Source organism: Azorhizobium sp. AG788 (assembly GCF_943371865.1).
Taxonomy (GTDB): Bacteria; Pseudomonadota; Alphaproteobacteria; order Rhizobiales; family Xanthobacteraceae; genus Azorhizobium.
In genome coordinates this window covers 1-56,734 of sequence record NZ_CALRWL010000022.1, presented here as the reverse complement: position 1 = coordinate 56,734, position 56,734 = coordinate 1, and the positions used below count along the sequence as shown (strand labels likewise).

The window sequence follows — 56,734 nt, the reverse complement described above, 5'->3', positions numbered from 1 at the left end:
TTGGAAGAGAATCCACTGCTTGCGTTCAGTGGGTCTCTTTGGGATGTCGAGGCTTGCAGTGTTTGTGGACATGAACGGCAACATGACTAGCCAAAAACGGCATGTCAAGCCATCGATGGCGCCTTCGCAGAAGGCGCGGCGCGCAAACGCGCCGTTCGCGGCTTATATCGTTGATAGAGTAGACATTTTTGCCTATCGCGAAGTGGCCAGCAGGTTTCGCAGATGCTGCGCAGAAGGCGGGATAGAGCCATGAGCTTCCGCGAACGCCTGAAAGAATGGCGCGAATCACAGGGTTTAACCCAAACGGACTTGGCTAACCGCCTTGGCGCATCGCTTCGTAGTTTAACCCGCTGGGAAAGCGGCGAGGGGCTCCCAAACGGGGAGGCGCTGTTTGCATTGGCAGAGCTCGGATGTGATCCGACGTGGCTGCTTACGGGGCGAAATTCAAGCGGGGCAAAGGATTCTGGCCAACTGGGAGAGCCTCACAGCTCGGCTGTGACGGCGATTGATGCCGAGTTGTTGGCCGATATCGCCAAAATGCTCGAACAGTGGCTGGAGCGCCATAAACGGCGCATGGAGCCAGCCCAGCGCGGCCGGTTTCTCGCTGAGGCCTATGCGTTCTGCATTGAAGAGATGGCGGCGTCGCACAAGCCCGCAGCGGAAATCGCGCCCCGCATCGTTGAACGGTTTTTGAGAGTTGTAGCGTAGAGCGTAATGAGGGAATTATGAGAGACGATGGCGGCAATTCTGGCCGTAGCAAGAATCTTGAGCAGATTTTAAACAATACAAAACCTGCGAAGGCACCCCGCAAGCGGCCTCAAAACAAGTCGGACTCGAACGTGGTTTCTATCTTCGGCACGGGAAACGTGGTCGGAAGCGGGAACTCGGTCGTTAACAACATCATCCACAACCCGGCGCCTGTGATCACCAAGGTGTTCGTGAAGCCGGGCGATGGCGTGATCGATGAGCCGCAGAAGGTGGCCCTGAAGGCGCTGGTTGACGATATCGTTGCGCTTGAAAGGGAATTGAAGCGCGCCCCCAAGGGGCACGGCGCCGTTTGGGGGGCGCTGAACCGCAAGATGGGCGTGACCTCCTATCTTCTGATCCCTGCCGAGAAGTTCCTAGCCGCCCGAAAGACCCTGAATGAGTGGCGCGGCCGGCTGCTGAGTGCGAAAAGCGCGCCGACCAAATTGGGCGACGAGCTCCGCAAGCGGCGGATCACGGCCATTCAGACCCGCAGCCGGCAGATTCCAGGCGGCACCGCGCGGCGCCTCGCCTACATGCAGGAGAACTTCGGTGTCGCATCGCTGACAGAGCTCGACGATCAGCAGATCGAGCGCGTCTACCGGCACGTCATCGCCTGGAAGGCCTGACGCCCGCGCCCCAGCCGACAAATGACATTGCGCGGCTGGGGCCTCTTGCGCATTTACTGCCAAATGAGCCCCATCGGCTAGAATCTGCGGCCCGGCGTCGAGTTCACCTCCGCCAACCTAAGCGCCGCAACGCATTTCTCCGGACAAATCCGGGGATGTCCGGGTTAATCCGTCCCCCTCTCCCAGTGCCAGATGATGTTGCGGGTCACACCTGCCGCGCAAGATCACATGTCACCCGTGCGCGTCCCCCGGCGAACGCAGGCTCCCCGGCTTTCCACGGTGAACGTGCTGTGCAGCAATCTCTATTGACGGGCGGACGGCTCCGGTTCCAGGTTCGGCGGCATAGGAGCTCTCCATGCCTGTTCTCAACCGCATCGCTGCCGCCACCGAGGAAATCTCTGCCTGGCGCCGCGACCTGCATCGGTTTCCAGAACTGATGTATGACCTGCCGCGCACCGCTGGCTTCGTGGCCGAGAAACTGCGGGCCTTCGGGTGCGACGAGGTCGTCGAAGGCATCGGGCGCAGCGGCGTGGTCGCCGTCGTTCGCGGGCGTGAGCCGGGACGTGGGCAGGTGATCGGGCTGCGGGCCGATATGGACGCGCTGCCGATCCTGGAGCAGACCGGGCTCGCCTATGCGTCCAGTCTGCCGGGGACGATGCACGCCTGCGGTCATGACGGGCACACGGCCATGCTGCTGGGCGCCGCGCGTCATCTGGCAGAAACCCGCGCCTTTGCCGGAACGGCGATCCTCATCTTCCAGCCGGCGGAAGAAGGGGAGGCCGGAGCCCGTGCCATGCTTGACGATGGCCTGTTGGAGCGGTTCGCACCGGAGGAGATCTATGGCATGCACAACATGCCCGGCATCCCGGTGGGTCAGTTTGCCGTGCGTCCCGGCCCGATCATGGCATCGACCGATCGCCTGGAGATCTTCATCGACGGACGCGGCGCCCATGCGGCCAAGCCGCATCAGGGCGTGGATCCGGTCCTGGTGGGATCGGCCATCGTGATGGCGCTCCAGCAAGTGGTGGCGCGCAATGTGGACCCGCTGGAATCGGCGGTGGTCTCCATCACCATGTTCCATGCGGGCGTTGTGGAGAATGTGATTCCGCAGACCGCGGAATTGGTCGGCACCGCCCGCACCTTGAAGCCGGAGGTGCGCGCCATGTTGCAGCAGCGCCTCCCGGCCATTGTGGAGGGCGTGGCCAGTGCATATGGCGCCACGGCGCGCCTGAACTGGGTGGACGGCTATCCAGTGACCGCCAACCACCCTGCCCAGACCATCTTCGCTGCCCAGGTGGCTGCCGAAATCGTCGGCACCGACAAGGTGGATGCCAATGTCGCGCCGATGATGGGGGCCGAGGACTTCTCATTCATGCTGGAAGCCCGTCCCGGCGCGTTCATCTTCATCGGCAATGGAGACAGCGCGGGTTTGCACAATCCGCGCTACGATTTCGATGACGCGGCGATCCCGTTCGGCGCCAGCTATTGGGTGCGCCTTGTCGAGGCAGCCATGCCGCTGTGACAGGGGCGGCCCGGGCCAGCGCTCAGCTGTTGGCCTTGCGCAGCCGGAAGGTAATCACCCCGGCATCCAAGGTGCGGCCTTCGAAGCAACTGCCGGTCTCCGCGGCCAGATGCGGAATGTCGATCACCGACATGGGGTCGGTGCAGTCCACCACCAGGCGGGTGCCCGGCGCCGCCGCCGCCAGGGCCTTGCGGGTGCGCAGGGCGGGCAGGGGGCACTTCAGGCCCTTGAGGTCCAGATGAAGCTCTCCGGTCGCGGCGTCGGTGGCGGTCCGACGGCCGAAGGCCTTGGGGGTATCGCTGCTCGAAGTTGCCTTCATGCGTGCTGCCCTCATGTTGCTGCCTGATCTGCGAGGCGGGCGAGACTTTCATCGCGGCCCAGGACGACGAACACATCGAACACCGGCGGAGACGTGGTGCGGCCGGTGAGCGCTGCCCGCAACGGCTGGGCAACGGCACCGAGCTTAACGCCGGCGGCCTCCGCATAGTTGCGTACCACGGCCTCGGTGGCGGCTGCGGTCCACTCGGCTGCGGTCAAAGCCGGCAGCATTGCGGCGATGTGGGCCCGTGCCTCGGGGGTTAGCACCGCCGAGGCCTTCTCCTCCAGCGGCAGAGGCCGCTCGGCGAAGATGAACTCCGCATTGTCCAGAAGTTCGGTCAAGGTCTTGGCGCGCTCCTTGAGCCCGGGCAGCGCCGCCATCAATTGCTCCCGGCGCTCCGGGGTCAGGCGGGCGAGGCGTTTGTCGGCATCCGGCAGATGCGGGATGAGGTCCATCAGCGCATCAAACAGCGCCTGATCCGTGCTCGCCCGCAGATACTGGCCGTTGAGATTCTCCAGCTTGGCGAAGTCGAACCGGGCCGCCGAACGGCCCACCCGGTCGAGGTCGAAGAAGGAAATCATTTCCTCGGTGGAGAAGGTCTCCTGGTCGCCATGGCTCCAGCCGAGCCGCACGAGATAGTTGCGCAAGGCGGCGGGGAGATAGCCCATATCGCGATAGGCATCCACGCCGAGGGCGCCATGGCGCTTGGAGAGCTTGGCGCCATCCGGGCCATGGATCAGGGGAATATGGGCCATGCGCGGCACGTCCCAACCCAGGGCATTGTAGATCTGAGTCTGGCGCGCGGCATTGGTCAGGTGGTCATCGCCGCGAATGATGTTGGTGACGCCCATGTCATGGTCGTCCACCACCACCGCCAGCATGTAGGTGGGGTTGCCGTCGGAACGCAGCAGGACGAGGTCATCCAGGTCCTTGTTCGGGAAGGTCACGGTGCCCTGGACCTGGTCCTCGATCACGGTCACGCCCTCCTGCGGCGCGCGCAGCCGCATCACCGGCTGGCGGTCGGTGGGCCGCTCGGAGGGATCACGATCCCGCCAGCGGCCGTCATAGCGTGGCGGGCGGCCTTCCCGGCGGGCGCTCTCGCGCATCTCGTCCAGTTCCGCGGGCGTCGCATAGCAGGGGTAGGCGTTGCCCCGGGCCACCATCTCCGCCACGGCGGCACGATGGCGTTCGGCACGGGCGAACTGGTAGATCACCTCCCCATCCCAATCGATGCCGAGCCAGGTCAGGCCCTCCAGGATGGCGTCGATGGCCTCCTTGGTGGAGCGCTGCCGATCGGTATCCTCGATCCGCAGCAGCATCCGGCCCCCCTTGGCCTTGGCATAAAGCCAATTGAACAAAGCGGTCCGGGCGCCGCCAATATGCAGAAAGCCCGTGGGGGAAGGAGCAAAGCGGGTAACGATCTGCGACATCGATGGGGCCAGGGGGTTTGACGGTGACGGGGCCGCGGCGGGGCGCGCGTGAGGCATGCCGACCTGCGGCGCGGAGGCAAAAGCGCACGAACCCGTGGCGCAGGAGCGGCGCCCGTGTAGCATAGCCTGCGGGGCGAAGGAACACGGCCGATGGGGACCGGTCGGGACGCAGGGCAGGACCGCGCGCAGCGACCGGCACAGGCAACCGCTGGCGTGCTCGGCGGAGCCGTACCCTGGGGTGGCACCCTGGCGCGCCCAGGTTTCCTGCCCGGTGCCCTTTGGCCCGGCGCCTGGCTCGGCCGCTTGCGCGATCACTTGCGCGCCGACGCCAGAGCGGAAGTGGCCTCGGGCCGCCTGATCCTGTGGCTCCCGGTTCTGTTCGGGGTCGGCATCCTGCTTTATTTCGGTGCCGCACAGGAGCCGTCGCTGATCGCCGCCTGTGCCGTGACCTTGGCCATCGCCGCGATCGCGGTGTTGGCGCGGGCCCAGCCGGTTTCGTTCGCGGTCCTGCTGGCGGCCCTGGCCTTGGCGATGGGATTCGCGCTCGCGCGCGCCCACACCGCCTGGGTGGATCATCCCATTCTTCTCCCGCCGCCGGGGCCGGTGAGGCTGACCGGCTATATCGAACAGGTGGAGCGTCGCCCAAAGGCGGACCGGGTGCTGTTGCGGGTGATAGCCGCGGAAGGGCGTGGGCTGGCCCTCACGCCATCCCTGGTGCGGCTGTCGCTGGGGCGGGGCTTTGCCCCGCCGGCGGGTACGCAGGTTTCGATCCTTGCCCGGCTGCTGCCGCCCATGGAGCCGGCCATGCCCGGCGGCCACGATTTCGGACGCAGCCCATGGTTCCTCGGCATCGAGGCGGTGGGGTTCGCCCTGGGGCGGCCGAAGCTGGTGGCGACGCCGGAAGCACCGCCGCTGAGCGTGCGCATCGGCATGGTCATCGAGCAGGTGCGGTTGGGCATCGGCGGGCGCATTCGCCAATCTCTGAATGGGTATCAGGCGGATATCGCCGTCGCGTTGGTGGTGGGGGATCGCACCGCCATTTCGCCGGCCATCGAAGAGAGCATGCGGGTGTCCGGCTTGACCCATGTGCTGTCGATTTCCGGGCTGCACATGGCCATGGTGGCGGGCACTTTGTTTGCGCTGGTGCGCGGCCTGCTCGCCGCCGTGCCCGGATTGGCGCTCAGCTTCCCCATCAAGACCACCGCGGCCCTTGTGGCCTTGGCGGGCAGCGCCGGCTATCTGGTGCTGTCCGGGAATGATTGGCCGGCGCAGCGCTCGTTCTACATGCTGGCCATCGTTCTGGTGGGGGTGATGGTGGGCCGTGCCGCGCTGAACCTGCGTACGGTGGCCGTCGCCGCAACGGTGGTTCTCGCGCTCGGACCGCAGGCCATTCTGGAAGCGGGCACCCAGATGTCGTTCGCGGCGACCCTGGCGCTGGTGGCGGTGTTTCAGAGCGTGAAAGGAATCTGGAGCCGGTCCCGCAACGGGCCTGTGGCGTGGCAGATGCTGGTGAAAGGCACCCTGTTCCTGGCCGCCCTGTCGCTGACCTCCCTGGTGGCGGGGGCCGCCACCGCGCCTTATGCCGCCCTCCATTTCCAACGCCTCGGGACCTACGGCCTCCTCTCCAATCTCGCGGCGATGCCGGCGGTTGAGTTCATGGTCATGCCGTTCGGCCTCGCCGGGGTTCTGCTGATGCCGTTCGGTTGGGATTTCCTGGTCTGGCCGGTGATGGGCTGGGGCATCGAAATCATGGTGCGGGTATCGGACTTCGTCGCGGCCTTGCCGGGCGCCGATGCGCGCACCGATATGGTCGGACCGGCAGCGGCCGGCGCGGCCACCCTGGCCTTGCTGTGCCTGTGCCTGCTGCGGGGGACGCTGATGCTTGCGGCGGTGCCGCCGGCCATCGCCGCGGTCCTGCTGCTGGGCGCGCCGCAGCGGCCGGACATGCTCGTGGCGCCCAATGCGCAAACGGTGGCGGTGCGCGGGAGCGATGGACGCCTCTCCGTCATTGGTGCCAAGACCAACCGTCTCGTGGTTGAGCAATGGCTCTCCCATGAAGGCGACACCCGCAAGGCCGATGCCCGGGATCTGGACGCGGCATTTCGATGTGACCCCACCGGATGCGTCGCGCGCCTGCCGGATGGGGCGCGCATTGCGGTGGCCCATCGCGTGGAGAGCCTTGAACTGGATTGTCTGGAGGCGAGCATCCTGATCACGCCTTTCGCGCCACCGGCAGCGTGCGCGGCGCACGTCCTCACGCCGACGCATCTGTCCCGCACTGGGACGCTGACCCTGTTTCGCCGAGACGGGCGCGATGGGGCCTCAGAGCATCGGATCGACCGCGCATCGGCGCCGGGCGCCCTTGTGCGCCAGGACCGGGCGGTTGAGGGCGGCGTCAGGTCTCGGCCGGCCGCGGCTTCTTCGCCGCCGACATCTCCCGGCGGCCCTGGCCCCGCGCCGGCGACCGCCTTCCGCGGGCCACAGCCGCCGAGCGCGCCTTCCGCCGCACCGGAGAGCGACGCACCAGATGCCGCGCGGGCGACCGACGCGACGAGCGATGTGTCAGACCGGATCGACGGACTCCGGCGGATGCGCCCGCGTCGGATGGCGGCCGACCATCATGCCGCCCTGAAACGCCAAGCATTGGCAGACCGTGCCGAGCGCGCACGGCGAAAGGCCGCGTCGTCGGCGATCGCCGATCAGCCTCCAACCGTCCGGGTAACGGTTCGGAACCCCGACCCTTCCCACCCGAACGCGTCGGTCTCCGGTCTGGATGCCGTCTCTCCACCTCGGACCATCGCCCCAGACGCGACCACACCCACGTCGAGTGCTCACGCTTCGAAGGCCATTGCCCAAGAATCACCTCCCGACGCATCGCCAGCCGAAGCGTCAACGCCTCAAGGCGCGCGCGCCCAAGCTGCCATTGCCCAAACCGTGCCCATGGCAGCAAAGGAGACGTTCGCCGCGCGGTGGCGGGTGGTTCCGACGCGCGCGCCCGGTGTTCAGCGGCCATGGATGCCGGTGCTGCCGGTCTCTCCTGAGCCGGTCACCAATCCGGACATCGCGACCGAACGCGCCGCCGAGGATGCAACCGCAGAACCTTGACCGTTCCTATGACCCTTATGGACTCACAGAACGCTCACGACGCGGCGGTCGTGTCACGCGTCGCGCCTCACTCATCGCGCCGGGCACGCTGTGCCAGCCGGAGCCGTCCTTCAGGCTGCCCCATCGCCCGCGCCCGCGACATATCGGCGACCGAGGCCTGCAGGCAATCGCGTGGGGTACCGTGTGCAGGATGAACCGCGCCGGGCGCGACGCGCACAGCGTTCAGTAGCGGCGCATCAGGCCCACGAGCCGGCCCTGAATGCGGACCCGGTCTGGCCCGAAGATGCGGGTCTCATAGGCGGGATTGGCGGCTTCTAAGGCGATGGAAGCTCCCTTGCGACGCAAGCGCTTCAAGGTTGCTTCTTCTTCGTCCACCAAGGCGACGATGATGTCGCCGGTCTCTGCGGTCTCGCATTTGCGGATGAGGACGGTATCGCCATCGAGGATGCCGGCTTCGATCATGCTGTCGCCGCGCACTTCCAGGGCGAAGTGCTCGCCGGAGCCCAGCATGTCGGGGGGCAGGTTCAGCGTGTGGCTGCGGGTCTGGATGGCGGAGATGGGCGAGCCCGCCGCAATCCGTCCCATCACCGGCACTGCAACGGTGGGGGCGATCTCCTCGTCATCGGCCATGGGCCGCACACGGCCCAGACTGCCTTCGATCACACTGGGCGAAAATCCGCGCGTTCCGCTGCGGGCGGCAGCGAGACCGGGCGCAGCGCTGTCCGGCAACCGCACCACTTCCAAGGCCCGCGCCCTATTGGGCAAACGGCGGATGAAGCCGCGCTCTTCCAAGGCGGTGATAAGGCGATGAATACCGGACTTCGACCGCAGGTCGAGGGCCTCCTTCATCTCGTCGAAGGACGGGGGAACCCCCGTTTCCTTCAGCCGTTCGTGGATGAAGCGCAGAAGGTCATATTGCTTGCGCGTGAGCATGCGTGGTCCCGCCCCGTGCCGTTCCGGATCCCGGAAATGCCCCGCCGAATGCGGAAACAAATCGAGAACAGGGTGTAGCTGTTTCTTTTTTGTTCTGCAAGCCTGAACATGGCGTAAACGCGGCGTCAGCCCTTGAGCGGAATGACCTTGCAGGGGGCGCCGGCCTCCGCGGCGGGCGCAAAAGGCTCGCGAATCAGCAAGCAGTCGGCCTGCGCCAGCGCAGTGAGCATGCCACTGTCCTGAATCGGAAGCGGCGTCACCACGCCGATACCATCCTCGCCTTGCTCCGTGCAGGCACGGATAAAGTCCATGCGGCGATCGTTCTCCGGCACCGCTACCGCTAGGCGTGCAGGACTCGCGCGCAGCCAGGGGCCGTGCTCACCCTGAAGCGCCCGCAGCAGCGGCAGCAGGAACAGGATGGCGCAGACATAAGCGGAGACCGGGTTGCCCGGAAGCCCAAGGACGCGCTGGCCCTCCCGGACGCCGAACATCAGCGGCTTGCCCGGCCGCAGTGCGATCTTATGGACCGACAGGTCGATTCCCTCGGCCCGCAACGCCGGGGCCATCAGGTCGTGTTCGCCCACCGATGCGCCGCCGGAGGAGACCAGCACGTCCAGGCCCAGATCGAAGGCGCGCCGAAGGGCCGCGCGGGTGTCATCCATGGTATCGGCCACGAGACCGAGATCCAGCACCTCAGCACCCGCCTCCTCGGCGAGCGCGGCAATGCCGTAGACATTGGACACCACCACCTCGGACGGTGCGCCCGTGCCTGCGCCAGGCCGGACCAATTCATCCCCGGTCTGAATGATTCCCACCCGTGGCCGGCGCACGACGGGGAGAGCGGCATGGTCCGCGGCGGCAGCCAACATCACATCGCGTCCGCTCAGGCGGCGCCCTTGCGGCAACAGCAGCTTCCCCACCTGGAAGTCAAAACCCGCGGTGCGCACGTTTCGGCCGCGCGCCACCGGAGCTGTGAGGTGGATCGAATCCCCCGCGCGAGTCACATTCTCCTGGATCACCACCGTATCGGTGCCACCGGGTAGGACCGCACCGGTGAAAATCCGGACGCACCCGACCGACGTAACCGTCCCGGCGAAGGGCCGGCCGGCAGCAGCTTCACCCACGACGGTGAAGCTGGTGGCCAGGGCTGAAGACGGGGGATAGCCGAAGGCGTATCCGTCCATGGCCGACATGTCGGCGGAGGGCTGGCTGCGGCGCGCATGGAGCGCGGCCGCAAGCACGCGCCCCGTAGCGCGCTCGACTCCCACCGTCTCGGCGGGCAGCACGTGCGCGTCGGCCGTCACCAGAGCAAGCGCTTGCGCCACCGGCATGAGGCTCTTGGACCCCACCGGCGTCTTTTCGTCGGTCATGTCAGGGTGTCTCCGCGCGCCAGTGCCCGGACCGTCCGCCGGCCTTCTCCAGCAGCCGCACATTCTCGATGCGCATGCCGCGATCCACCGCTTTGGCCATGTCGTAAATGGTGAGACAAGCGACGGAGACAGCCGTAAGCGCTTCCATCTCCACCCCGGTCTGGCCCGCCGTCTTCACCCGCGCGGTCACGGTGAGGCCGGGCAAGGTGGCGTCGGGCGCGACCTCCAGCTCGACTTTGGTGAGCATCAGGGGATGGCAGAGCGGGATCAGGTCGTGGGTGCGTTTTGCGGCCATGATGCCGGCGATGCGGGCGACGCCAAGAACGTCGCCCTTCTTGGCATTGCCGGACAAAATAAGATCTAGCGTCGCCTGGGCCATTACCACCCGCCCCTCCGCCAGCGCCTCGCGCGTCGTGGATGGCTTTTCTGAGACGTCCACCATGTGGGCGGCGCCTTCGGAATCAAGGTGGGTCAGGCCAGTCATCAGCGGACCCTGGTCCATGTCTGGGTCTTGCACAAGGGCACGAAAACGCAGCCGCGCACGTTCAGCGTATCGTCGGCATTCAGGGTCAAGGTGGCGCCATAGGTCTTGCCGTCCTCGGCATTGTAGATTTCCCCACCCGTCCACTCCGTGGGGCCGCCGGAAAATCCCTTGAGGATCAGCAGACCCTTCAGAAGGCGCCCGCGCTGCCCGGTATCGGTGTTGTTGGCGTCCTTGAGGGCGGGATCGGCCTTGATGCCTTCGGACGACACCAAGCGCCCGCAAACGGACGCGCCGCATTTGGTGATCTCCACCTGCCCGCCGCGGGACGGCGTAGCCCAAAGGCCAGTCACATCGGCGGCGAACGCCGGTGCGGCTCCGAGTAGCGCCATAAAGGCCGCACCGACAACCAGACCCGAGCGTGCCGACCGCAGAACCGTGACCATCTTCATGCGCATTCTCCCAGCAGACCCGCATCTGGCGGCGGGTTGCTGGCAGTATGGCGCAACAGATCGCGCCGGGGGAAGCTCACGTTCCCAAAAGGGCGCGGGTTGCTGCTGTCACGTCGTCCTGGCGCATCAGGCTCTCGCCCACCAGGATGCTCGAGATGCCGACGCGCGCCAACTGTGCCACATCGGAGGGGGTGAAGATGCCGCTTTCGCCAATGGCGATGCGGTCCTTCGGCACCTTGGGGGCAAGCCGGCCGCTGGTGGCCAGCGTGGTCTCGAACGTGCGCAGATTGCGATTGTTGATGCCGATCAGTCGGGCAGGGAGTGCCAGCGCCCGCTCCAGCTCGGCATCGTCATGGACCTCCACGATCGCATCCATGCCATAGGCGCGCGTGGCCTCCAGCAGGTCGAGCGCGAGGGCATCGTCGACGCCGGCCATGATCACCAGGATGCAATCGGCTCCCCAGGCGCGCGCCTCCGCCACCTGATAGGTGTCGTACATGAAATCCTTGCGCAGAACGGGGAGGGCGACCTCCGCCCGTGCCGCGGTCAGGAATTCCGGCGCGCCCTGGAACGAAGGCGTATCGGTCAGCACCGAGAGGCAAGCCGCACCGCCCGCCTCATAGGCGCGCGCCAGCGCCGGCGGATCGAAATCCTCCCGGATCAAACCCTTGGAGGGGCTCGCCTTCTTGATTTCCGCGATCAGCGCTGTGCGGCCGGCTGCGATCTTGTCCGTCAGCGCCCCCGCGAACGGGCGCACCGGCGGGGCCGCGCGGGCGGCGGCATCGACTTCGGACAGCGGACGCGCGGCCTTCGCCGCGTCGATCTCGGCGCGCTTGTAGATCTCGATGCGTGTGAGGATGTCGCTCATGCTTCCACCTGCGGGGCGAGCGCCTGCGAGACGCGGGCGAGTTGTTCGAGGCGGGTGCGGGCAGCGCCGGTATCAACGCTGACTCGCGCCATGTCGACGCCTTCGGTGAGATCCTTGGCGCGGCCCGAGACCAGCAGCGCAGCGCCGGCATTCAGCAGTGCCACGTCGCGATAGGCGCCGGGCGCGCCATCCAATACGGCGCGCAGGGCGGTGGCATTGTGCTCGGCATCGCCGCCGCGCAGAGCCTCCGCCGGCGCGCGGGTGAGCCCCACGTCTTCGGGAGAGATCTCGAAGGTGCGGACACTGCCATTCTCCAGGCTGGCCACATCGGTGGTGCCGGAGATGGTGATCTCATCCAGTCCGTCAGACCCATGCACCACCCAGGCCCGCTCGGAGCCGAGAGCGGTCAGTACTTCCGCCAATGGCGTGATCCAGGCCTTGGCGAAGACACCGACCATCTGGCGGCGGACCCCCGCCGGGTTGGACAGAGGCCCGAGCAGATTGAAGATCGTGCGGGTGCCGAGCTCCACGCGGGTGGGGCCCACATGTTTCATGGCGGGATGGTGGGCGGGGGCAAACATGAAGCCGATGCCGGCCTCGGCGATGCAGCGCGAAATGGCGGCGGGCGGCAGGTCCAGCCGCACGCCCAGGGCTGCCAGCACATCCGCGGCGCCCGATTTCGACGACAAGGCGCGGTTGCCGTGCTTGGCCACAGGCACGCCGGCGCCGGCAACGATGAAGGAGGCGCAGGTGGAGATGTTATAGGAGCCGGAGGCGTCGCCGCCGGTGCCCACCACGTCCACCGCGTCCTCGGGGGCCTTCACCGGCAGCATTTTGGCGCGCATCACCGATACCGCGCCGACGATCTCCTCCACCGTCTCGCCGCGCACGCGCAGGCCCATCAGGAAGGCGCCCATCTGCGACGGGGTGGTCTCGCCCGACATCATCTTGTCGAAGGCGTAGGCGGATTCCTCGCGGGAGAGCATGGCGCCAGTGGCAACCTTGCCCAGCAGGGGTCGAAACCGCTCCATGGTGCTCTCAATCCTTGCTGCGGGCGGCGTTGAACGCGGCGGCGATGTCGAGGAAGTTGCGCAGCAGCGCGTGGCCATGTTCCGAGGCAATGCTCTCGGGATGGAATTGCACGCCGTGCACCGGGCGTGTGCGGTGGGCGAGGCCCATGATGAGGCCATCGCCGGTCTGGGCGGTGATTTCCAGATCGTCCGGCAAGGTTTCCCGCGCCACGATTAGGGAATGGTAGCGGGTGGCCAGAAAGGAATGGTTCAGGCCCCGAAACACCGAGCGTCCCTCGTGCTGGATCTCGGACAGCTTGCCGTGCATGGGCAGTGGGGCGCGAATGACATCGCCGCCGAAGACCTGTCCGATGGCCTGGTGGCCGAGGCACACCCCCATCACCGGCACGCTGGCGCTGGCGGCGGCGATCAGGTCGCAGCAAATGCCGGCTTCCTTGGGCGTGCAGGGGCCGGGCGAGATGACGATGGCATCGGGGCGATCACCCAGTATGCCCTCCACGTCGCGCGCGTCGTTGCGATGCACGGTCACGGTGGCGCCCAGCTCACCCAGATAGTGCCAGAGGTTGTAGGTGAAGCTGTCGTAATTATCGATCAGCGTGACGGCGGTCATCGGGGCTCCAGGCGCCCGGCGGATCCGGGCAGGCGGGGCTCGCGGCGAACAGGGGCGAGCGGCGCTCTCAAGGTTAAAGCGTGGCGGCGATCAGCGGGTCAAGCGCCACGCCATCGGCCTCGGCATGCCATTTTCTGGCGGAGGCTCATTGGCCCCGCCCCGCGCGGGCGGCAAACCGCACCGCTTCCTCACCGGCGCGGAACAAGGCCTTGGCCTTGTTGATGCATTCCTGGTGTTCGCTTTCGGGCACGCTGTCATAGACCAGCCCGGCACCGGCCTGCACATACATGCGGCCGTCCTTCACCACCGCGGTGCGCAGGACGATGCAGGTGTCCATCTCGCCGTTGGCGCCGAAATAGCCGATGGCGCCGGCATAGATGCCGCGCTTGTCGCGCTCCAGTTCGTCGATGACCTCCATGGCCCGCACCTTGGGCGCACCGGAGACCGTGCCGGCGGGAAACCCCGCCGCGAGCACGTCGAGGGCATCGAAGCGCGGATCCAGATCGCCTTCCACATTGGAGACGATGTGCATGACCTGGCTGTAGCGTTCGATGAAGAAGCTGTCGGTGACCTTCACGCTGCCGATCTGCGACACCCGGCCGGCATCGTTGCGCCCGAGGTCCAGAAGCATGAGATGCTCGGCGCGCTCCTTGGGATCGGCGAGCAGTTCGGCGGCCAGCGCATCGTCTTCGGTGGGGCTGGCGCCCCGGCGGCGGGTGCCGGCGATGGGGCGGATGGTCACCTTATTGCGCCGCAGCCGCACCAGGATCTCGGGGCTGGAGCAGACCACCGAGAAGCCGTCGAAGTTCAGATACACCAGGAACGGCGCCGGATTGATCCGCCGCAGGGCGCGGTAGAGCGCAAACGGGGGCAAAGCGAACGGGCTCTCGAACCGTTGCGACAGCACCACCTGGAAGATGTCGCCGGCGCGGATATAGGTCTTGGCCTGCTCCACCATGGCGCAGAAGTCCGCCTGGGTGGTGTTGGACGTGGCTTCCACCGCGCCATGGAAGGGATCGGGCGCAGGATGGGCGATGGGCTGCTCCAGCGCCGACGTGACCGCATCGAGCCGACCCAGAGCAGCCTCGAACGCGGCGGTGGCGGAGACGTCGGGACGGGGCCGCACCGGCGTTACGGCCGTGATTTCGTCCTTCACCGCATCGAACACCACCATGATGGTGGGGCGGATCAGCAGGGCCTCCGGCACGCCGATGGGATCGGCCTTCGCCGGCGCCAGACGCTCCATCTGCCGCACCATGTCATAGCCGAGATAGCCGAACACGCCGGCAGCCATGGGCGGGGCGCCCTCGGGCAGATCGATGGCCGATTCGGCCAAGAGCGCCCGCAGCGCCGTTAGCGGCGGTTCCGCGCAGCGCTCGAAGCTGTCCTTGTCGGTCAGGGCGTTGCGGTTGATCTCGGCGACGTCGCCATTGCTGCGCCAGATCAGGTCGGGATCAAGCCCGATCATGGAATAGCGGCCGCGGGTCTCACCGCCTTCCACCGACTCCAGCAGGAAGGCGTTCGGCTTCTCGCCGGCAATCTTGAGGAAGGCGGAGACCGGGGTCTCCAGATCCGCCACCAAGGTGGTGCTGACCACCTGGGCTTCGCCGCGCGCATAACGGGCGGCGAAGCTGTCGAACGGGCTCGGTGCACTCATGCCGCTCACCCTCAGTTCACCGCGTTTCCGCCGGTGGCCTGGAGCAGCGCGCGCTCGTTGACCTTCAGGCCGATCTGCTTCTGGACCGCGGACAGATATTGCTGGAGCACGTCATTTTGCACCTGCTGCTGCAGTTGCGCGTCCACGCGAGCGTCCGCCTGGGCATCGCCGGGCACCTCGATCTTGGTGACCTGGAACACCAACTGCTCCGCCGCAACCGAGCCGCCGGCGATCCCGAAGCCGCCCTCGGGCAGCGCAAATACCTTGGCGACTGCGTCCGAGCTGAAGTCACCTTCAGCCCGACCACGCTTGAGGGCACTCGCCGTCTTCACGTCGAGCCCGTTCGCACTGGCAACCTCCGCCAGCGCCTTGCCGGCCTGCAGTTCGGCCAGCAGAGCCTTGGCCTTGGCATCCACCGCCTTGGTCACTTCATCCGCCGTCCAGCGCGCAGCGACTTGCTCGCGGACTTCCTCGAACGGGCGCTCCCGCGACGGCGTGATTTCATTGACGTCATACCAGACGTAACCGCCATTCTGCGGCAGTTGCACCGCGTCATTGTCGGTGCCGGGACGGCTGGCGAAGGCGCCGTTGAGCACCTCGGTCCGGGCCGGAATGCTGGTGATCTCGGCACCGGACAGGTCGCGCCCCGAACGATCGACGTCGTCGATGACTTCGGTGGGCAGCCCCAGCTTCTGGGCGGCTTCGGCCAGGGTGCCGCCGGCGCCGCGTTCGTCTTCGATGGCGTCATGCTTGTCCATCAGCTCACGACGGGCGCGCTCCAGGGACAAGTCGCGGCGCAGGCCGGCCTGGACTTCCTCGAACGGCGCCTGAGCCGCGGGGACGATCTTGCCCACGTGCACCAGCGCATATCCGAAACGGCCCTGGATCGGCTCCGAGGTGCTGTCGGCAGGCAGAGCGAAGGCGGCATCGGCCACCTTGGGGTCGATGATGGCACTCTTGGCCACCAGGCCGAGATCCGTGTCCTTCGTGGTCAATCCCCGGGCCGCGGCAATATCCGCGAACGGCGTACCGGCCTTCAGCTTCTCGAGGGCAGCCGCCGCGTCGGCCTCGGTGGGGAACACCACCTGCTGCACTTCGCGCTGCTCGGGCGTGCCAAAGCGGCCGGCATTGCGCTCATACGCCGCGCGCACGTCTGCATCCGTCACCTGCACCCAGGGGGCCAGCGTGGCCGGTGTGAGCGCCAAATACGTCAGCTTGCGATACTCGGGCGCACGGAAGGCCACCTTGTGGGTGTCGTAATAGGCCTTCAATTGCTCGTCGGTTGGCGCGGGTCCCGCGGTGACCGCAGCCGAGGTCACGTCCAGATAGGACACCGCGCGCTGCTCGCCCTCGAAGCGATGCACGGCGGACTTCAGCGTTGTGGGCAACGGCATCCCGCCGCCGAGCGATTCCACCAGTTGCTGGCGCAGCACACGCTTGCGCTCCGCGGCAAGGAAGCGCTGCTCGGTCAGGCCGTTGGCCCGCAGGAGCTGCTGGAAATACGCCGGATCGAACGCCGTCGCGCCCTGCGGACGCAAGGACGGATTTTCGCGCAGGCCATTGATCAGCTCTTCGTCGGACATGGCCAGACCCAGGCTGCGCGCCGCATCGTCCAGCGTCGCCTCCGAGATCATCTGGTTCAACACCTGCCGGTCGAGCCCGAAGGCGCGGGCTTGCTCGGGGGTGATGCCGCGACCGGCCTGCCGGCCGATGCGCTGGATCTGATCGAGATACTGCTGGCGGAACGCGTCCGCCGGAATGTCGGTCTGGCCGACGCTGGCAACTGTGTTGGTCCCATAGCCCTGGAACACGCCAGAAATGCCCCAAAGGACGAAGCTGACCATCAGCACGAGGAGAAAGACCTTGGCGATTAGGCCGGATGCGCCCTTGCGGAGATTCTGGAGTACCATCGTTCGGTCTGGTTCGAGGAGCGCCCGGCAAGGCCCGGCGCAGAAGGCGCGCATCATAGGGAGCGGGCACCGCCGCCGCAACGGCACAGGCGCGCCCCTTTTTCGCGCCAACCTTGCAGGCCCGTTTGCCGCTTCAGTCGCGCTCTGATAACCGAGGGGAATCAATTGCCCTCTGGAGATCCTGATGTCCGCTGAACGCCGCCCGCTTGTCGCCGGAAACTGGAAAATGAACGGCCTGCGGGACTCTGCTGCGGAAATCCGGGCCATCGCCGATGGCTACGATGCGGCGCTGGCGGCTCGGGTAGACCTTCTCATTTGCCCGCCGGCCACTTTGCTGGCGACGGCTGTGGTTGAGTCGGATCACAGCGCCTTGCGGATCGGGGCTCAGGATTGTCACATGAAGGCGAGCGGCGCCCACACCGGCGACCTGTCCGCGGAAATGCTGGCGGATGCCGGCGCCACCGCGGTGATTGTCGGGCATTCGGAGCGCCGCGCGGACCATCACGAGAGCGACGAAATGGTCTGGGAGAAGGCCGAAGCCGCTTGGCGCGCCGGCCTCATGGCAGTCGTCTGCGTCGGCGAGACCGAGGCCCAGCGCCAGGCGGGCCATTGCCACGCCGTCGTTGCCCGTCAGGTGCGCGGATCCGTTCCGGATGCGGCGACGCCCGAAAATCTGGTGGTGGCCTATGAGCCGGTGTGGGCCATCGGCACCGGTCTGGTTCCCACGGCCGAGGATGTGGCTGAAGTGCATGGCGTCATCCGCGCCGTGCTCAAGGAGCGATTCGGTGCCGCGGCGCAGGGCATGCGGATCCTGTATGGCGGCTCGGTGAAGCCGGACAATGTAGGCGCCCTGCTGGGAGCGGCCGATGTGGACGGGGCGCTGGTGGGCGGCGCGAGCCTGAAATCGTCCGACTTTCTCGCCATTGCGCGGGCCTATCTCTAGGCCTCGCCACGCGGCTGGCGGACGGCCTGAAGGCGGGAACGGCTCCTGATGACCGGGCAGGCGAACAGATCCTTGCGGGTGGCCCTTGGCTCGGCCTATGGCGCGCTGTTCTTCGCCCTGGGCATCTACATGCCGTTTTTCCCGCTCTGGCTGACAGGGCAGGGTCTTGATCCGCAGGAGATCGGCGTCGCCTTGGCGGTGCCGCTGGTCACGCGTCTGGTGGCAACACCGCTTCTCGGCCTGCTGTCAGATCGCCTCGGGCGACCGAAGGCGCTGCTGACGGCGCTCGCCGCCGCGACCCTTATTCTCATCAGTCTGCTGGCCTTCGCACGCACCCCCCAGGCCATTTTCCTGGTGCTGGGGCTGTCGGCCATGGTGTGGAACCCCTCGTTCCAGTTGCTCGATGCCTATGCCACCCGGCAGGCGCGGGCCAAGCGGGTGGACTATGGGCAGAGCCGGCTGTGGGGCTCCACCTCCTTCATCCTCGCCAACCTCGCCGGTGGCGTGGTCATTGCCTGGACCGGAGAAGGCATCGTCGTGGCGATGATGCTCGCCGGACATGCGGCCTTTCTCGCCACCTGCGTGGCGCTGCCGGAACTGCCGCGCCCGATGCGCGATGGCACAAGCCATCTGGCGCTGCCTCGCGCCCGGGCGGCCCTTGTGGTGGGGATCCTGGCGGCGGCAATGATTCAGGCGAGCCATGCGACGCTTTATGCCTTCGGCTCCATGAATTGGCGGGCTCAAGGGTTGTCCCTCACCGTCATCGGGATGCTGTGGGCGACCGGCGTGCTGGCCGAGATCGTGCTGTTCCGGTTCGGAACCCGGGTGCTGCGGCGTCTCGATCCCGCCGCGCTGCTGGCCATTGGCGGCGGCGCCGCGGTCCTGCGATTCTGCCTGCTGTCGCTTGATCCGCCGCTACTCTGGCTGGTGCCGCTGCAGTTGCTGCACGGGGCGACGTTTGGGGCGACCTATCTCGGGCTTGTGGAACTTGTCGCCCGCGCGGTGCCCGAGCATCGGGCCGCCACCATGCAGTCTTTGGCCGGCTGGACCGTCAGCCTCGCCATGGCTGGCGCCAGCGCTCTGTCGGGCGTGCTGTTTGCCGCCTATGGCTCCGACACCTTTCTGGGCTCCGCCGGGCTCGGCGGCGCTGGCTTGGCGGCGGCTCTGATCTCGCACCGGCTTCAGCCCCAGAGAGCCGGGACGGGTGGAAAGGCGAGGGCGCCTTCGTAGTGCAGGGCGGGGGTGCGATCGCGTGCCAGCAGCAGCGGCCCGTCCAGATCCACCACGGTGGCGCGCTGCGCCAACAGCATGGCCGGCGCCATGGCCAGCGACGAGGCCAGCATGCAGCCCACCATGATGGAAAAGCCTTCCGCCCGTGCCGCCTCGGCCATGGCCAGGGCCTCGGTGAGGCCGCCGGTCTTGTCCAGCTTGATATTGACGGCGTCATAGCGATCCCGCAGCGCGCCGAGGCCTGCCCGATCATGGACGCTCTCGTCGGCACACACCGGGACCAAGCGGGCAAGTGTCGCCAACGCGCCATCATCCACGGCCGGCAGGGGTTGCTCGATCAATTCCACCCCGACATCCGCACAGATCGCCATATGGGCGGCGAGCGTATCTGCCGACCATCCCTCATTGGCATCCACGATCAGGCGCGCCTGCGGCACGGCGGCGCGGATGGCCCGCAGGCGATCGGCATCGCCGTCGGCGCCGAGCTTGAGCTTCAGCAGCGGCCGGTGGGCGGCCCGTGCCGCCGCGGCCATCGCGTCCGGTGAATCCAGACTTAGGGTGAACGCAGTGATAACCGACTGCGGCTGAGGCAGGCCGAGTCGGGTTGCGACCGGTATTCCGGTCGACTTGGCTTCCAGATCCCAAAAGGCGCAATCCAGGGCGTTGCGTGCGGCTCCGGCCGGAAGGCGTTCCTGCAGCGCGATGCGGTCAAGGCCATGTGCCACATCATTGGCGAGGGCCTCCAGAGTGGCGACTGTCTCCTCAACAGTTTCGCCATAGCGCGCATAGGGCACGCACTCACCTCTCCCCAAGAACGCTCCATGGCGAAGATTGACCTCGACCACAACAGCTTCAGTCTTCGACCCCCTGGCAATGGTGAAGGTACCGGCAATGGGGAAACGCTCGGTGCGCACCGTCAGCAATGGCATTTGAATTGGTCTCGGCGACTTTAAGGGGGGTATCCGAAGGCCGTTGACATTCGGTCAGCGGCCGCGCTCGCGCTTGCAGCATCTCGACGCGGTGCGGTGGTCCGAGTATGAGCATTGGAATGCTCGCCCTCAAGCGAGAGTCCCGCTGCAGGAGACCTGTGTGGCCGACACCCTGCTCCTCGATGTCCACGCCGATGGAGACCATCTCAAGGTCGAAGGGCATGGTGCGTGGACCTCTGAGTTCGCTGACGAGTTGGAGCGGGCGGTCAGCCGGCAATCCGGCGCGCACACGGAAGCCCGCGACGTCCAGATCGATCTCTCCGACGTGCAGAAGATGGACACCTACGGCGCTCTCCTGCTGGAGCGCCTGCGTCGCACGTGGCAGACGCAGGGGGTGCAGCCTGAAGTCGTCGGCCTGAATCCTTGCTACACGGTGCTCATCGAGGAGATGACCCGCACTGGGCGCGAACCGCCGCCGCCCGCGCGCGCCACCGTTGGCGGCTTCGAGCGACTCGGCCGGGAGATGGTGAACATCGGCGAGGACGCCCTGGCGCTGATGAATTTCATCGGCGCGGTGATGGCGGCATTCCTGCGCACCATGTCCCGGCCGCGGTCGTTCCGCTTCACCTCCATGGTCAATCAGATCGACCGAGTGGGCTTTCGTGCGGTTCCCATCATCGTCCTCATCACCTTTCTGATCGGCTGCATCCTGTCGCAGCAGGGCATCTTCAATTTCCGCCGGTTCGGCGCCGATATCTATGTGGTGGACATGGTCGGCGTACTGGTGCTGCGCGAATTGGGCGTGCTGATCGTGTCCATCATGATCGCTGGCCGCTCCGGCAGCGCTTATACCGCCGAACTTGGCTCCATGCGCATGCGCGAGGAAGTGGACGCCTTGCGGGTCATGGGTTTCGACCCCATTGAGGTCCTGGTGGTGCCGCGCCTGATCGCCCTGGTGATCGCGCTTCCGCTATTGACCTTCATCGGCTCCATTTCCGCCCTGGTGGGGGGCGGTGTCGTCGCCTGGTTCTATGGTGGCATCGCACCGGATGTCTTCATCGGGCGGTTGAAGGAGGCGATCACCCTCGAGCAGTTCGAGGTGGGAATGATCAAGGCCCCCTTCATGGCCGCCATTATCGGCATCGTCGGCTGCATGGAGGGCCTGCGCGTCGGCGGCAGTGCCGAATCCCTGGGCCAGCACACCACCGCATCGGTGGTGAAGGCCATCTTCCTGGTGATCGTGGTGGACGGGTTGTTCGCCATGTTCTTCGCCTCCATCAATATGTGAGGCGCCCACATGGATGCTCAAATGCCCCCCGCCGGTGCGGCCCGACCTCGTCAGGTCAGCCGGGATGTGATCATCAGCGTGCGTGACCTTGTGGTCGGCTTTGGTGAGCGCATTATCCTCAACCATCTCGCCCTCGACGTGTATCGCGGCGAAATCCTGGGATTCGTCGGCACCTCGGGCGGTGGAAAGTCGGTGCTGACGCGGACAATTCTGGGCCTGGTGCCCAAGGTGTCGGGCACCGTGGAGGTGTTCGGTCAGGATCTCGATACCCTGAACGAGCGCGAGCGCTCGGCGCTGGAACGGCGCTGGGGCGTGCTGTTCCAGCAAGGCGCGCTGTTTTCGTCGCTGACCGTGAAGCAGAACATCCAGTTCCCGCTGCGCGAGACCCTGCGTCTGTCGCAGCGGATGATGGATGAAATCGCCTTTGCCAAGATCGAGATGGTGGGGCTCAAGCCCGATGTGGGCGAGAAACTGCCATCTGAACTGTCCGGCGGCATGATCAAGCGCGCGGCACTGGCGCGGGCGCTGGCCCTCGACCCGGAAATCGTCTTTCTGGACGAGCCGACTTCCGGTCTCGATCCCATCGGCGCGGGCGATTTTGACGAACTGATCCGTACGCTCCAGCAGACTTTGGGCCTGACGGTTTTCATGGTAACGCACGATCTCGACAGTCTGCACACGGTCTGCGATCGAATCGCGGCTTTGGCCGACGGTAAAGTGATCGCGCAAGGCACTATCGAAACGATGATGGAATCACAGCACCCCTGGTTACGGGCCTATTTCCATGGCGCCCGGGCCCGGGCTGTTATGACAGCGCGTTGAGGCGAGATACGGCATGGAGACGCGGGCCAATTATACCATCATCGGTGCCTTCACACTGGCTGTGATCGCGGCTGCGTTCGTTTTCGTCTACTGGTTCGCCGGCCCCCAGGACAGCAATACCCGCAAGATCTTCGAGATCCTGTTCCAGGGCTCGGTGAGCGGTTTGCGTCAGGGTAATGCGGTCCTGTTCAACGGCATCCCCGTCGGCCAGGTGACGGAACTGGCGCTGGTTCCAGGCTCGCCGGATCAGGTGCTGGTGCGTATTGGTGTGCGCAATGACGTGCCGATCCTGTCCGACGCCAAGGCAGGTCTCGAGTCGCAGGGCATCACCGGCATCGTTGCCGTGAGCGTGCGCGGTGGCTCGGCGAAGTCGCCGCCGATCCCGCCCGGCCCCAACGGCATCCCCCGTATTGATGCCGATGGCGGCACCGGCATGTCGGGGCTGATCCAGACCGCGCAGGGCGTCGCGGCGCGCATTAACCTGATCCTCGACGCGGTAGATCCCAAGCAGGTCGCCGAGATCATCGGCAACGTCGAGAAGTTCAGCCAAGCCGTTTCTGACCGATCGCAGGATATCGGGACGCTCATCAAAAACGCCAACGACGTGATGGCCCAGCTCAACGATCTGGCCAAGAAGGTCGATGTGATTGTGGTGAACCTCCAGCATGCCTCCGGCGACAAGGACGGGCTGCTGGCACAGGCGACCGACGCCGCCACGTCGGTGCGCAAGCTGGCGGAGAATCTCGACCAGCGCACGGCATTGCTCACCACCGAGCTCAGTAAATTCACCGGTCCCGGTCTGCGCCAATATGAAGCATTGGCCGTGGACGGGCGGCGGACCCTTTCGGAAATCGAGCGTGTCTTCAAGAATTTGGAGCGCAATCCCCGCCAGTTCATCTTCGGCGGCAGCTCGATACCCGAGTACAACAGGCGGTAACGGCGGATGATTCGCGACGCAAGCTCCAAAATGCCGAGGCTGTCCGCACGCTTTGCCAGGCCCCGCGTGGCGATGGCGATGATGGCGCTGGCGCTGCTGGCCGGTTGTGCGGCTGGGCCGGTGCCGACATTTGATCTCTCAGCCCCCTCCGGCTTCACGGCGCGGGGCGGCGGCACGGGCCAACTCATCGTGGTCGCCCCCACGGCGCTGGCGGTGCTGGATTCCGAAAAGATCGTGGTGGAGGCAGCTCCCGGCCAGATCACGTATCTGACAGATGCCCAGTGGAGCGACCGGCTGTCGTCCCTGCTCCAGGCGCGGATCATCCAGGCGTTCGAGAATGGCAGCAAGCTGCGCCGGGTGGCCCGTCCGGGAGACGGCGTTGCCGGTGATTATCAGCTGAGCACCGACATTCGCACCTTCGGGGTCAAGGTCACGCCGGAGGGAACCTTCGCCGCGGTGGAGATTTCCGCCAAGCTGATCGGCACCGCCGGTGGCCGGATCATTGCCGCGCGGATCTTCACCGCCCGGGTGCCGCTCTCCAGCGTCAGCGGAATGACGGCGTCCACCGGGCTCGACCAGGCCAGCAATCAGGTGCTGATCGAGATGGTGCGCTGGGCCTCGGCCGCACAGGGCTGAACCGGGGCAGCCCCCGGCCCCATCGTGGCCGGGCGTCGCCAAACTTAAAGGCTGATCCCCGCATAGCGGCCGGGCTTGTGATTGATCGCAATGATGAAATTGACGATCACCGCCCCAAGGACCGACAGTGCCAGGCCGTCCAGCGGCAGCACGAAGGTGGCGGCGGCCAGGATGGCGAGGTCGATGCCGAGCTGAAAATAGCCGGCACGGATGCCCCAGCGCTCCTGCAGATAGAGCGCCAGAATATTGATGCCGCCCAGGCCGGTGCGGTGACGGAACAGCATCAGTAATCCCGTCCCCATCAGCGCGCCGCCCATGACTGCGGCATAGATCGGATCGAGGTGGGCGAAGTCGACCCACAGTCCGGTCAGCCGCGAGAACACGGATACCAATCCCACCGCCACAAATGTTCGCAGGGCAAATGGCCAGCCCATGCGCTTTACGGCCAGCACATAGAAGGGCAGGTTGATCACAAAGAAAATCACCCCAAAGCCCGCGGGCGTGATGTAGCTCAACAGCAGCGCCAGTCCGGCCAGTCCACCGGTGGCCAGCATCGCTTTGGCATAGATGACCATGCCGAAGGATACGAACAGAGTTCCAAACAAAAGCGCCAGTGCGTCTTCGTACAGTTTATGTCTGTGGCCCAACGTGGCGGTCATGGTTCAGCCCTGAGAAAGACGATCGAGCGACGTTTGGCGCGCGATTGTATCGAAAATAAATGCATCCAAGACTCAAACGAAAACGGCGCGGATTGCTCCGCGCCGTGTTCTCACTTTGAACCCTGTCCGGCCTATTCGAACCGGCCGGCGGCGTGGGCGAGCATGGTGTAGACCTTGCCCGTATCCGAGGTCAGATAGGTCTTGGTCAGGACGTTGCCGCGATCGTCCGCCGCCACCTGGTCCAGCAGGCGCTCGAATTCCGCAATGTACCGATCCACAGTTTCATGGAATTCCCCATCGGAACGATACTTGCGACGAAGCTCCTCAAAGGCTTGCTGCCCCTGCATTGTGTAGAGCCGGCGCGTGAACACGTTACGTTCGCCGCGCTTGTATCGTTCCCACAGTTCCACCGCCGCCTGATGGTCGATCATCCGGGCGATGTCCACCGAGAGCGAATCCAGGGATTCGATCATGTGGTGGTGGGGACGGGCGGGCCGGGGGGCGGAGCGGGCCACCGGCTCGGACTTCACCTCGTCCAGGTCGCCGGAGGCGCGGGCCAGCAGTTCCGACAGCCAGCCGGTCTTGGCGTCCCCCTCGCGGGGGGCCGGGGCGGAGGAGCGGGGAGCGGCGGCCCGCGGGGCCGCGGCACGGGGCTCGGTGGCAGGGCGTTCCGCGGCGACCTCAGGGCGCACCGGAGCCGGGCGGCGGCCGCCTTCGGTCAAGGGGGCCGCTTCGATCCGCGGACGGGGGGCCGGCACGGCCTCCCGCGGGGTGGTGACCGGGTCGCGGGACGGGGCCTCGCGGACGGTGACATCACGGGCCTGCGGCTCGCGCACCGCCACCTCACGCTTGGGTGCCTCGCGGGGGACATCGCGCGGCACGTCGCGAACCTGTTCGCGAACCTGGGGCTCACGCACCGGGGCCGGGCTCACCACCGCGCGGGGCGCGGGTTCCGGGTTCCGGGGCGCGGGCTCGCGGGCGGCGGGCACGGTCGGGGGCGCCTTGCGGCTCACCACCCGGTCGGGGCTGCCGGCCACGTCCAGGGATTGCCCCTGCCGGGCGACGATCTCGTTCAGCTCGGCCAGGGCCTTGATCTGCTCGGCCACGGCGCGGCGCATGGTGGCGGCGCTGGCCTCGGTCTCGTTCGGCAGTTCCAGGATGCCGCGCTTCATCTCTTCGCGCGCCAGTTCGATGGACTGCTGGACATCGCCCGCGGCGCCCTTGAGCTCGCGCGCCACGTCGGTGAAGCGCTTGCTGCTCTCTTCGAACAGGCGGTTCACGTCGGCCAAGGCGGTGTCGTAATTGGCCTTGAGCATCTGCGTCAGGCGGGTGCGCTCGGCATCCGCGGCGCTCTGCAGGGCGGTGTGCTGGCCATCCATCGCCTTGGCGGAGGCCGCCGTGGTGTCGGCGACGATGCCGGCGATCTGCCGTGTGCGGTTCTGGGCCGCCTGCATGGTCTCTTCCACCGTGGTCTGGAATGCCGCAAGGCCGCTTTCCAGTTCCTGCACCCGCTGGGTGAGGGTGGTGCTGAGATCCTCGATGGCCGCCTTGCGGTCGGTCAGGGTGGCATCCACATGGGCATGGGTCTGGCCGAGGGCCTCGGACGCCTGCAACACCAGACGGCCCTGGGCCTCGAACCGCTCGGTCAGGCTGGCGATCTCCTTCAGGGTGCCGCTGGCGGCCGCCTGCAGGCTGAACACCTGGCCGTCCAGGCGCGAGACGGTGCTGTCCGCCGAGGTGCTGATGCCGTCCACGGTGGAGCGCAGGCTGCCGACCTTTTCGGCAAAGCCGCCCTCGAAGTGGGTGAGGTTTTCCACCACCCCGCCCATGGCCGCCTGGAACTCGCCATTGGTGGCGGCGAGGCGATCCAGAATGTCCTGCACATCGTGGCGCAGGGAGGTGTTGGCGGCGGTGATCTCGGACACCGCCCGGCGGCTGGTGGCCTCCAGGGTGCCGAGGAAGGTGCCGTTCTTCTCGTCGAACACCGCGGTGATTTCCGACAGGCTGGCGGTGACCGCGGCGGACATGGTGTCCGCATGGCTGGTCATGGACTGGCCGACAGTGTCCGCCAGCGCATTCAGGCGCTGTTCCACGTCGCCGGCCCCGGCGCTGAGCGCGGAGGTGGCGATATCCGCCTGGGTGACCAGGGTGAGGCTGACCGATGACGCCAGGGCCTCAAGGCTCTGGCCGACCTCGCCGGCGCTGGTGCGCAGAGTGGTGGAGACCTGTTCGGTCAGCGCGCCGAGGCTCTGCTCCACTTCACCGGCGCTGGTGCGCAGGGTGCTGGAGACGCCTTCCGCCTGGGCGGACAGCGAGCGGCTGAGGGCATCGGCGAGCACGCTGAGGTTCTGCTCCATTTCGCCGGTGCTGGTGCGCAAGGTGGTGGCCACCTGCTCGGTCAGCGCGCCGAGGCTGGTTTCCATCTCCCCTGTGCTGGTGCGCAGGGTCGTGGCGACCTGCTGGGTGAACGCGCCGAGGCTGGTTTCCATGGCCCCGGTGCTGCTGCGCAGGGTCTGCGAGACCCCGTCCGCCTGCACGGAGAGCGAGCGGCCCACATTGTCCGACAGCGCCCCAAGGCTCTGCTCCATCTCGCCGGCGCTGGTGCGCAGGGTCAGGGAGACCCCTTCCGCCTGGGCGGTCAGGGACTGGCCGACCGTCTCGGCCAGGCTGCCGAGGCTCTGTTCCACCTGGCTGGCGCTGGACTGCAAGGTGTTGGCCACCTGTTCGGCCTGGGTGGTGAGCGAGCGACCCACATTTTCCGACAGGCTGCCGAGGCTGAATTCCACCTGGCCCGCACTGGTGCGCAGGGTGGCGGCGACCCCTTCCGCCTGGGCGGAGAGCGAGCGGCCGACGTTTTCGGCCAGATTGCCGAGGCTCTGCTCCACCTCGCCGGCTTCGCTGCGCAGCTGGGCGGTGACGCCTTCCACCCGGCCCGCGAGGGCATCGGCCACCGCAAGCCCGCGCTCCTCGATCAGGGTCGAGATGCCTTCCAGGCGGCCGGTGACCAGCTGCTCGATCCGCGCCACGCGGCCGTCGAGAATGCCGGCGATGTCCTGCGCCCGGGCGCCGATGGCGTCGCTGACCGCCTCGCCGCGCTCCATGATCACCTCGCCCAGCGCCTTGCTGCGCACGGCGAAGTAGGTGTCGAGGGCATCCACCGACTGGTCGATCACCTCGGTGACGCTGCGCGAGCCTTCGGTGACGGCGCGGGCGAAATCGACGGTGCGGTTGGCCAAAGTCTCGGTGATGCTCTGGGTGCGCTGCTCCAGGGTCTGCTCGATGCGGCCGAGCCGCTGGTCGAGGGTGATGGTGACCGCTTCGCTGGTCTGTTCGAAGGCTTCGCTGGCGTGGCGGGTGCCCTCGGTGACGGCGCGGGTGAAGTCGTTGGCGCGGTCTTCCAGGGTCTTGGTCAGGCTCTGGGCCCGCAGATCCAGGGTCTGCTCGATCTGGCTGAGGCGCTGGTCGATGGTGATGGTCACCGCCTCGCTGCTCTGCTCGAAGGCGATGCTGGCATTGTGGGTGGTCTCGGTGACCACGCGGGTGAAGTCGCCGGCGCGCTCCTCCAGGGTCTTGGTGAGGCTCTGGGTGCGCTGGTCGAGGGTCTCTTCGATCCGGCCGAGGCGCTCGTCGATGACCGCCGCCACCGACTGGGTGGTCTGCTCGAAGGCGGCATTGGCGGCCTGGGTGCCCTCGGTGACCGCGCGGGTGAAGTCGCTGGCGCGGGTGTCCAGCGTGCGGGTCAGGCTTTCGGCGTGCGCCTCCAGCACTTCCTCGATGCGGCCGAGGCGGGTGTCGATGGTGGCGGCCACCGCCTGGCTGGTCTGCTCGAAGGCGGCGTTGGCTGCGTCGGTGCCCTCGGTCACCATGCGGGTGAACTCGCCGGCGCGGCTTTCCAGGGTCTGGGTCAAGCTGCGGGCGCGCTCGTCCAGCACCTGTTCCACCCGCCCGAGGCGGGCGTCGATGGTGGCGGCGACGGCTTCGCTGGTCTCTTCAAAGGCAGCGTTGGCGCTGCGGGTGCCTTCGGTCACCGCCAGGGTGAACTCGCTGGCCCGCTCTTCCAGGGTCTTGGTCAGGCTCTGGGCGCGCGCATCCAGCACCTGCTCGACGCGGGAGAGGCGGGCGTCGATGGTCGCCGCTACCGCGTCGCTGGTCTCCTCGAAGGCGGCATTGGCGGTGCGGGTGCCCTCGGTCACCGCGCGGGTGAATTCGAGGGTGCGATCTTCCAGGGTCTTGGTCAGGCTCTGGGCGCGCTCGTCCAGCACCTGCTCGATGCGACCCAGGCGGCCGTCGATGGTGGCGGCAACCGCATCGCTGGTCTCGGCGAAGGCGGCGCGGGCTTCGCGGGTGCCGTCGGCGATCACGCGGTTGAAGTCGCTGGCGCGGGTTTCCAGTGTCTCGGACAGGGTGGCGGCGCTGGCGCCGAGGGTCTGTTCGATGCGGGCGAGACGCTCGTCGAGGGCGGCGGACACCGCCTCGGTGGTCTGGTCCAGGGCCTCGGCGGCGGCGCGGGTGCCATCGGCCATGGCACGGGCGAGGTCGGCGGTGCGGCCCTCGATGGTCTGCGTGAGCGCCGCGCTGCGGCCTTCCAGCACGTCTTCCACGCGGGACAGGCGAGTGTCGATGGCATTGGCCACCGCCTCGGTGGTCTGTTCCAGCGCGTCGGCGGCGGCGCGGCTGCCCTCGCTCATGGCGCGGGTGAACTCTGCCGAACGGCCTTCGATGGTCTCGGTGAGGGCCTTGCTGCGGCCGTCCAGAACTTCTTCCACCCGGGCGAGGCGGGTATCGATGGCATTGGCCACCGCCTCGGTGGTCTGCTCCAAGGCCTCGGCGGCGGCGCGGCTGCCATCGGTCATGGCGCGGGTGAAGTCCGCGGTGCGTCCTTCGATGGTCTCGGTCAGCGCGGCACTGCGGCTTTCCAGGACCTCTTCCACGCGGGTGAGGCGGGTGTCGATGGCATTGGCCACCGCTTCGGTGGTCTGCTCCAGGGCCTCGGCCGTGGCGCGGCTGCCCTCGGACAGGACGCGGGTGAGCTCGGCGGCGCTGCCTTCGATGGTCTCGGCGAGGGACTTGCTGCGGCCGTCCAGCGCCTCTTCCACGCGGGAGAGGCGGCTGTCGATGGTGGCGGCGACGCTGTCCGAGGTGGTGCTGAGGCGCTGGTCCAGATCGGACAGGGTGCCGCGCAGGGTCTCGGTGACGGAGTCGATCCGCTCGGAAATGTGGTCCACCAGTTCCGGCCCGTTGACGCGGATGGTGGTGTCGAACGCGGCGAGGCTCTCTTCGACCGCCTTGGCCACCAGGGCGCTGTCCTGGCCGATGCGCTCCGCCAGGTCCACGCCGCGCACCGAGATGGTCTCGTCCAGCGCGTTGAGGCGGGTGGTGAGCATCTGCTCCAGCGCGTCGCTATTGGTGGCCAGCGAGGCCACCAGTTGATCGGCGGTGAGGCGGAAGCTGCCGTTGAACTTGTCGCCCTGGGTACCCAGCGCGTTGTTGACGTCGGTCGCCACCGTCTCCAGCCGCTCGCTGAGGTCGGTGCTGCTCTGGATGAGGATCTGGCTGATTTCGTCGCCCTTGAGGGTCAGGGCGTCGGCCACGGCGCCGCCGGTGCGGTCCATGGCGTCCACCATGCGCTCGGCGGTCTCGGACAGCTGCTGCTGCAGGTTTTCCCCGCGCGCCGTCACGTCCTCGTGGATGCGGGTGCCGGTCATCTCGATGCGCTCGGCAATGTCGCTGCCGCGCTCGGCGATGGTCTCGGCCACGCGCTCGCCGGTGTCCTGCACCTTGCGCACCAGCTCGCCGCCGCGGTTGGAGAATTCGAACACCACGCTCTCGGCGGTGGCGCGGAAGGCATTGTTCACTTCCGTGGCGCGCACGGTCATTTCGTCATTCACCCGGGCGCTGCTCTCGGCCAGGGCCTCGGTGAGGGAGGCGCGGGTGGCATCCGCATTGGCGCGCACTTCGTCGCTCCAGCGGGCCACCAGATCGGTCACTTCGGTGCTGGAGGCGAGCAGGTTGGCGGCCAGTTCCTCGGTGCGGGCCCTGAGCGCCTCGCTGACCGTGTCGCTGGACTGGGTGAGATCGTTGCGGATGTCCGCCCCGGTCTCCTTCAGGCGGTCGATCAGCTCGGTGCCCTTGGAGGAAATGGCATCGATCATGGTGTCGCCGACGCGGGTCAGGGCGTCGGTGATGTGGTCGCCCTTCTGCTGGAACAGCGCGGTGACGCGCTCGGCGGCGCCCATAACCGCGGCGTTCACCTTGTCAGCCACGTCCTGCACTTCGCTGGACAAGAGATTGTCGGCGTCGATGATGCCTTCGCGCAGGCGCTCGGAATGGATCAGGATGTTCTGCCGCTCGGCCTGCAATTCCTCGATCAGGTTGCGGATGCGGATCTCATTGTCCTCATAGGCGCGCTCCAGGATGGAGACCTCGTTGCGCACGACGGTCTCCAGCTCGGCGGCGCGGGCGATGGTGCGGTCGACGCCGTCGCCCATGGCCGCCACTTCGCGGCGCACCGCCTGGCCGACGGTGACCACCGCCTCGGTGCCGATCAGCTCCGGCTGCGCCAGGCGCAGCGCCACCTCGGTCATGGACCGGGCGATCAGCTGCAGGTCGCGGGTGCGCCGGACCACGCTGGCGGTGCCGAAGAAGCCCAGCGGCGGCAGGACGATGCCCGCCAGGATCACCAGCAGGGCCGGGGAGGCCAGCAAGGCATCCACCGAGGAGATTTCCGAGAAAGCAGTGCGCTGGGTGGCCAGCGCCAGGGTGCAGCCGATGGCGATCCACACCACCGAGCCGATCAGCGCCCACCAGTAGGGCGCCGAGGAGGAGCGGCGCTGCAGGGCGGTGAGGAGCTGGCCGATGGTCTGGCGGTCATCATTGGCGGCGCGGCGTTCCGCGACCTCCATCCGGGGGCGGCGGGACTGGGCCGGGCGCTGCTGTTGCGGGGCGGGCGGCGGGGCGGCCGCGCGCTCGTCCTCATCCGCTGCTAGCCGCGCCGGATCGGGGGCATCGAGCTGGAGCGTCAGTGCTTCCTGGATCGCAGAGAGTGCGGCCTCGGTGGGATCCTGAATCTTCCTCGGGCTCTTCATGTCGCCGTCGCCTCTGCCGCCGGTCCGTCGAGGTTGGATCTCGCCGAAGCCGAAACTGCGCTTCCCATCGTCTAACGTGGACAGCGTAAGGCACGCTACACGGACGACGGATTACCTTAACTGATCTTAACGTATCTCCCGGGACGATTGAAACCGCCCGCGCCACACATGTGAATGTATCGTTAACGGAGGTTGCGAGCACTCTGGCAATACCGCCGCGATGACGGTATACGGCCCTCAACGCCTGAGGTTTCAGGCACCTGTGTTGCGCATGCGAGAGCCGCTCATGCCTTCGATTACTTTCGTTGCCTTTGATGGCGCCCGCCGGACCGTCACCGCTCCGGCGGGGGCCACCGCCATGGAAGCGGCGGTGCGCAATGCGGTGCCGGGCATCGACGCCGATTGCGGCGGCGCCTGCGCCTGCGCCACCTGCCATGTCTATGTGGACGAAGCGTGGCGCGTGGCCGTGGGCGAGCCGGGCGACATGGAAGAGGACATGCTCGACTTCGCCTCGGACGTGCGCCCCACCTCGCGGCTGTCGTGCCAGATCAAGCTGACCGACGCGCTGGACGGGCTGGTGCTGCACACGCCGGAACGCCAGGGATGACAACAGCCGGATGACGTCAGGTCGCTTCGACGGGACGTCATCCGGCTTTCTCGCACAGATTTGGCCCGTGAGGCCGAAAGGCCGGCTTCGGCTTTTCGGCCCCGCGGCGCAGGGGGCGCAGGCCGCCGACCGCAGGATGCGGGAGAGGGGATGTTGATGGGGACGCAACCGGTGGCCGAAACGCTTGAGCTCACGATCCTGATGCCCTGCCTCAATGAGGCGGAAACGCTGGGGGTCTGCGTCGACAAGGCCATGGCCTATCTCGCCCGCAGCGGCATCGCCGGTGAGGTGCTGATCGCCGACAACGGCTCCACCGACGGCTCGCAGGCCATCGCCACCGCCGGCGGCGCGCGGGTGGTGGCGGTGCCTGAGCGCGGCTATGGCTCGGCCCTGAAGGGCGGCATCGCCGCCGCGCGCGGCCGCTTCATCATCATGGGCGATGCCGACGATTCCTATGATTTCTCGAAACTGGACCTGTTCGTGCAACAGTTGCGCGCCGGCTCGGACATCGTCATGGGCAACCGCTTCCAGGGGGGCATCGGCCCCGGCGCCATGCCGTTCCTGCACCGCTATCTGGGCAATCCGGTGCTGTCATTCCTCGGCCGGCTGTTCTTCCGCATCCAGGTGGGGGATTTCCATTGCGGCATGCGCGGCTTCAACACCGCCGCGGTGCGCGGGCTGCGGCTGGAGACCAGCGGCATGGAATTCGCCAGCGAAATGGTGGTGCGCGCCTCCATCGCCGGCCTGTCCATCGCCGAAGTGCCCACCACGCTGAAGAAGGACGGCCGCTCGCGTCCGCCGCATTTGAAGACCTGGCGCGACGGCTGGCGGCACCTGCGCTTTCTGCTGGTCTATAGCCCGCGCTGGCTGTTCTTCTATCCGGGCGTGGCCCTGGTCATTCTGGGCAGCCTGGGGCTGGCGGTGCTCTATCCGGGGCCGCTAGCGGTGACGAAAACCCTGCGGCTCGACATCCACACCTTCCTGGTGGCGGCCATGACCGTGCTGGTGGGGGTGCAGGCCATGTCGTTCGGCCTGGTCGCCCGGCGCTATGGGGCGCTCTTGGGCTTCCTGCCGGCCTCCGAGAGTCTCGAACGGGTGCTGCACGCCTTCAGCCTGGAGCGGGTGCTGCGGGCGGCGCTGGTGCTGGGCATTCTCGGCCTCGGCTTCCAGGCCTGGGCGTTTTCCAGCTGGGCCGCCACCGGCTTCGGCGATCTGGCCTTCGGCACCACCATGCGGGCGCTGATCCTGGGGCTCACCGCCCTGGTGGCAGCGATCCAACTGGCCCTGACAGCCTTTCTGGCCAGCGTTGTCGAAATGCCTCTGCGGCGCTGACCGCGAGGATGAACAGCACCACGACCGCAATCCAGGCGATGCGCGCCTGATAGCGGTCGTGGGGGTTGGACAGGATCCCGCACACCGCCGCATTGGCGATCAGCACCACGGTCATGCTGCCCGCCAGCAGAGCGATGCTGCGCTGCCGGCGCCAGATGGCGACGCCGGCGGCCAGGGCCAGCAGGAGGCTCGCCCCGAGGGCGACCGGCACGTGCACTACATTGATGCGGTCGAAATCGATCGGCGGGTCCTGCTGCTGGATCGCCGTGAGCATGCGGGCATAGGCGGCCGGCACCCGGTCGCGGATGACATCATAGCTGTCGGTCAGTTCTTCCGACATCAGGTCGCCGGACTGGACCATCACCAGCTGCCGCAGCATGGCCCGGATCGACAGCCGCACATTGTCCAGCGGATAGGCCAGCAGGCTGCCCACCACCACTTTGTGCATCTCGGCCGCGCCGCCCTCGAAGCCGCCCAGTTGCTTGAAGGCGTCGTCGTCGTCCCAGAGGAAATCGTCGGCGGTGGCCGGCAATTGTTCGCGCAAGGCGCAGAGCTTCAGGCCGATCTGCGGACAATGGTCCGCCAGATACCGGAACACGAGCCCGTCTTCGAGCAGCCGCCCGAAGATGAAGGCGGTGCCGCCGGGGGTCTGGGCGAAGCGACCGGCAATGGCGAAATTGGCAATGGGGTTGAGCAGCATCGCGATCATCACGCTGGCCAATGCCAGCCGAACCCGCAGTTGCGCGCGCAGGGGAGGGATCAGCGCCCCCGCGGCGAGGGCAGCGACAATGCAAACAAGCGTAATGGCCAGCACCGAATTGTGGCTGGCCCCGCCGATGGCCAGAACGGCCACCAGGCCCCAGGCCTCCGCGGTGCGGAGATCCCGACGACGCCAGAGCAGAAGATAAAGCGCCAGTCCCGCCAGCCCCGCGAAGATGTCCGGCATCAATTCGGCCGAGACGAACGGCAAGGCCGTGGCCACGGCCAGAACTGCGGCCAAGCCGACCAGCACCCCCGGCCGTCCGCCGAGCCCATGCACCCGCAGCACCAGGCCCAAGGCCCAGACGCACAGGGCGCTCTGAAGAATCGCCACCGGCCAGAAATTCGGGAAACTGCCGGCACGCAGCAGCAGGCCATAGATGGTCGAGCGGCCGGGCACCACGATGTGGGAGAACGCCGGCTCCAGATAGCCGCCGCTGTCATAGAACAGGAAGGGAAAGCCGTTGACCGCCGCCGGCAGCATCAGCAGCGCGGTGGCGATGACACCCGCGGTCGCCATGACGAGCGCGCGGGGAGCGGTCACCACGGCGGGTGCATTGAATGACTGGGCGTCCATGGGGTGATGGTACCAAATAGCCTGCTAACGGAACACCAATGGTTTAGCCCTGGCTGTGTGCCAGAGCCGCGGGTTCGCAGTGCGGCGCGGGCGCGGCGCACTCATTCTTCCTTTACCCGGCAGGGCCACAATCCTGCCGGGGGATGCGAGGATAAACCATGGCCGCCGTCACCGTTCCGGCTCAGAGACTTTCCACCGTGCCACCCGTCCAGATTCAAGCCCCGACCATCCTGATGTTCGACAGCGGGCTGGGCGGGCTTTCGGTGTTCCGCGAAGTGGCGCGGGTGCGGCCGGATGCCCATTTCATCTATGCCGCCGACGACGCCGCGTTTCCCTACGGGGCGCTCAGCGATGCGGCATTGGTGGCGCGGGTGCGCGAGGTCATGCACACCTTGATCGCCGCCACCCGCCCCGATCTGGTGGTGATCGCCTGCAACACCGCCTCCACCCTGGCGCTCCCCGCCCTGCGCACGGATCATGCCGTGCCGTTCGTGGGCACGGTTCCGGCGGTGAAGCCCGCCTGTGCCGGCTCGGTGACCAAGCATGTCAGCGTCCTGGCGACGCCCGGCACCGTGCGCCGGGACTATACCGCGAGCTTGGTGCGGGAATTTGCCGGTGGCTGCGCCGTCACTCTGGTGGCCAGCGAGCGGCTGGCGTCGCTGGCCGAGGCGCTGATGCACGGGGCACGCGTTGATGATGCGGAACTGGCTGCCGAGCTGGCGCCGTGCTTCGTCGCCACTGCGACCGGGCGCACCGACACCATCGTGCTGGCCTGCACCCATTATCCGCTGATCCTGGAACGCTTGCAGCGGGTGGCGCCCTGGCCGGTGTCGTTCGTGGACCCGGCCCCGGCCATTGCCCGCCGCGTCTCCTCGCTCATCGGCCCGACGGCCTTTGCCTCCAGCCCCAAGCCGGTGCGGCTGATTTCCACCGGGCAGCCGCTGGATGCCCGGCTGGTGTCGAGCGTTCTGGCCCGCCATGTGCGGGAGCCGGAAGTGATGGCGCCGCCGCTGGCCGTGGCCTCCTGACGCCACCGGTACGGCGCCGCCCGCCGCGCGGAAAGGTGAAGGCCTTCCGCGCCCCGTCGCCTGGACGCAAAGGTGCCGTAACGGCACTCTGCGCCCGTCGGCGGCCTCGATCCGACGATTCTTGCGGATGCAGGGCCTGATGCCCTGCGACAGAAGAAAGCGAAGCCCGGCGTGACGCCTTTCCTCGACCGACGCACCCTCATGCTGGCCCTCGCGGGCGGCGCCTTGTCGTCCGCCTTGGGCGCACCGGCGCTAGCGCAGAGCGCGGCGCAGCCGTTCAACGTGTGGGTGGAGAAGTTTCGCGCCCGGGCGCGCGCCCGGGGCATTTCGGATGCGGTCTATTCCAAGGTGATGGTGGGCCTGAAGCCGGACACCAGCGTCTATGCGCAGGACCGGGCCCAGCCAGAATTCCAGGAGCTGACCTGGCAATATATCAACCGCCGGGTCTCCGACTGGCGCATCGCCACCGGACGCAAGCGGGCGGCGGAATATGCCGGCCTGTTTGCCCGCATCGAGAAGGAGTTCGGCGTCGAGCCGGCGGTGATGCTGGGCTATTGGGGCATGGAATCGGCCTTCGGCGATGTGGTGGACAATCCACGGCACATGAAGCCGGTGTTCAATTCCCTGGCGGCCCTGGCCTGGGGCGATCCGCGCCGGCGCAAATACTGGGAAACCGAACTGCTCAATGCCCTGGTCATCGTCGAGCGCGGCTGGAGCACGCCGCAGGACATGATCGGCTCCTGGGCCGGGGCCATGGGCCATACCCAGTGGATGCCCGAGGTGTGGCTCAACATGGGCGTGGACTTTGACGGCAATGGCCGGATCTCGCCCTTCGGCAAGCCGGACGATGCCTTGGCCGGCACCGCCAATTATCTCGTGAAGCGCGGCCGCTACCGCCGTGGCGAGCCCTGGGGCTTCGAGGCCAAACTGCCCGCCGGCTTCAATGATGGCCTGGCGGACAACAAGACCTGGCGCGGACTTTCCACCTGGGGAAACATGGGCGTGACCATGGTGGATGGCCGCTCGCTGTCCGGCTATGACGAGCAGGCGCGGCTGTGGCTGCCCGGCGGGCCGGGCGGGCCGGCGCTGCTGCTGCTGCACAATTTCTACGCGGTGCGGTCCTACAATCCCTCGTCCAACTATGCCTTGGCGGTGTGCTATCTGGGCGATCGGGTCATGGGGGAAGGGCCGTTCCAGACCCCCTGGCCCGGCGGCGAGCGGGCGCTGACCCTGGCCGAGCTGCAGGAGATCCAGCAGCGCCTCACCCGGAACGGCTTTGATACCGGCGGCACCGACGGGCGCGTCGGCAATGACACCATGCGCGCGGTGCGCGCCTTCCAGACCAAGGCCGGACTTACCCCGGCCGACGGCTATCCCGGCCTTGCGGTGCTCACCGCCCTGCGCGGGCGCTAGCCCTATCCGATCACGGCGCGGAAATTGCCGTAGAGCGTCTCGGCGGCAACGCGGAACTGGGCCATCTTTTCGGCGGTGGCTGCTTCCAGCAGGGCCTGTCCGCCGGGGCCGGTGATCTCCTCCAGTGCGCAGCGATATTCGGGAATGCTGCCCCAGTCGCTCACGGTCGTGTCGATCAGTTCCACATGATATTGGATGCCGAAGGCCTTCCCACCGATCTGGAGCGCCTGGATGGGGCAGTGGGCGTTATGGGCGAGGATTGCGGCCCCCGCCGGGGCTTTGCATACGGCCGCGCCATGCCACTGCAGCGTCGGAAACCGGCTCTCAATCCCGGCAAAGAGGGGGGAGGCGCGGCCCGCCTCCGAGAGGCTCACTTCGCACACCCCCACTTCCGGCAGCTCCATCTTGCCCACATCCCCGCCCATGGCCGCGGCCAGGAGCTGATGGCCGAGGCAGATGCCGAGGAACGGCCGGCCCGCCGTCACCCAATCGCGGATGACCGCTTTCTCGTCCACCAGCCAGGGAAATGCCGCCTCCTGCCACACGTCCATCGGCCCGCCGAGCACCATCATCGCGTCGTAGCCGTCGACCGCGGGAATACGGTCGCCCGCGTCCAATTCCACAGCATCCCAGGTGATGGCGTCGCGACGCATGAAGTCGCGGAAGCTACCGGGATGTTCGGATGCGGCGTGCTGGAGGACGAGGAAGCGCATAGGGAGGATCTCGGGCGGACGGGGCAGGGAGCTGGAAGGTTAGTGTATATTTCTCTTTAAGAAAATTAATTTCTCTTCGAGATTTTCGGCGGATATCGCGACCCGTGTTCCCCATTTCCGCGCCCGCGAACTGGCGTCCGCATTGACATCGCGCGGTCTCGCGCATAGAAGCCGCCGGTCAGCTGGTCGAAGATTTCGGCCGGCTAACTATTGTTTTGGCAGTCACGCACCCGTGGATCTTCCGGCAGCTCGCTGGAAGTCCTGTCGGCGGACCGTTTCCTGGGTTGGGCTGAAACGCCATAACCAGGGACTGGTCCACAGAGGAGGGGCGGGATCCCGTCAAGAAAAACGGAACAAGGATCCGCGTTCAATGAGCAAGCGCATTTCGGCGAAGCACAAGATCGATCGCCGCATGGGCGAGAATATCTGGGGTCGCGCCAAGAGCCCGGTTAATCGTCGTGAGTACGGCCCCGGCCAGCATGGCCAGCGCCGCAAGGGCAAGCTTTCGGACTTCGGCGTGCAGCTGCGCGCCAAGCAGAAGCTGAAGGGCTATTATGGCTCCATCGGTGAGAAGCAGTTCCACGCCGTCTATGTGGAAGCCTCCCGTCTGAAGGGCGACACCGGCGCCAACCTGATCGGCCTCCTGGAGCGCCGTCTGGCTGCGGTGGTGTATCGCGCCAAGTTCGTCCCCACCATCTTCGCCGCCCGCCAGTTTGTGAGCCACGGCCACATCAAGGTGAACGGCCGCCGCGTCAACATCCCGTCCTACCTGGTGAAGGTTGGCGACGTGATCGAGCTGCGCGAATCGTCCAAGCAGCTGGCCATCGTGATCGAAGCCGCGCAGCTCGCCGAGCGCGACGTGCCCGATTACCTGGAAGTGGATCACAGCCGTTTCACCTGCAAGTTCAACCGCATCCCGGAACTCAATGAAGTTCCGTATCCGGTGCAGATGGAACCCAATCTGGTGGTCGAGTTCTACTCGCGCTGATTGCCGGTCCGCTGGCAGAGTTCAAGGCCGCCCTTCGGGGCGGCCTTTTTCGTTTGCGCTGCGCAGTGGCCTTTTGCGGGAGCCACACATGAAAACGCCCGCCAGAGGCTGGCGGGCGCAATTCACGCTCGACGATGGAGAGATGCGCTCACCACAAGCTGGGAGGGGCACCGCCATAGATCGGGCCGGGGGCCGGCGGCGGGCCGTAATAGCGCGGCGGGGCGGGATAATAGAGCACCGGGGGCGGGGCGGCATAGACCAGCGGCGCGCGCGGCGGGGCGATGATGATGGCCGGGGCCACAGGCACCGGCGGCGGCGCCTGCACCACCGCAATGGGGACCAGTTCCAGATAGCTGACGGCCACGAACGCCTGACCGGGCCAGCCGATCTGACACCAGGGACCGTTGCAGCTCAGCACCTGGATGGAGGAGCCGCTCGGGAGCTGGCCGACCACCGGCGCGGAGGGGCTCGGCCCCCCGCGCACATTGACGTTGCGCCGCACCACGGCGGGACCGGCGATGTCGGCCGCGACCGCCGGGACGACCGCGGTGGAGACCACCACCGTGGAGACGACCGACGCCAAAACCGCCGCGGCAATCGCCACCTGCCCTAATGTCTTCATCGCATCGCTCCGCCTGGCCGTGCCTACCTCGGGCACGACTGACCATGGGACCCTATTCTGCCCCCATGGTGCATGGGAGCGCTGCGCGAAGCTTGCGTCGGCGTGCCCTCAGGAGCTCGAGGTCACTTCCGCGAGGGCTGCGGTGAGAAATTCGGCCATGTTGCGGCGAATCTGGTGGTCGGAGACATCGAGTCCCTTGGCATCGAAGTCGCCGCGGACCTTCCGGAACACGTCTTCCTCGCCCTGCTCGGCGAGATCGGCGACGATCACTTCCTTGGCGTAGGCTTCAGCTTCGTCCCCGGAGAGGCCGAGCTTTTCCGCCGCCCACAGGCCCAACGCCTTGTTGCGGCGGGCCAAAGCGCGGAAACGAATCTGCTCGTCGTGCGCGAAGCGCGCTTCGAAGCCGTCCTCCCGCTTGTCGAACGTGGTCATGACAGCCCTCATATTGACGTTTTTGTGACGGAAACAATGCGCATCCAGAAACGCTTACGGACGCGCTCCTTGAATATAGGTGCGGTTCCCCTAGATCAACGGCGGCGTTGCCGCCCCCTTCTGAATGCGCAGCCCTGTCCCGCGACCGGGCGCGTTGTAACCCGGCCGGTGATCGGCTAGTGTCTCCCTGGGCGCCTCGTGGACTGCGAACCAGTCGCAAAGCGCCCCGCCGAGGAGCGTCACCCGAGCGGAGCCTTGGCAAAGACATGGATTTCCCCAACTCACGGTACACCCCCATGAGCCGTCGCCGACGCATTTACGAAGGCAAGGCGAAGGTCCTTTATGAAGGTCCTGAGCCCGGTACTCTCATCCAGCACTTCAAGGATGATGCCACCGCCTTCAACAACAAGAAGCACGACGTCATCGACGGCAAGGGCGTGCTGAACAACCGGATTTCGGAATACATCTTCTCGCGTCTGAACGAGATCGGTGTTCCGACCCACTTCATCCGCCGCCTGAACATGCGCGAGCAACTGATCCGCGAAGTGGAAATCATTCCGCTCGAGGTGGTGATCCGCAATGTGGCGGCCGGTTCGCTGTCCACCCGCCTCGGCATCGAGGAAGGCACGGCGCTGCCGCGTTCGATCATCGAATTCTATTACAAGAACGATGCTCTGAACGATCCTTTGGTCTCCGAAGAACACATCACCGCCTTCGGCTGGGCGACGACCCAGGAGATCGACGACATCATCGCCTTGGCGATTCGCGTGAACGATTTCCTCACCGGCCTGTTCCTCGGGGTCGGCATCCGTCTGGTCGACTTCAAGATGGAGTGCGGCCGGCTGTGGGAAAACGACATGATGCGCATCGTCGTGGCCGACGAGATCAGCCCCGATTCCTGCCGTCTGTGGGACGTGAAGTCCAACGACAAGATGGATAAGGACCGCTTCCGCCGCGACCTCGGCGGGCTGGTGGAAGCCTACTCCGAAGTGGCGCGCCGCCTGGGCATCCTGGGCGAAAACGAGCCGAATCAGAGCAAGGGTCCGTCCCTGGTGAAATGATCCGGCTTGAGCCGGATTGAGGCAAATGCTAGGTGCGGGGGCCGTGAGGCCCCCGCTTTCCGTTGTAAGCTAGGTCTTTGTAAGCCGAGGTCTTGCGCCCCTGCGTGAAGCAGGCGCCTGCGGGCCGATGTCCTTATGAACCAGGCGTGCGCGCGCATCCGTCCATGCGCGCTGCATCGCCGTTGCGAGTGAGTATCCATGAAAGCGCGCGTCATCGTCACGCTGAAGTCCGCCGTCCTTGATCCCCAGGGCAAGGCCATTGAGGGCGCGCTGCGCTCGCTGGGCGTCGCCGGGGTCCAGAGCGTGCGCCAGGGCAAGGTTTTCGACGTGGAACTGGCCGGCAATGACCGCGCTGCGGCCGAGGGCGCCCTGAAGGACGCCTGCGACAAGCTGCTGGCCAATACGGTGATCGAGACCTATCGGGTCGAGTTCGCCGACTGATCCATACGCGTTCCATTTCCATGGCCGCACCGAGGCGCGCATGGTACCTACGGACGATCGACTGACAGGACCGGCCCAGGGTCGGGCAGGGTCCGGTCGGGCAAGGTCAAGTGGGGCAGGGCAACGTCGGGCCGAGGCGCGGCGCCGCCCGCACGGCGCATCCCAGCCTTGCGCCCGTGCCCCTGTTCGCCTCGGTGGGTCTATGTCATTCAACCGTCATCTGGGCGTCCGTCACCTCGGCGTCCGGTGGTGCCGAACCCGGTGCATCGGTGCCAAGCTCGTTCCTTCGGTTCCGTTTCCTCCTGAACGCAGGTGCCCGGGGCAGGCCGTCAGTGGCCCCCCTGCCGCACCCCGCGCGGATACACGCTGAGAGCCCATGAAAGCAGCCGTCCTTCTCTTCCCCGGCTCCAATCGCGAAGGCGATGTCGCCCGCGCCCTGCGCCTTGTCACCGGACAGGAGGCGAAGGTCGTCTGGCATGGCGAGACCGAGCTGCCGCCCGGCACCGATCTGGTGGTCCTGCCCGGCGGCTTCTCCTATGGCGACTATCTGCGCTGCGGCGCCATCGCCGCCCGCGCCAACATCATGGATGCGGTGCGCGCCCATGCGGCGCGCGGCGGTCTGGTGGTCGGCATCTGCAACGGCTTCCAGATCCTGTGCGAGGCGGGCCTGCTGCCGGGCGTGCTGGTGCGCAACGCCAAGCTGCGCTTCGTCTGCCGCGAAGTGTTTCTGCGGGTGGAGCGGGCTGATACGGCTTTTACCCGCGCCTATCGCAAGGGCGAGTTGATCCGCGTGCCGGTGGCCCATGGCGAAGGCAATTATACCGCGGATGCTGCCACCATCGCCGCGCTGGAAGGCGATGGCCGGGTGGCGTTCCGCTACGCCCGCGCCCATGGGGAGATCGACGATACCGATGGCCCCAATGGCTCCATCAATGGCATCGCCGGCATCTATTCCGAGAAGCTCAATGTGCTCGGCATGATGCCCCATCCCGAGAATTACGTGGACGCGCAGGTGGGCCCCACCGATGGCCGTGGCCTGTTCGAGAGCCTCGCTGGAGCACTGAAGGCCGCGTGAGGGCCGGGCGCGACCTCGCGCCCGCCACCGGCGACCCCTTACAGATTTGGATCGGACGGACGTGAACGTGATCCCCAACACCCCTACCATCACCCCGGAACTGGTGGCCGAACACGGCCTGAAGCCGGAAGAATACCAGCGCTTCCTGGAGCTGATCGGGCGTGAGCCCACGCTCACGGAGCTGGGCATCGTCTCCGCCATGTGGAACGAGCACTGCTCCTACAAATCCTCCAAGGTATGGCTGCGCACCCTGCCCATCAGCGGCCCGCGGGTGATCCAGGGCCCCGGCGAGAATGCCGGCGTGGTGGACATTGGTGACGGCCTCGCCGTGGTGTTCAAGATGGAGAGCCACAACCACCCCTCGTTCATCGAGCCCTATCAGGGCGCGGGCACCGGGGTCGGCGGCATTCTGCGCGACGTGTTCACCATGGGCGCGCGCCCCATCGCGGCCCTGAATGCGCTGCGCTTCGGCGACCCCCACCATCCGCGCACCCGCCGCCTGCTGGCGGGCGTGGTGGCCGGCATCGGCGGCTATGGCAATTCGTTCGGCGTGCCCACCGTGGGCGGCGCCATCGGCTTCCATGAGCGCTACAACGGCAACATCCTCGTCAATGCCATGGCGGTGGGCATCGCCAAGACCGACGAGATCTTCTATGCCGCCGCCGCCGGCGTCGGCCGCTCCATCGTCTATCTCGGCTCCAAGACCGGCCGCGACGGCATCCACGGCGCCACCATGGCCTCGGCGGAATTCGGCGCCGATGCGGAAGAGAAGCGCCCGACCGTGCAGGTCGGCGACCCGTTCGCGGAAAAGCTGCTGCTGGAAGCCTGCCTGGAGATCATGCAGGCCGGCTGCGTCGTCGCCATCCAGGACATGGGCGCCGCGGGCCTGACCTGCTCGGCGGTGGAAATGGGCGCCAAGGGCGATCTCGGCGTCGAGCTGGACCTCAACGCCGTGCCGTGCCGCGAAACCGGCATGACCGCTTATGAAATGATGCTCTCCGAGAGCCAGGAGCGCATGCTCATGGTGATCGCGGACGGCAAGGAAGAGCAGGCGGAAGCCATTTTCCGCAAGTGGGGCCTGGACTTCGCCATCATCGGCAAGACCACCGACACGCTGCGCTTCGTGGTGAAGCACGATGGCGAGGTCATGGCTGACCTGCCCATCAAGGAACTGGGCGACGAAGCCCCGGAATACTATCGTCCGTTCGTGGAGACCCCGGCCCGTCCGGTGCTCGGATTTGCCGATGTGAACCACGCCCTGTCGGTGGGGGATGCGCTGGAACGGCTGATTGCCTCGCCGGACCTGTGCTCGAAGCGCTGGGTGTGGGAACAGTATGACCATCTGATCCTGGGCAACACCGTGCAGCGCCCAGGCGGCGATGCCGCCGTGGTGCGTGTGGGCGACGGCCCCAAGGCGCTGGCGCTGACCACCGACGTGACCCCGCGCTATTGCGAGGCCGATCCTTTCGAGGGCGGCAAGCAGGCGGTGGCGGAAGCCTGGCGCAACCTCACCGCCGTGGGCGCGACCCCGATCGCGGTCACCGACAATCTCAATTTCGGCAATCCCGAGAAGCCTGACATCATGGGCCAGCTGGTGGGCTGCGTGAAGGGCATCGGCGCCGCCTGCGAGGCGCTCGACTTCCCGGTCGTGTCCGGCAATGTCAGCCTCTACAATGAGACCAGCGGGCAGGGTATCCTGCCTACCCCGACCATTGGCGGCGTGGGTCTCATCGACGATCTGGGCACGGCCATGGACCTGGCGTTCAAGGGGCCGGGCGAAGGCATCTTCCTGATCGGCAAGACCACCGGCTGGCTCGGTGCCTCGGCCTATCTGGCGGAGATCTGCGACCGCGAGGAGGGCGCGCCCCCGCCGGTGGATCTGGTGGCGGAGAAGCGCAATGGCGACTTCGTGCGCGGTCTGATCCAGGAAGGCTTCGTCACCGCCGCCCATGACGTGTCCGACGGCGGCCTGCTGGTGGCGATCGCGGAAATGGCCATGGCCGGCCGCATCGGCGCCTCGGTGGATGGCGTGCCGCACGGCATGCCGCCGCACGCTTTCTGGTTCGGCGAGGATCAGGCCCGCTATGTGGTGACCATTCCCGGCGGCCACGCCGCCGAAATGGTGCGGCGGGCGGAAGCCGCCGGCGTGCCGGTGACCAAGCTGGGCAAGACCGGCGGCGACCGTCTGGTGCTGGCCGGCGAGCGTCCGATCGTGGTGGAAGCCCTGCGCGACCGTAACGACAGCTGGCTGCCCATCTATATGGGCGCCAACTGATTTCCCGTCCTCTGCAGCAAAGGCACATCCCATGGCCATGGATGCCGGCGAAATCGAGCGCCTGATCAAGACCTCCTTCCCCGACGCGGTGGTGGACATCACCGACCTCGCAGGCGACGGCGACCACTATGCCGCCACCGTTGTCTCGGAAGCGTTCCGGGGCAAGAGCCGGGTGCAGCAGCACCAGATGGTCTATGCCGCCCTTCAGGGCAACATGGGCGGCGTGCTGCATGCGCTGGCCCTGAAGACCTCCGCCCCGGCCGCTGCCTAAGGCACCGGTCGCCCTCTCCCGCCGCTTGCGCAATCTGGATAGGATTGCGCGGAACGGTACCGGAGGGTGAAATGGGCGGGGGCAAGAGCGACAGGCTGGCGTCAAAGCCGCGCGTGAGATCGGCGTCCGCGCCGCAAACCGGACTGTCACGCGACTCGATCTGGCACCAGCCGCGCGTCTGGCTGGGCGCCTTCGCGCTCTGCGTCGTGCTGGTCACGTTCAGCGTTGCGTTTGTGGATCGCCCGGTCGCGCTGTTTTCCCACGCGGTCATCGGCCGCCACCCCATCTTCTTCGACATGCAGGCCCCGCCCAACCTCTTGGCGCCGGCGGCTGCCGTTCTGGTGGTGGGTCTCGGCCTGAGCCAGATGTTCGGTCGGGTGCCCCGTCGCGCCGAGCGGGTCGCGCTGACCGCATCCGTGGCCCTGATCGTGGCAACGGCGCTGAAGGATCACCTGAAATACGTGTTCGGCCGGGCGTGGCCGGAAACCTTCATCCACAATAATCCCTCGCTCATCGGCGACGGCACCTATGGCTTCTTCTGGTTCCATGGCGGGCCGGAGTTCGCCTCCTTCCCCTCCGGCCACACCACTGTGGCTGCGGCCGTGGCGACCGTGGTGGGCTGCGCCTATCCGCGCCTGAAGCCGTTGTGCTGGCTGCTGGTGGCGGTGGTGGTCATCGGTCTGCTGGGGATGGATTATCATTTCGTCGGCGACATGATCGCCGGCGGCTTCCTTGGCGGCGCGGTGGGGCTGTGCGCGACCAGCCTGTCGGGAACCGCCATGGGGCAGCCGCGCTGACCGCCGATGGCGGTGATCCGCCGCCTGCACCTTGCGCTTTTGCCCCTCAAGCCCGATCTTCCATGCGGGAACCGGCGCGCCGCCGGGCGCTATTTCGGATGAGAGACCATGAGCATCCATGAATTCATCGACCGCGAGGTCAAGGGCAACGACGTGGTGGTGTTCATGAAGGGCACCCCGCAATTCCCGCAGTGCGGCTTCTCCGGCCAGGTGGTGCAGATCCTCGACCATCTGGGCGTGGCCTATAAGGGCATCAATGTCCTCGAATCCGACGAGCTGCGCACCGGCATCAAGGCCTATGCCAACTGGCCGACCATTCCGCAGATCTATGTGAAGGGCGAGTTCCTCGGCGGCTGCGACATCGTCCGCGAGATGTTCCAGGCCGGCGAGCTGGTGCCGCTGTTCGAGGAAAAGGGCGTCCCCCTGCACGACCGCGCCATCGGCTGAGGTGGGCGCCGGTTCTGGCCATATCGGCAGGCAGAAACAAAAATGCCCGGGCTGGACCCGGGCATTTTCATGTCTGGCACTGGGACGCGGATCAGGCCCGCCCGAACACCCGGCGGAAGATCGTGTCGGCATGCTTGAAGTGGTAGCCGAGGTCGAACTTTTCGTTGATGTCGTCCTCGGAGAGGAACTTGCGCACCTCTTCATCGGCCAGCAGGAAGGCGCGGAAATCGCCTTCGCCGCGCCACACCCGCATGGCGTTGCGCTGCACCAGCCGATAGCTGTCCTCGCGGCTGGCGCCCTTCTGGGTCAGGGCGAGGAGCACGCGCTGGGAATGGATCAGCCCGCCGAGCTTATCCATGTTCTTCTGCATGTTGTCGGTGTGGATCACCAGTTTGTCGATCACGCCGGCCATGCGCATCAGCGCGAAGTCCAGGGTCACGGTGGCGTCGGGGCCGATCATGCGCTCCACGGAGGAGTGGGAGATGTCCCGCTCGTGCCACAGGGCGACGTTTTCCAGCGCCGGGGTCACATAGCCGCGAACCATGCGGGCAAGTCCGGTGATGTTCTCGGTGAGCACCGGATTGCGCTTGTGCGGCATGGCCGAGGAGCCCTTCTGGGCTTCGGAGAAATACTCCTCCGCTTCCAGGACTTCGGTACGCTGCAGATGGCGGATCTCGGTGGCCAGGCGCTCCATGGAGGAGGCGACGACTCCGAGCGTGGCGAAATACATGGCGTGGCGATCGCGGGGGATCACCTGGGTGGAGACGGTCTCCACCTGGAGGCCCATCTTCTCCGCCACATATTCTTCCACCCGCGGATCGATATGGGCATAGGTGCCCACCGCCCCGGAAATGGCGCAGGTGGCCACTTCGGCGCGGGCATCCACCAGGCGGGCGCGGTTGCGCTGGAATTCCGCATAGGCAATGGCCAGCTTGATGCCGAAGGTGGTGGGCTCCGCATGGATACCGTGGGAGCGGCCGACCGTGGGGGTCAGCTTATGCTCGAACGCGCGGCGCTCCAGCACCGCCAGCAGATGGTCCACGTCGGCGATCAGCAGATCCACCGCGCGGGTCATCTGCACCGCAAGGCAGGTGTCCAGCACGTCGGAGGAGGTCATGCCCTGGTGCACGAAGCGCGCCTCGGGGCCGACGATCTCGGACAGATGGGTCAGGAAGGCGATGACGTCGTGCTTCACTTCGCGCTCGATGGCGTCGATGCGGTCCACGTCGAAGGTCGCGGTGCTGCCCTTTTCCCAGATCTTGGCCGCGGCGTCCTTGGGAACGATGCCCAAGTCGGCCATGGCATCGGCCGCATGGGCCTCGATTTCGAACCAGATGCGGAAACGGGTCTCGGGGGACCAGATGGCGGCCATCTCGGGCCGGCTGTAGCGGGGGATCATCGCTTGGCTCGCGCGCCTCTTGTTAAAGCCAGCGCTCTAACAGATCGGCGGGCGGCGGGATAGGCCCAGCGTCCGGCGCTCAAGGACCGGAGGCAGGCGGCGGGCTCTGCGCCGCCGCGCGCCGGTGGATGAGATTGGCCAGGGGCCGCATCAGATAGGGCAGCATGTAGATGGGAAACTGCGCCAGCCCCACATAGAGCCAGCTGCTGTCGGGAATGATGCCGCCGGCGGCGGCGATCAGCACCATCATGTTGCGATGGCCGGCGGCAAAGCCCAGCATCAGCGCCTGCCCCTCGCCGGCAAAGGGCCGGAACAGCAGCGCCGTCACCGCCAGGGCGCCCAGGGAGACCGAGAAGGCGAGGGCGCCCACCCCGAGCACCTCGCGCGGATCCGCCAGGAACCGCGCCGTCACCCCGTCCATGAAGGCGACCGCCAGCACCAGCAGCAGCAGGACATTGATGCCGTCGAGGCTCTCCTTCCAGCGGGCGAGCCGGTCGGGACCGGACAGGCGGCGCAACGCGAAGCCGACGCAGCCGGTGGACAGCAGCACCAGTCCCAGCCGCAACGCCAGCGACAGCGGATCCAGCGTCAGCGCCATGCCGCTGAACGCCGCCACCACGGTGGGCGCGGTGATCGGCGTGACCACCATGGCCGCCACCATCACCAGGAGGCTCAAGCCCGGATCAAACCCCATCAGCGCCGCAAACGCCGGCGCCGACATGATCGGCGGCGAGGAGGCCTGGATCACCAGCGCCAGCAGAATGTCCGGATCGCCGGGCGGCACCACATAGGCCACCGCCAGCCCCAGGATCACCGGCAGGATGCCCATGATCCAGACCAAGGCGAACAGTGCCAACCCCACATGCCGGCCCGCCCGCAACCGCGCCAGATCCGTGCGCATGAAGGAGATCACCAGCATCACGAAGACGCAGGGCATCAGCAGGGGTTTGGCGGAGCTGGCCAAAGGCGGAAAGGCGAGGCCGATGAAGACGCTGCCCGCCACCACCAGAGTGCCTTTGCGGCCCACGGCCGCAAGCGCGCGGGTCAGGCCATTCAAAACGGGGGAGAAAACCATGCGACTCGGCAATGCTCTGGAAAGCGGCATCCTTGACCGCGCCGCCCGGCCGAGCAACCGCGAAACGACTGGTGCCCGCGCTGGCGTCGCGACCCGTTGCCGGATAAAAGACCCCGCTGACGCGCGTCGCCTGCGCGCCGCGGCTTTCCCCCTGCGCCGGGCGGGATTAGGTTGCAGCTGAGGCCGGACAGGGTCCGGCACGCCGAAGTGAGGTCCCTTGCGTTACGTCTCCACCCGCGGTGAGGCTCCGCCTCTGTCGTTCGCCGATGCACTGCTGGCCGGGCTTGCCCGCGACGGCGGTCTCTATGTGCCCGAGACCTGGCCGACCCTGTCGGCGGCGGATATCGCCGGCATGGCGGGGAAATCCTATGCGGACGTGGCGCGCACGGTCATCACCCCGTTCGTGGGCGACGCGCTGCCAAAGGCGGCGCTGGACCTGATGATCGACGACGCCTATGGCGCCTTCCGCCATCCGGCCACCGTGCCGCTGGTGCAGGTCGGCCCCAACCGTTTCCTCTTGGAGCTGTTCCACGGCCCGACCTTGGCGTTCAAGGACGTGGCCATGCAATTGCTGGCGCGGCTCATGGACCATGTGCTGTCCGCCCGCAACGCCCGCGCCACCATCGTCGGCGCCACCTCCGGCGACACCGGCAGCGCCGCCATCGAGGCCTTCCGCCACACCGACGCGGTGGATGTGTTCATCCTCTATCCGCACAACCGGGTATCCGAGGTGCAGCGCCGGCAGATGACCACCGTGGGCGGCGCCAATGTGCACGCCATGGCCATCGAAGGCACGTTCGACGACTGCCAGGCCCATGTGAAGGCCATGTTCAATCATGCCGCCTTCCGTGACCGGATGGCGCTGGCGGGGGTGAACTCCATCAACTGGGCGCGCATCGTCGCCCAGGTGGGGTATTATTTCTATGCGGCCGTGGCCCTGGGCGCGCCCCATCGCGAGGTGTCGTTCGTGGTGCCCACCGGCAATTTCGGCGACATCTTCGCCGGCTGGGTGGCCAAACGCATGGGCTTGCCGGTGCGTGATTTGACCATCGCCACCAACGTCAACGACATCCTGGCCCGCACGCTCCAGACCGGGCGCTATGAGGTGAAGGGCGTGCAGCCCTCCATGTCGCCCTCCATGGACATCCAGGTGTCGTCCAATTTCGAGCGCCTGCTGTTCGAAGCCTTGGACCGCGACGCCGCCGCCGTGCGGCAGCTGATGGGCTCGTTGAGCCAGTCCGGGGCCTTCACTCTGCCGCACAGCGCCTTGGCGGCCATCGCCGGCGAGTTTTCAGCCGAGCGCGCCGACGAGCCGGAGACCGCGGCCACCATCGCCCGACTCTATCGCGACGCCGATTATGTGGCCGACCCGCATACGGCGGTGGCGCTGGCGGTCGCCGACAAGATCGAGCACGCCCGCAAGGTGCCGCAGGTGGTGCTGTCCACCGCCCATCCGGCGAAATTCCCCGATGCGGTGGAAGCCGCCACCGGCAAGCGCCCGGCTCTGCCGCCCCATCTGGCGGATCTGTTCACCCGACGGGAGCGCACGACCGTATTGCCCAATGATCTGAACGCCATCGAGAGCTTCATCGCCGCCCGCGCCCGCGTCGCGTCGGGAGCCTCCGCATGAGCGAGGTTGCCAGCGGTGTGAAGCTCACGGTTCTCGACAACGGCATCACCGTGGTCTCCGATTCCATGCCGCATCTGGGCACGGTGTCGCTGGGCATCTGGGTCGGCGCCGGCGCCAGGGACGAGGGGGAGCACGAGCACGGCATCTCCCATCTGCTGGAGCATATGGCGTTCAAAGGCACCCGCCGGCGCTCGGCGCGGCGCATCGCCGAGGAGATCGAGCAGGTCGGCGGCGATATCAATGCCGCCACCTCGGTGGAGCAGACCTCCTACAATGTGCGAGTTCTGGGCGAGGATCTCGGCCTCGGCCTCGACATCCTGTCCGACATTCTGACCGAGCCGGCGTTCGCGCCGGACGAACTGGCGCGGGAAAAGAACGTCATCGTCCAGGAAATCGGCGCGGTGATGGATACGCCCGACGATCTGGTGTTCGACCTGTTCCAGGAGCACGCTTTTCCCGGCCAGGCGGTGGGCCGCTCGATCCTTGGCACGCCGGACACGGTGCGCAGCTTCGATCCGGCGGGTCTCAGCGCCTATCTGGAGCGCACCTATCGCGGCCCGCGCATGGTGGTGTCGGCGGCGGGTGCCGTGGATCACGACCAGTTGGTGGCGGAGGCTGCGGGGCGGCTGAAGACCATCGGTTCAGAGGCGAAAGCCGCGGCGCCATCGGCCACCTATGGCGGCGGCACCATTCTGACCCCCCGCGACCTGGAGCAGGTGCATGTGGTGTTGGGCCTGGAGGGACGCTCCTTCCGGCATCCCCAATATCATGCGCTGCAGGTGCTTTCGAACGTCCTGGGCGGGGGCATGTCCTCGCGCCTGTTCCAGGAGGTCCGGGAGGAGCGCGGGCTCTGCTACTCGATCTATTCCTTCCATTGGGCCTATGCGGACACCGGCCTGTTCGCGATCTATGCCGGCACCGACACCGGTGATGTGGGCGAACTGACCAATGTGGTCATCGACCAGCTCATGGCCGTGGGCGAGACCGTCACCGAGACCGAGCTGGCCCGCGCCAAGGCGCAGATGAAGGTGGGCCTGTTGGCGGCGCTGGAGAGTTCGGGCGCCCGTGCTGATCAGGTGGCCCGCCAGATCCTCGCCTTCAACCGGGTCATTCCGGTGGAGGAGATCGTCGCCAAGGTGGACGGCGTGACCGTGGAGGCGGTGAAGCAGGCGGCCCGCGATCTGGTGGCCGGCGGTCGCCCCACCTTGTCGGCCATCGGCCCCGCCGCGGGTCTCGATCCCGCCGCCAAGGCGGTGGAGCGGCTGCAACGGCGCTGAACCAACGTTGCAGGCGGTCGGCGGTTGACAGGAACCGTTGAAGGTCCGTTGATCGCGTAAATCGGGTTTGGCGTGCCGGCAGGCGGCATAGGGCAGTGAAGGCTGCGGTACAGGTCGGATCATGTGGTTGCTGAGGTCGGTGTTCCCCTCGGATCAGCTCCCGGTCATCGCGGGGGAGGGCGTGTATCTGCGCGTGCCCCAGGCCGGTGATTTCCAGGCCTGGCGCGATCTGCGCTCGGAGAGCCGCCCTTTCCTCACCCCCTGGGAGCCGGTCTGGCCGGCGGACGACCTGTCCCGTGCCGCCTACCGCCGCCGCATGCGCCGCTACGCCCGCGACATGGTGGCGGATGAGGCCTATCCGCTGTTCCTGTTTCGCAGCGACGATGACGCTCTGGTGGGCGGGCTGACCTTGTCCAACATCCGCCGCGGCGTGTGCCAGGCGGCCAGTCTGGGCTATTGGATGGGCGAGCGCTATGCGGGGCAGGGCTATATGAGTGCCGGGGTCGCCGCCATGCTGCCCCTGGCCTATGACGTGTTGCGGCTGCGGCGGGTGGAGGCGGCCTGCATGACCAACAATCGCCCCTCGATCCGGCTGCTGGAGCGGCTCGGCTTCGTGCGCGAGGGCTATGCGCGGCAGTATCTGTGCATCAACGGCATCTGGGAGGACCATTTGCTGTTCGCGCGGCTGCGAACCGACCGCGCCATGCCCCGCCCCGCGCCATCGCGGCGCGAGGCCGCCCAATAAGGCCGACCCGCCCCGCTTTCGCCGCGCTCAGTTCGGCTGCTTCACCCCAGTGGGAACGAGCGGGCTCGGCTTGGCCATCTGCTCGATCACCGAACGTACGGCGGCATCGCCGCCACGGCTGCGCACCGCCTCCAGCAACGGCTGGGCGGCACCGGAGCGCCGGATCAGGCTCTGGGCATCGGGCATGACATAGGCATTGTCCCACGGGCCTTGGACGATGAACGGCAGCTCGAACGGCACCCGCCCCACCTGACCCGCCGCCGGAACCGGTCCGACCAGGCTCGCCTCGCCCTTCAGATCCAGGTCGCGCTGGACCACGGACACCGACCCGCCGAGGGACAGTTTCACCTGCTTGCCTTCGACGGCCACGCTTTCAAGCGTGGCGGTGCCATTGTCGATCCGCGCCTTGGCCTTCAGTGACGTGAAAGGTGTGCGCCCGCCGCGCAGTTCGCCGCCGCCCGACAGCGGGCGCTGCTCGATGTGCCGCAGCGCCTGCGCGATATCGAGGCCGAGGACCGCCCCGGCGCTGCCGGTCATCGACACATCCCCCGAGAGCGACTGGGCAATGGCATGAATGCTGGCGCCGTGGCCCACCAAAGCCGCCTCCAGCGTTCCGGTGCCGTCGATCCGCTTCACGTCGGCAATATCCGAAAGCGCCCGGTCGAGAGCGACGCCAGTGCCCTCCAGTTCCACCCGCACCGCCAGCCCATCGGTGGGAACCTCCGCAGGGGCCAGGGTCAGGGAGGCACGCAGCAGCCCGCCCCAGGCCTGGGCTTCGCCAATGGCCATCACCAGACGGCCGCCGCGCAGCACCGCGGTGCTGGCGACCCGCTCGAACACACTGTCCTCCGCCCGGACACTGGCGGCGGACAGCCGCAAATCCAGGTCCACCTTCTTCAGTGGCGAGACGTCCAGGCGTCGGTGATCCCACTCGTGGCCACCGGGGCCGGTCATGGACACCCGGCCGTAGGGGGTGATGTTGAGGGCGTCGGCGGCGAACGTGCCTTCCACCAGCGGACGCTCGCCATCCAGCTTCACGCTGAGGCCGCCCTCGCTGCGGTTGCCGTCCATTTCGATATAGGCCGGGGTGAGGGCGATTTCCTTGGCGTGCGCCGATAGATGGGCGCCGAAGGCGAAGCGCCCGAACCCGCCCGCCGTCGGCGTGGTGGTGCCCACCCAAGCCAAGAGCGCCCGCAGATCCGGCGAATCGGCCGAAATCTCGCCCACCGCCGCGGGACTGTCGCCCGCCGCGGCGACGCCGCGGAACTTCAGCCAGGATCCGTTCGCCGACAGATCCAGCCGGGCGTCGCTGTCCGTGCCGTTGAGGAAGGCCTGGGCGTCGGAAATCATGACGCGCCCGGACGCCACGGTCTGGCGCCAGGTAAAGTCGGCGGTGGCAGTGATGCCCTTGCCGCCCGAGGCGTGGTCCAGACGGGCATCAATGCCGCTGACCAGTTCCTGGGTCAGCCCGCCGGCGTCGCGCCAGGCGATGGTGCCGTTCAGGATCCGCAGGCTCGGCGCCGTCGGCACACTCACGAACGATGCCAATGTCAGGTGCGGGACCGTCACCGGCCCGGACATGATCAGGATGGGACGGTCAAAGGTGACGCTGGCCACTTCGACCTTGCCCAGCAGCAGGGGCAGGAGCCGGATGCGGGCGGTGGCGCGATCCGCATCAAGGACCGCCGCTCCGGGCATGGAGAACACCAGTTGCCTCAACACCACCTGCGGATAGGGCAGGAGGGAGAGGTTGCTCTCGCCAAGGATGCGGACCTCCCGCCCGGAACTCTGCGCCAATGCTTCCGACGCGGCACGGCGCACCTCGGTCTGCGAGACCAGGGCCGGCGCCAGCGCGACCGCAAGCAGGCACAGCCCGGCCAGCACACCGACCAGAAGGGCCACCACGAGCGACGCGCGCCGGGCAGTTGGACCAAAGATCACCACGATCGTTCGAACAGTCCTGTTGGCGGTAAAGGAGCCGGCGACCGTCACACGCCTGAAGCGACGCGACGGGACGCTCTGCCGGGAGAGTGGCGGGGACAATCGTCGGGGTCTGTGTCGCTTTCATGGCTTTGCCCGCCTGACAGGCTGCCAGGGAGGAGCTATGAAACGGGGCTGGAAGAGGGGTAGTTTCAGCGCGTCTCGATCAGCCGTTCCTAGCGGTGATCGATCAGGGAGGGAAGCATGACCGACACCGCCATTCACCCACTGTGGCAGCCGAGTGCCGAGCGCATTGCGCGCAGCCACGTGACGGCGCTGATCGGAGAGGTCAACGCCCGATTTGGCACCACCTTGTCGACCTATCGGGACGTGCACAGCTGGTCCATCACCCACCTGCCCGAGTTCTGGGACATGGTGTGGGAGAATTGCGGCGTGATCGGCGACAAGGGCACCACCCATCTGGTCGATGCCGACAAGATGCCGGGCGCCCGTTTCTTCCCCGACGCGACGCTGAACTTCGCGGAGAACCTCCTGCGCCGCAAAGGGCCCGGGGAGGCCATCATCTTCCGCGGCGAGGACAAGCTGGAAACGCGCCTGTCCTACGATGACCTCCACGCGCTGGTCTCGCGCCTGCAGCAGGCGCTGAAGGCTGAAGGCGTGGGCGTGGGCGACCGGGTGGCGGCGATGATGCCGAACATGCCGGAAACCATCGCCATCATGCTGGCAGCCACCTCCATCGGCGCGATCTTCTCGTCCTGCTCCCCGGATTTCGGCGAGCGGGGCGTGCTGGACCGGTTCGGCCAGATCGAGCCCAAGGTGTTCTTTGCCTGCGACGGCTATTGGTACAACGGCAAGAAGGTTTCCATCGCCGACAAGCTGGTGGAGATCACCAAGCACATGCCCACCCCGTCCAAGGTGGTGGTGATTCCCTATCTGGGCGAAGCGGAAGCCGTCGCCGCCCGGCTCGGCAAGGGCGCGGCGCTGGGGGACTTCATCGCGGCCTTTCCCGCCACCGACGTCACCTTCGAGCGGCTGCCGTTCAATCATCCCATCTACATCCTGTTCTCCTCCGGCACCACGGGCGTGCCGAAGTGCATCGTTCATGGGGCGGGCGGCACCCTGCTCCAGCATCTGAAAGAGCATCGCTATCAGTGCGATCTGTCGGCGGGCGACCGGCTGTTCTACTTCACCACCTGCGGCTGGATGATGTGGAACTGGCTGGTCTCGGGCCTGGCCAGCGAACTGACCCTGTGCCTGTTCGACGGCTCGCCGTTCGCGCCCAATCCGCGGGTGCTGTTCGATTATGCCCAGGCGGAACGCTTCACGGTGTTCGGCACCTCGGCCAAATATATCGACTCGCTGCACAAGGAAGGGCTGAAGCCCAAGGACACCCATGACCTCTCATCCTTGAAGGTCATCACCTCCACCGGCTCGCCTTTGGCGCCGGAATCGTTCGAATACGTCTACAGCTCCATCAAGTCCGACGTGCATCTGGCCTCCATCTCCGGCGGCACCGACATCGTGTCGTGCTTCGTTCTGGGCGATCCCACCTCGCCGGTCTGGAAGGGCGAGATCCAGGCGGCGGGCCTGGGCATGGCGGTGGACGTGTGGTCGGAGGAGGGCAAGCCGGTGAAGGAGGAGCGGGGCGAACTGGTCTGCACCAAGCCGTTCCCCTCCATGCCGGTGATGTTCTGGAACGACCCGGACGGCGCCAAGTACCACGCCGCTTATTTCGGGCGCTTCCCCAACATCTGGTGCCATGGCGACTTCGCCATCTGGACCGAACACGGCGGCCTGATCATCCTCGGCCGGTCCGATGCCACCTTGAACCCGCAGGGCGTGCGCATCGGCACGGCGGAAATCTACGCCCAGGTGGAGCAGATCCCCGACGTGATGGAATCGGTGGCCATCGGCCAGGATTGGGACAATGACGTGCGCGTGGTGCTGTTCGTGCGCCTGCGCGAGGGCGTCACCCTTGATGAGGACCTGATCCGCCGCATCAAGACCCAGATCCGCACCGGCGCCAGCCCGCGCCATGTGCCGGCCAAGGTGGTGCAGGTCCACGACATTCCGCGCACCCGCTCGGGCAAGATCACCGAACTGGCGGTGCGCGAGGTGGTGCATGGCCGCCCGGTGAAGAACACCGAGGCGCTGTCCAATCCCGAAGCCCTGGACGAGTATCGCGAACTGCCGGTGCTTCAGGACTGAGGCCAGCGGGAATTCGGTGCGCGGCTCGGCG

The 56,734-nt window shown here is 67.0% G+C and carries 48 protein-coding genes (1 of these 48 cut by a window edge); 26 read left to right on the top strand and 22 right to left on the bottom strand.

Going from position 1 to position 56,734, the window contains the following annotated elements; translation table 11 throughout:
- Positions 1 to 72, bottom strand: partial view of a hypothetical protein gene (locus AAG816_RS14320; protein ID WP_341990325.1) — the 5' end (the start) only. Its footprint begins 261 nt before the window's first position; only the first 72 of its 333 coding nucleotides appear in the window; the start codon lies at positions 70 to 72; its stop codon lies off the left edge, out of view.
- A gap of 177 nt (positions 73 to 249) precedes the next feature.
- On the opposite strand from AAG816_RS14320, the gene AAG816_RS14315 reads away from it, so the two are divergent.
- The 3 genes from AAG816_RS14315 (at position 250) to AAG816_RS14305 (ending at position 2,895) form a co-directional block, all read left to right on the top strand.
- Positions 250 to 708 carry a helix-turn-helix transcriptional regulator gene (locus tag AAG816_RS14315; RefSeq protein WP_341990324.1) on the top strand — a complete coding sequence of 153 codons (459 nt, stop codon included), beginning with the start codon at positions 250 to 252 and terminating at the stop codon, positions 706 to 708.
- A gap of 17 nt (positions 709 to 725) precedes the next feature.
- Positions 726 to 1,373: a hypothetical protein gene (locus tag AAG816_RS14310; protein ID WP_341990323.1), complete on the top strand. Its 648-nt coding sequence runs from the start codon at positions 726 to 728 to the stop codon at positions 1,371 to 1,373.
- Between the two features lie 355 nt (positions 1,374 to 1,728).
- Positions 1,729 to 2,895: a M20 aminoacylase family protein gene (locus tag AAG816_RS14305; protein WP_341990322.1), complete on the top strand. Its 1,167-nt coding sequence runs from the start codon at positions 1,729 to 1,731 to the stop codon at positions 2,893 to 2,895.
- 22 nt (positions 2,896 to 2,917) lie between these two features.
- Here the strand turns inward: AAG816_RS14305 and AAG816_RS14300 are convergent, their stop codons facing one another.
- Both AAG816_RS14300 and gltX read right to left on the bottom strand, forming a co-directional pair.
- Entirely contained in the window at positions 2,918 to 3,214 is a 297-nt protein-coding gene (locus tag AAG816_RS14300) for a sulfurtransferase TusA family protein (RefSeq protein WP_341990321.1), read from the bottom strand.
- 11 nt (positions 3,215 to 3,225) lie between these two features.
- Complete coding sequence (gene gltX, locus AAG816_RS14295) at positions 3,226 to 4,644, bottom strand: glutamate--tRNA ligase (RefSeq protein ID WP_341990320.1); 1,419 nt, start codon at positions 4,642 to 4,644, stop codon at positions 3,226 to 3,228.
- Positions 4,645 to 4,947: 303 nt separating this feature from the next.
- Here gltX and AAG816_RS14290 point away from each other — a divergent pair, with 303 nt between their 5' ends.
- Positions 4,948 to 7,749: a ComEC/Rec2 family competence protein gene (locus AAG816_RS14290; protein ID WP_341990319.1), complete on the top strand. Its 2,802-nt coding sequence runs from the start codon at positions 4,948 to 4,950 to the stop codon at positions 7,747 to 7,749.
- 222 nt (positions 7,750 to 7,971) lie between these two features.
- Here the strand turns inward: AAG816_RS14290 and lexA are convergent, their stop codons facing one another.
- From lexA to AAG816_RS14245, 9 genes are all read right to left on the bottom strand, one after another.
- On the bottom strand, positions 7,972 to 8,682 hold the full coding sequence (lexA, locus tag AAG816_RS14285; RefSeq protein ID WP_341990318.1) for a transcriptional repressor LexA: 711 nt from the start codon (positions 8,680 to 8,682) through the stop codon (positions 7,972 to 7,974).
- Between the two features lie 125 nt (positions 8,683 to 8,807).
- Positions 8,808 to 10,052 (bottom strand): molybdopterin molybdotransferase MoeA, encoded by a 1,245-nt coding sequence (locus AAG816_RS14280; protein WP_341990317.1) that lies wholly within the window; start codon positions 10,050 to 10,052, stop codon positions 8,808 to 8,810.
- Position 10,053: 1 nt separating this feature from the next.
- Positions 10,054 to 10,536, bottom strand: a complete 483-nt coding sequence (moaC, locus tag AAG816_RS14275; RefSeq protein ID WP_341990371.1) for a cyclic pyranopterin monophosphate synthase MoaC — start codon at positions 10,534 to 10,536, stop codon at positions 10,054 to 10,056.
- Entirely contained in the window at positions 10,536 to 10,985 is a 450-nt protein-coding gene (locus AAG816_RS14270; RefSeq protein ID WP_341990316.1) for a DUF2147 domain-containing protein, read from the bottom strand. The genes moaC and AAG816_RS14270 overlap by 1 nt, the downstream gene beginning before the upstream one ends.
- 76 nt (positions 10,986 to 11,061) lie before the next feature.
- A complete protein-coding gene (gene trpC, locus AAG816_RS14265) occupies positions 11,062 to 11,853 on the bottom strand; it encodes an indole-3-glycerol phosphate synthase TrpC (protein ID WP_341990315.1) in 792 nt (263 codons plus the stop codon).
- Positions 11,850 to 12,884 carry an anthranilate phosphoribosyltransferase gene (gene trpD, locus AAG816_RS14260; protein WP_341990314.1) on the bottom strand — a complete coding sequence of 345 codons (1,035 nt, stop codon included), beginning with the start codon at positions 12,882 to 12,884 and terminating at the stop codon, positions 11,850 to 11,852. Before trpD ends, trpC begins: the two co-directional genes overlap by 4 nt.
- A 7-nt stretch (positions 12,885 to 12,891) precedes the next feature.
- On the bottom strand, positions 12,892 to 13,494 hold the full coding sequence (locus AAG816_RS14255) for an aminodeoxychorismate/anthranilate synthase component II (protein ID WP_341990313.1): 603 nt from the start codon (positions 13,492 to 13,494) through the stop codon (positions 12,892 to 12,894).
- A 145-nt stretch (positions 13,495 to 13,639) separates the two neighbouring features.
- Positions 13,640 to 15,151, bottom strand: a complete 1,512-nt coding sequence (trpE, locus tag AAG816_RS14250; RefSeq protein ID WP_341990312.1) for an anthranilate synthase component I — start codon at positions 15,149 to 15,151, stop codon at positions 13,640 to 13,642.
- 11 nt (positions 15,152 to 15,162) lie between these two features.
- Positions 15,163 to 17,061 (bottom strand): SurA N-terminal domain-containing protein, encoded by a 1,899-nt coding sequence (locus AAG816_RS14245; RefSeq protein WP_341990311.1) that lies wholly within the window; start codon positions 17,059 to 17,061, stop codon positions 15,163 to 15,165.
- A gap of 184 nt (positions 17,062 to 17,245) precedes the next feature.
- Here AAG816_RS14245 and tpiA point away from each other — a divergent pair, with 184 nt between their 5' ends.
- On the top strand, positions 17,246 to 18,004 hold the full coding sequence (tpiA, locus tag AAG816_RS14240) for a triose-phosphate isomerase (protein ID WP_341990310.1): 759 nt from the start codon (positions 17,246 to 17,248) through the stop codon (positions 18,002 to 18,004).
- A gap of 48 nt (positions 18,005 to 18,052) precedes the next feature.
- On the top strand, positions 18,053 to 19,234 hold the full coding sequence (locus AAG816_RS14235) for an MFS transporter (RefSeq protein ID WP_341990309.1): 1,182 nt from the start codon (positions 18,053 to 18,055) through the stop codon (positions 19,232 to 19,234).
- Here the strand turns inward: AAG816_RS14235 and dgcA are convergent.
- Entirely contained in the window at positions 19,186 to 20,163 is a 978-nt protein-coding gene (gene dgcA / locus AAG816_RS14230; protein ID WP_341990308.1) for an N-acetyl-D-Glu racemase DgcA, read from the bottom strand. The genes AAG816_RS14235 and dgcA overlap by 49 nt on opposite strands.
- Positions 20,164 to 20,323: 160 nt before the next feature.
- On the opposite strand from dgcA, the gene AAG816_RS14225 reads away from it, so the two are divergent.
- The 4 genes from AAG816_RS14225 (at position 20,324) to AAG816_RS14210 (ending at position 23,846) form a co-directional block, all read left to right on the top strand.
- Entirely contained in the window at positions 20,324 to 21,451 is a 1,128-nt protein-coding gene (locus AAG816_RS14225; protein WP_341990307.1) for an MlaE family lipid ABC transporter permease subunit, read from the top strand.
- A 21-nt stretch (positions 21,452 to 21,472) separates the two neighbouring features.
- Complete coding sequence (locus AAG816_RS14220) at positions 21,473 to 22,273, top strand: ABC transporter ATP-binding protein (protein WP_341990306.1); 801 nt, start codon at positions 21,473 to 21,475, stop codon at positions 22,271 to 22,273.
- Between the two features lie 13 nt (positions 22,274 to 22,286).
- Complete coding sequence (locus AAG816_RS14215; RefSeq protein ID WP_341990305.1) at positions 22,287 to 23,210, top strand: MlaD family protein; 924 nt, start codon at positions 22,287 to 22,289, stop codon at positions 23,208 to 23,210.
- Positions 23,211 to 23,288: 78 nt separating this feature from the next.
- A complete protein-coding gene (locus AAG816_RS14210) occupies positions 23,289 to 23,846 on the top strand; it encodes an ABC-type transport auxiliary lipoprotein family protein (protein ID WP_341990304.1) in 558 nt (185 codons plus the stop codon).
- A gap of 44 nt (positions 23,847 to 23,890) precedes the next feature.
- On the opposite strand, the gene AAG816_RS14205 is transcribed toward AAG816_RS14210, so the two are convergent.
- Positions 23,891 to 24,505 carry a YitT family protein gene (locus tag AAG816_RS14205; protein WP_341990303.1) on the bottom strand — a complete coding sequence of 205 codons (615 nt, stop codon included), beginning with the start codon at positions 24,503 to 24,505 and terminating at the stop codon, positions 23,891 to 23,893.
- Positions 24,506 to 24,636: 131 nt separating this feature from the next.
- Positions 24,637 to 31,590 (bottom strand): hypothetical protein, encoded by a 6,954-nt coding sequence (locus AAG816_RS14200; RefSeq protein WP_341990302.1) that lies wholly within the window; start codon positions 31,588 to 31,590, stop codon positions 24,637 to 24,639.
- Positions 31,591 to 31,876: 286 nt separating this feature from the next.
- On the opposite strand from AAG816_RS14200, the gene AAG816_RS14195 reads away from it, so the two are divergent.
- Together AAG816_RS14195 and AAG816_RS14190 are read left to right on the top strand one after the other, a co-directional pair.
- Positions 31,877 to 32,197: a 2Fe-2S iron-sulfur cluster-binding protein gene (locus tag AAG816_RS14195; RefSeq protein ID WP_341990301.1), complete on the top strand. Its 321-nt coding sequence runs from the start codon at positions 31,877 to 31,879 to the stop codon at positions 32,195 to 32,197.
- Positions 32,198 to 32,353: 156 nt separating this feature from the next.
- Positions 32,354 to 33,529 carry a glycosyltransferase family 2 protein gene (locus AAG816_RS14190; RefSeq protein ID WP_341990300.1) on the top strand — a complete coding sequence of 392 codons (1,176 nt, stop codon included), beginning with the start codon at positions 32,354 to 32,356 and terminating at the stop codon, positions 33,527 to 33,529.
- On the opposite strand, the gene AAG816_RS14185 is transcribed toward AAG816_RS14190, so the two are convergent.
- Entirely contained in the window at positions 33,450 to 34,865 is a 1,416-nt protein-coding gene (locus AAG816_RS14185) for a hypothetical protein (RefSeq protein WP_341990299.1), read from the bottom strand. The two genes, AAG816_RS14190 and AAG816_RS14185, sit on opposite strands and share 80 nt — an antisense overlap.
- A gap of 233 nt (positions 34,866 to 35,098) precedes the next feature.
- Here AAG816_RS14185 and murI point away from each other — a divergent pair, with 233 nt between their 5' ends.
- Both murI and AAG816_RS14175 read left to right on the top strand, forming a co-directional pair.
- Positions 35,099 to 35,893, top strand: coding sequence for a glutamate racemase (gene murI / locus AAG816_RS14180; RefSeq protein WP_341990370.1), 795 nt, complete (start codon positions 35,099 to 35,101; stop codon positions 35,891 to 35,893).
- Between the two features lie 201 nt (positions 35,894 to 36,094).
- Positions 36,095 to 37,306, top strand: a complete 1,212-nt coding sequence (locus tag AAG816_RS14175) for a lytic murein transglycosylase (protein ID WP_341990369.1) — start codon at positions 36,095 to 36,097, stop codon at positions 37,304 to 37,306.
- Between the two features lie 2 nt (positions 37,307 to 37,308).
- On the opposite strand, the gene AAG816_RS14170 is transcribed toward AAG816_RS14175, so the two are convergent.
- Positions 37,309 to 38,019 (bottom strand): type 1 glutamine amidotransferase, encoded by a 711-nt coding sequence (locus AAG816_RS14170; protein ID WP_341990298.1) that lies wholly within the window; start codon positions 38,017 to 38,019, stop codon positions 37,309 to 37,311.
- 370 nt (positions 38,020 to 38,389) lie between these two features.
- On the opposite strand from AAG816_RS14170, the gene rpsD reads away from it, so the two are divergent.
- Positions 38,390 to 39,007, top strand: a complete 618-nt coding sequence (gene rpsD / locus AAG816_RS14165; protein WP_341990297.1) for a 30S ribosomal protein S4 — start codon at positions 38,390 to 38,392, stop codon at positions 39,005 to 39,007.
- Between the two features lie 148 nt (positions 39,008 to 39,155).
- Here the strand turns inward: rpsD and AAG816_RS14160 are convergent, their stop codons facing one another.
- Positions 39,156 to 39,629 carry an SH3 domain-containing protein gene (locus AAG816_RS14160; RefSeq protein WP_341990296.1) on the bottom strand — a complete coding sequence of 158 codons (474 nt, stop codon included), beginning with the start codon at positions 39,627 to 39,629 and terminating at the stop codon, positions 39,156 to 39,158.
- A gap of 108 nt (positions 39,630 to 39,737) precedes the next feature.
- Entirely contained in the window at positions 39,738 to 40,061 is a 324-nt protein-coding gene (locus AAG816_RS14155) for a DUF1476 domain-containing protein (RefSeq protein WP_341990295.1), read from the bottom strand.
- Between the two features lie 266 nt (positions 40,062 to 40,327).
- Here AAG816_RS14155 and purC point away from each other — a divergent pair, with 266 nt between their 5' ends.
- From purC to grxD, 7 genes are all read left to right on the top strand, one after another.
- Entirely contained in the window at positions 40,328 to 41,122 is a 795-nt protein-coding gene (gene purC, locus AAG816_RS14150; protein ID WP_341990294.1) for a phosphoribosylaminoimidazolesuccinocarboxamide synthase, read from the top strand.
- A 198-nt stretch (positions 41,123 to 41,320) separates the two neighbouring features.
- Entirely contained in the window at positions 41,321 to 41,563 is a 243-nt protein-coding gene (gene purS / locus AAG816_RS14145; RefSeq protein WP_341990293.1) for a phosphoribosylformylglycinamidine synthase subunit PurS, read from the top strand.
- Between the two features lie 376 nt (positions 41,564 to 41,939).
- The gene (gene purQ, locus AAG816_RS14140) at positions 41,940 to 42,638 is read left to right on the top strand and encodes a phosphoribosylformylglycinamidine synthase subunit PurQ (protein WP_341990292.1); all 699 of its coding nucleotides are present in this window, start codon (positions 41,940 to 41,942) and stop codon (positions 42,636 to 42,638) included.
- A gap of 67 nt (positions 42,639 to 42,705) precedes the next feature.
- On the top strand, positions 42,706 to 44,913 hold the full coding sequence (purL, locus tag AAG816_RS14135) for a phosphoribosylformylglycinamidine synthase subunit PurL (protein ID WP_341990368.1): 2,208 nt from the start codon (positions 42,706 to 42,708) through the stop codon (positions 44,911 to 44,913).
- Between the two features lie 31 nt (positions 44,914 to 44,944).
- Entirely contained in the window at positions 44,945 to 45,184 is a 240-nt protein-coding gene (locus tag AAG816_RS14130) for a BolA family transcriptional regulator (protein ID WP_341990291.1), read from the top strand.
- Positions 45,185 to 45,297: 113 nt separating this feature from the next.
- Complete coding sequence (locus AAG816_RS14125; RefSeq protein WP_341990290.1) at positions 45,298 to 45,981, top strand: phosphatase PAP2 family protein; 684 nt, start codon at positions 45,298 to 45,300, stop codon at positions 45,979 to 45,981.
- A 108-nt stretch (positions 45,982 to 46,089) separates the two neighbouring features.
- Entirely contained in the window at positions 46,090 to 46,428 is a 339-nt protein-coding gene (gene grxD, locus AAG816_RS14120) for a Grx4 family monothiol glutaredoxin (protein WP_341990289.1), read from the top strand.
- Positions 46,429 to 46,519: 91 nt separating this feature from the next.
- On the opposite strand, the gene purB is transcribed toward grxD, so the two are convergent.
- Both purB and AAG816_RS14110 read right to left on the bottom strand, forming a co-directional pair.
- The gene (purB, locus tag AAG816_RS14115; RefSeq protein WP_341990288.1) at positions 46,520 to 47,827 is read right to left on the bottom strand and encodes an adenylosuccinate lyase; all 1,308 of its coding nucleotides are present in this window, start codon (positions 47,825 to 47,827) and stop codon (positions 46,520 to 46,522) included.
- Positions 47,828 to 47,906: 79 nt separating this feature from the next.
- The gene (locus AAG816_RS14110) at positions 47,907 to 48,902 is read right to left on the bottom strand and encodes a hypothetical protein (protein ID WP_341990287.1); all 996 of its coding nucleotides are present in this window, start codon (positions 48,900 to 48,902) and stop codon (positions 47,907 to 47,909) included.
- 217 nt (positions 48,903 to 49,119) lie between these two features.
- On the opposite strand from AAG816_RS14110, the gene thrC reads away from it, so the two are divergent.
- The 3 genes from thrC to AAG816_RS14095 all read left to right on the top strand — a co-directional run bounded on the left by thrC (position 49,120) and on the right by AAG816_RS14095 (position 52,554).
- The gene (gene thrC / locus AAG816_RS14105; RefSeq protein ID WP_341990286.1) at positions 49,120 to 50,532 is read left to right on the top strand and encodes a threonine synthase; all 1,413 of its coding nucleotides are present in this window, start codon (positions 49,120 to 49,122) and stop codon (positions 50,530 to 50,532) included.
- Complete coding sequence (locus AAG816_RS14100; protein WP_341990285.1) at positions 50,529 to 51,809, top strand: pitrilysin family protein; 1,281 nt, start codon at positions 50,529 to 50,531, stop codon at positions 51,807 to 51,809. Before thrC ends, AAG816_RS14100 begins: the two co-directional genes overlap by 4 nt.
- A 121-nt stretch (positions 51,810 to 51,930) precedes the next feature.
- Complete coding sequence (locus AAG816_RS14095; RefSeq protein WP_341990284.1) at positions 51,931 to 52,554, top strand: GNAT family protein; 624 nt, start codon at positions 51,931 to 51,933, stop codon at positions 52,552 to 52,554.
- 27 nt (positions 52,555 to 52,581) lie between these two features.
- On the opposite strand, the gene AAG816_RS14090 is transcribed toward AAG816_RS14095, so the two are convergent.
- Positions 52,582 to 54,459 carry an AsmA family protein gene (locus tag AAG816_RS14090; RefSeq protein ID WP_341990283.1) on the bottom strand — a complete coding sequence of 626 codons (1,878 nt, stop codon included), beginning with the start codon at positions 54,457 to 54,459 and terminating at the stop codon, positions 52,582 to 52,584.
- Positions 54,460 to 54,738: 279 nt separating this feature from the next.
- On the opposite strand from AAG816_RS14090, the gene AAG816_RS14085 reads away from it, so the two are divergent.
- Positions 54,739 to 56,703: an acetoacetate--CoA ligase gene (locus AAG816_RS14085; protein WP_341990282.1), complete on the top strand. Its 1,965-nt coding sequence runs from the start codon at positions 54,739 to 54,741 to the stop codon at positions 56,701 to 56,703.
- The last annotated feature ends 31 nt before the right edge of the window (positions 56,704 to 56,734 follow it).

What these genes read in the sequence shown, in the direction of transcription:
- AAG816_RS14170 (WP_341990298.1), bottom strand. Translation starts at nt 38,019, where the DNA reads ATGCGCTTCCTCGTCCTCCAGCACGCCGCATCCGAACATCCCGGTAGC.
- grxD (WP_341990289.1), top strand. Translation starts at nt 46,090, where the DNA reads ATGAGCATCCATGAATTCATCGACCGCGAGGTCAAGGGCAACGACGTG.
- gltX (WP_341990320.1), bottom strand. Translation starts at nt 4,644, where the DNA reads ATGTCGCAGATCGTTACCCGCTTTGCTCCTTCCCCCACGGGCTTTCTG.
- lexA (WP_341990318.1), bottom strand. Translation starts at nt 8,682, where the DNA reads ATGCTCACGCGCAAGCAATATGACCTTCTGCGCTTCATCCACGAACGG.
- trpC (WP_341990315.1), bottom strand. Translation starts at nt 11,853, where the DNA reads ATGAGCGACATCCTCACACGCATCGAGATCTACAAGCGCGCCGAGATC.
- AAG816_RS14190 (WP_341990300.1), top strand. Translation starts at nt 32,354, where the DNA reads ATGGGGACGCAACCGGTGGCCGAAACGCTTGAGCTCACGATCCTGATG.
- moaC (WP_341990371.1), bottom strand. Translation starts at nt 10,536, where the DNA reads ATGACTGGCCTGACCCACCTTGATTCCGAAGGCGCCGCCCACATGGTG.
- AAG816_RS14235 (WP_341990309.1), top strand. Translation starts at nt 18,053, where the DNA reads ATGACCGGGCAGGCGAACAGATCCTTGCGGGTGGCCCTTGGCTCGGCC.
- AAG816_RS14160 (WP_341990296.1), bottom strand. Translation starts at nt 39,629, where the DNA reads ATGAAGACATTAGGGCAGGTGGCGATTGCCGCGGCGGTTTTGGCGTCG.
- AAG816_RS14270 (WP_341990316.1), bottom strand. Translation starts at nt 10,985, where the DNA reads ATGAAGATGGTCACGGTTCTGCGGTCGGCACGCTCGGGTCTGGTTGTC.
- AAG816_RS14155 (WP_341990295.1), bottom strand. Translation starts at nt 40,061, where the DNA reads ATGACCACGTTCGACAAGCGGGAGGACGGCTTCGAAGCGCGCTTCGCG.
- trpD (WP_341990314.1), bottom strand. Translation starts at nt 12,884, where the DNA reads ATGGAGCGGTTTCGACCCCTGCTGGGCAAGGTTGCCACTGGCGCCATG.
- tpiA (WP_341990310.1), top strand. Translation starts at nt 17,246, where the DNA reads ATGTCCGCTGAACGCCGCCCGCTTGTCGCCGGAAACTGGAAAATGAAC.
- AAG816_RS14200 (WP_341990302.1), bottom strand. Translation starts at nt 31,590, where the DNA reads ATGAAGAGCCCGAGGAAGATTCAGGATCCCACCGAGGCCGCACTCTCT.
- AAG816_RS14195 (WP_341990301.1), top strand. Translation starts at nt 31,877, where the DNA reads ATGCCTTCGATTACTTTCGTTGCCTTTGATGGCGCCCGCCGGACCGTC.
- AAG816_RS14095 (WP_341990284.1), top strand. Translation starts at nt 51,931, where the DNA reads ATGTGGTTGCTGAGGTCGGTGTTCCCCTCGGATCAGCTCCCGGTCATC.
- AAG816_RS14175 (WP_341990369.1), top strand. Translation starts at nt 36,095, where the DNA reads ATGCTGGCCCTCGCGGGCGGCGCCTTGTCGTCCGCCTTGGGCGCACCG.
- trpE (WP_341990312.1), bottom strand. Translation starts at nt 15,151, where the DNA reads ATGAGTGCACCGAGCCCGTTCGACAGCTTCGCCGCCCGTTATGCGCGC.
- AAG816_RS14130 (WP_341990291.1), top strand. Translation starts at nt 44,945, where the DNA reads ATGGCCATGGATGCCGGCGAAATCGAGCGCCTGATCAAGACCTCCTTC.
- purQ (WP_341990292.1), top strand. Translation starts at nt 41,940, where the DNA reads ATGAAAGCAGCCGTCCTTCTCTTCCCCGGCTCCAATCGCGAAGGCGAT.
- murI (WP_341990370.1), top strand. Translation starts at nt 35,099, where the DNA reads ATGTTCGACAGCGGGCTGGGCGGGCTTTCGGTGTTCCGCGAAGTGGCG.
- AAG816_RS14300 (WP_341990321.1), bottom strand. Translation starts at nt 3,214, where the DNA reads ATGAAGGCAACTTCGAGCAGCGATACCCCCAAGGCCTTCGGCCGTCGG.
- AAG816_RS14255 (WP_341990313.1), bottom strand. Translation starts at nt 13,494, where the DNA reads ATGACCGCCGTCACGCTGATCGATAATTACGACAGCTTCACCTACAAC.
- AAG816_RS14215 (WP_341990305.1), top strand. Translation starts at nt 22,287, where the DNA reads ATGGAGACGCGGGCCAATTATACCATCATCGGTGCCTTCACACTGGCT.
- AAG816_RS14245 (WP_341990311.1), bottom strand. Translation starts at nt 17,061, where the DNA reads ATGGTACTCCAGAATCTCCGCAAGGGCGCATCCGGCCTAATCGCCAAG.
- AAG816_RS14280 (WP_341990317.1), bottom strand. Translation starts at nt 10,052, where the DNA reads ATGACCGACGAAAAGACGCCGGTGGGGTCCAAGAGCCTCATGCCGGTG.
- AAG816_RS14185 (WP_341990299.1), bottom strand. Translation starts at nt 34,865, where the DNA reads ATGGACGCCCAGTCATTCAATGCACCCGCCGTGGTGACCGCTCCCCGC.
- AAG816_RS14205 (WP_341990303.1), bottom strand. Translation starts at nt 24,505, where the DNA reads ATGACCGCCACGTTGGGCCACAGACATAAACTGTACGAAGACGCACTG.
- purS (WP_341990293.1), top strand. Translation starts at nt 41,321, where the DNA reads ATGAAAGCGCGCGTCATCGTCACGCTGAAGTCCGCCGTCCTTGATCCC.
- dgcA (WP_341990308.1), bottom strand. Translation starts at nt 20,163, where the DNA reads ATGCCATTGCTGACGGTGCGCACCGAGCGTTTCCCCATTGCCGGTACC.
- AAG816_RS14305 (WP_341990322.1), top strand. Translation starts at nt 1,729, where the DNA reads ATGCCTGTTCTCAACCGCATCGCTGCCGCCACCGAGGAAATCTCTGCC.
- purC (WP_341990294.1), top strand. Translation starts at nt 40,328, where the DNA reads ATGGATTTCCCCAACTCACGGTACACCCCCATGAGCCGTCGCCGACGC.
- AAG816_RS14100 (WP_341990285.1), top strand. Translation starts at nt 50,529, where the DNA reads ATGAGCGAGGTTGCCAGCGGTGTGAAGCTCACGGTTCTCGACAACGGC.
- AAG816_RS14220 (WP_341990306.1), top strand. Translation starts at nt 21,473, where the DNA reads ATGCCCCCCGCCGGTGCGGCCCGACCTCGTCAGGTCAGCCGGGATGTG.
- AAG816_RS14210 (WP_341990304.1), top strand. Translation starts at nt 23,289, where the DNA reads ATGATGGCGCTGGCGCTGCTGGCCGGTTGTGCGGCTGGGCCGGTGCCG.
- AAG816_RS14310 (WP_341990323.1), top strand. Translation starts at nt 726, where the DNA reads ATGAGAGACGATGGCGGCAATTCTGGCCGTAGCAAGAATCTTGAGCAG.
- AAG816_RS14315 (WP_341990324.1), top strand. Translation starts at nt 250, where the DNA reads ATGAGCTTCCGCGAACGCCTGAAAGAATGGCGCGAATCACAGGGTTTA.
- purB (WP_341990288.1), bottom strand. Translation starts at nt 47,827, where the DNA reads ATGATCCCCCGCTACAGCCGGCCCGAGATGGCCGCCATCTGGTCCCCC.
- AAG816_RS14110 (WP_341990287.1), bottom strand. Translation starts at nt 48,902, where the DNA reads ATGGTTTTCTCCCCCGTTTTGAATGGCCTGACCCGCGCGCTTGCGGCC.
- rpsD (WP_341990297.1), top strand. Translation starts at nt 38,390, where the DNA reads ATGAGCAAGCGCATTTCGGCGAAGCACAAGATCGATCGCCGCATGGGC.
- AAG816_RS14085 (WP_341990282.1), top strand. Translation starts at nt 54,739, where the DNA reads ATGACCGACACCGCCATTCACCCACTGTGGCAGCCGAGTGCCGAGCGC.